Annotated in this window: 51 protein-coding genes, 1 tRNA gene and 1 pseudogene (1 of these 53 running past the window's edge); 30 read left to right on the top strand and 23 right to left on the bottom strand. The window is 64.0% G+C overall.

What is annotated here, in order from left to right:
• The 7 genes from modB to IB243_RS24505 form a co-directional block, all read left to right on the top strand.
• Positions 1–265, top strand: partial view of a molybdate ABC transporter permease subunit gene (gene modB / locus IB243_RS24535; protein WP_010459794.1) — the 3' portion only. It extends 419 nt beyond the left edge of the window; 265 of the gene's 684 nt are visible here — the last part of the coding sequence; its start codon lies off the left edge, out of view; its stop codon occupies positions 263–265.
• Positions 265–1362 (top strand): molybdenum ABC transporter ATP-binding protein, encoded by a 1098-nt coding sequence (modC, locus tag IB243_RS24530; protein WP_192429773.1) that lies wholly within the window; start codon positions 265–267, stop codon positions 1360–1362. The genes modB and modC overlap by 1 nt, the downstream gene beginning before the upstream one ends.
• Before the next feature lie 114 nt (positions 1363–1476).
• Complete coding sequence (locus tag IB243_RS24525) at positions 1477–3177, top strand: EAL domain-containing protein (RefSeq protein ID WP_192429772.1); 1701 nt, start codon at positions 1477–1479, stop codon at positions 3175–3177.
• A 3-nt stretch (positions 3178–3180) separates the two neighbouring features.
• Positions 3181–4317, top strand: a complete 1137-nt coding sequence (locus IB243_RS24520) for a saccharopine dehydrogenase family protein (RefSeq protein WP_192429771.1) — start codon at positions 3181–3183, stop codon at positions 4315–4317.
• Positions 4314–4712: a DoxX-like family protein gene (locus IB243_RS24515; protein WP_192429770.1), complete on the top strand. Its 399-nt coding sequence runs from the start codon at positions 4314–4316 to the stop codon at positions 4710–4712. Before IB243_RS24520 ends, IB243_RS24515 begins: the two co-directional genes overlap by 4 nt.
• Positions 4709–5185 carry a DUF2269 domain-containing protein gene (locus IB243_RS24510; protein WP_057225471.1) on the top strand — a complete coding sequence of 159 codons (477 nt, stop codon included), beginning with the start codon at positions 4709–4711 and terminating at the stop codon, positions 5183–5185. The genes IB243_RS24515 and IB243_RS24510 overlap by 4 nt, the downstream gene beginning before the upstream one ends.
• A gap of 16 nt (positions 5186–5201) precedes the next feature.
• Positions 5202–6899 carry an AarF/ABC1/UbiB kinase family protein gene (locus IB243_RS24505; protein ID WP_192429769.1) on the top strand — a complete coding sequence of 566 codons (1698 nt, stop codon included), beginning with the start codon at positions 5202–5204 and terminating at the stop codon, positions 6897–6899.
• A gap of 130 nt (positions 6900–7029) precedes the next feature.
• Here IB243_RS24505 and IB243_RS24500 read toward each other — a convergent pair whose 3' ends face one another.
• The 3 genes from IB243_RS24500 to IB243_RS24490 all read right to left on the bottom strand — a co-directional run bounded on the left by IB243_RS24500 (position 7030) and on the right by IB243_RS24490 (position 9400).
• Positions 7030–7857 carry a substrate-binding domain-containing protein gene (locus tag IB243_RS24500; RefSeq protein WP_192429866.1) on the bottom strand — a complete coding sequence of 276 codons (828 nt, stop codon included), beginning with the start codon at positions 7855–7857 and terminating at the stop codon, positions 7030–7032.
• 80 nt (positions 7858–7937) lie between these two features.
• On the bottom strand, positions 7938–8666 hold the full coding sequence (locus tag IB243_RS24495; protein ID WP_192429768.1) for a phosphate ABC transporter ATP-binding protein: 729 nt from the start codon (positions 8664–8666) through the stop codon (positions 7938–7940).
• A complete protein-coding gene (locus IB243_RS24490; protein ID WP_192429767.1) occupies positions 8663–9400 on the bottom strand; it encodes an ABC transporter permease in 738 nt (245 codons plus the stop codon). Before IB243_RS24490 ends, IB243_RS24495 begins: the two co-directional genes overlap by 4 nt.
• Positions 9401–9450: 50 nt before the next feature.
• Between IB243_RS24490 and IB243_RS24485 the strand changes: the two genes are divergently transcribed.
• The 4 genes from IB243_RS24485 to IB243_RS24470 all read left to right on the top strand — a co-directional run bounded on the left by IB243_RS24485 (position 9451) and on the right by IB243_RS24470 (position 13583).
• Positions 9451–10572: a substrate-binding domain-containing protein gene (locus IB243_RS24485; protein ID WP_192429766.1), complete on the top strand. Its 1122-nt coding sequence runs from the start codon at positions 9451–9453 to the stop codon at positions 10570–10572.
• Between the two features lie 334 nt (positions 10573–10906).
• Positions 10907–11446 (top strand): TRAP transporter small permease subunit, encoded by a 540-nt coding sequence (locus tag IB243_RS24480; RefSeq protein WP_029413374.1) that lies wholly within the window; start codon positions 10907–10909, stop codon positions 11444–11446.
• Between the two features lie 96 nt (positions 11447–11542).
• Complete coding sequence (locus IB243_RS24475; RefSeq protein ID WP_010459817.1) at positions 11543–13063, top strand: TRAP transporter large permease subunit; 1521 nt, start codon at positions 11543–11545, stop codon at positions 13061–13063.
• Positions 13064–13094: 31 nt separating this feature from the next.
• Positions 13095–13583 (top strand): hypothetical protein, encoded by a 489-nt coding sequence (locus IB243_RS24470; protein ID WP_010459819.1) that lies wholly within the window; start codon positions 13095–13097, stop codon positions 13581–13583.
• Positions 13584–14132: 549 nt separating this feature from the next.
• On the opposite strand, the gene IB243_RS24465 is transcribed toward IB243_RS24470, so the two are convergent.
• The 5 genes from IB243_RS24465 to xseB form a co-directional block, all read right to left on the bottom strand.
• Positions 14133–15215, bottom strand: a complete 1083-nt coding sequence (locus IB243_RS24465) for a TRAP transporter substrate-binding protein (RefSeq protein WP_010459821.1) — start codon at positions 15213–15215, stop codon at positions 14133–14135.
• Positions 15216–15577: 362 nt separating this feature from the next.
• Positions 15578–16660 carry a TRAP transporter substrate-binding protein gene (locus tag IB243_RS24460; protein WP_010459823.1) on the bottom strand — a complete coding sequence of 361 codons (1083 nt, stop codon included), beginning with the start codon at positions 16658–16660 and terminating at the stop codon, positions 15578–15580.
• 330 nt (positions 16661–16990) lie between these two features.
• Positions 16991–18874 (bottom strand): 1-deoxy-D-xylulose-5-phosphate synthase, encoded by a 1884-nt coding sequence (gene dxs / locus IB243_RS24455; protein ID WP_192429765.1) that lies wholly within the window; start codon positions 18872–18874, stop codon positions 16991–16993.
• 115 nt (positions 18875–18989) lie between these two features.
• Positions 18990–19913, bottom strand: coding sequence for a polyprenyl synthetase family protein (locus tag IB243_RS24450; RefSeq protein ID WP_370540385.1), 924 nt, complete (start codon positions 19911–19913; stop codon positions 18990–18992).
• Between the two features lie 11 nt (positions 19914–19924).
• Complete coding sequence (xseB, locus tag IB243_RS24445) at positions 19925–20167, bottom strand: exodeoxyribonuclease VII small subunit (protein ID WP_057225454.1); 243 nt, start codon at positions 20165–20167, stop codon at positions 19925–19927.
• 276 nt (positions 20168–20443) lie between these two features.
• Between xseB and IB243_RS24440 the strand changes: the two genes are divergently transcribed.
• From IB243_RS24440 to flhC, 5 genes are all read left to right on the top strand, one after another.
• Positions 20444–21598, top strand: a complete 1155-nt coding sequence (locus tag IB243_RS24440; RefSeq protein ID WP_192429764.1) for an aromatic ring-hydroxylating dioxygenase subunit alpha — start codon at positions 20444–20446, stop codon at positions 21596–21598.
• A 140-nt stretch (positions 21599–21738) separates the two neighbouring features.
• The gene (locus IB243_RS24435) at positions 21739–22650 is read left to right on the top strand and encodes a DMT family transporter (protein ID WP_029413377.1); all 912 of its coding nucleotides are present in this window, start codon (positions 21739–21741) and stop codon (positions 22648–22650) included.
• 90 nt (positions 22651–22740) lie between these two features.
• A complete protein-coding gene (locus IB243_RS24430) occupies positions 22741–23643 on the top strand; it encodes a sulfurtransferase (RefSeq protein WP_192429763.1) in 903 nt (300 codons plus the stop codon).
• 440 nt (positions 23644–24083) lie between these two features.
• Positions 24084–24410 (top strand): flagellar transcriptional regulator FlhD, encoded by a 327-nt coding sequence (gene flhD / locus IB243_RS24425; RefSeq protein ID WP_008902803.1) that lies wholly within the window; start codon positions 24084–24086, stop codon positions 24408–24410.
• A 48-nt stretch (positions 24411–24458) separates the two neighbouring features.
• Positions 24459–25019: a flagellar transcriptional regulator FlhC gene (gene flhC / locus IB243_RS24420; RefSeq protein ID WP_010459839.1), complete on the top strand. Its 561-nt coding sequence runs from the start codon at positions 24459–24461 to the stop codon at positions 25017–25019.
• 130 nt (positions 25020–25149) lie between these two features.
• Here the strand turns inward: flhC and IB243_RS24415 are convergent, their stop codons facing one another.
• Entirely contained in the window at positions 25150–25665 is a 516-nt protein-coding gene (locus tag IB243_RS24415; RefSeq protein WP_010459841.1) for a FlgO family outer membrane protein, read from the bottom strand.
• 77 nt (positions 25666–25742) lie between these two features.
• Positions 25743–26501 carry a hypothetical protein gene (locus tag IB243_RS24410; protein ID WP_225585312.1) on the bottom strand — a complete coding sequence of 253 codons (759 nt, stop codon included), beginning with the start codon at positions 26499–26501 and terminating at the stop codon, positions 25743–25745.
• 204 nt (positions 26502–26705) lie between these two features.
• Here IB243_RS24410 and IB243_RS24405 point away from each other — a divergent pair, with 204 nt between their 5' ends.
• The gene (locus tag IB243_RS24405; RefSeq protein WP_225585311.1) at positions 26706–28106 is read left to right on the top strand and encodes an AI-2E family transporter; all 1401 of its coding nucleotides are present in this window, start codon (positions 26706–26708) and stop codon (positions 28104–28106) included.
• 932 nt (positions 28107–29038) lie between these two features.
• Here the strand turns inward: IB243_RS24405 and IB243_RS24400 are convergent.
• The 7 genes and pseudogenes from IB243_RS24400 to ppc all read right to left on the bottom strand — a co-directional run bounded on the left by IB243_RS24400 (position 29039) and on the right by ppc (position 38665).
• Complete coding sequence (locus tag IB243_RS24400) at positions 29039–29653, bottom strand: RHS repeat-associated core domain-containing protein (protein WP_192429762.1); 615 nt, start codon at positions 29651–29653, stop codon at positions 29039–29041.
• A gap of 54 nt (positions 29654–29707) precedes the next feature.
• Entirely contained in the window at positions 29708–30271 is a 564-nt protein-coding gene (locus IB243_RS27520) for a sigma factor-like helix-turn-helix DNA-binding protein (RefSeq protein WP_370540392.1), read from the bottom strand.
• A gap of 15 nt (positions 30272–30286) precedes the next feature.
• A pseudogene (locus tag IB243_RS27515) lies at positions 30287–30589 on the bottom strand (transposase); the annotation flags it as partial.
• Between the two features lie 194 nt (positions 30590–30783).
• Entirely contained in the window at positions 30784–31161 is a 378-nt protein-coding gene (locus tag IB243_RS24390; RefSeq protein WP_192429760.1) for a hypothetical protein, read from the bottom strand.
• A complete protein-coding gene (locus tag IB243_RS24385; protein WP_370540391.1) occupies positions 31152–34952 on the bottom strand; it encodes an RHS repeat-associated core domain-containing protein in 3801 nt (1266 codons plus the stop codon). Before IB243_RS24385 ends, IB243_RS24390 begins: the two co-directional genes overlap by 10 nt.
• Before the next feature lie 450 nt (positions 34953–35402).
• Positions 35403–35825 (bottom strand): hypothetical protein, encoded by a 423-nt coding sequence (locus tag IB243_RS24380; RefSeq protein WP_192429758.1) that lies wholly within the window; start codon positions 35823–35825, stop codon positions 35403–35405.
• 50 nt (positions 35826–35875) lie between these two features.
• Positions 35876–38665: a phosphoenolpyruvate carboxylase gene (ppc, locus tag IB243_RS24375; RefSeq protein WP_192429757.1), complete on the bottom strand. Its 2790-nt coding sequence runs from the start codon at positions 38663–38665 to the stop codon at positions 35876–35878.
• Positions 38666–38797: 132 nt separating this feature from the next.
• Between ppc and hemC the strand changes: the two genes are divergently transcribed.
• The 8 genes from hemC to IB243_RS24335 all read left to right on the top strand — a co-directional run bounded on the left by hemC (position 38798) and on the right by IB243_RS24335 (position 46277).
• The gene (gene hemC / locus IB243_RS24370; RefSeq protein WP_057225439.1) at positions 38798–39736 is read left to right on the top strand and encodes a hydroxymethylbilane synthase; all 939 of its coding nucleotides are present in this window, start codon (positions 38798–38800) and stop codon (positions 39734–39736) included.
• An 11-nt stretch (positions 39737–39747) separates the two neighbouring features.
• The gene (locus IB243_RS24365) at positions 39748–40560 is read left to right on the top strand and encodes a uroporphyrinogen-III synthase (RefSeq protein ID WP_192429756.1); all 813 of its coding nucleotides are present in this window, start codon (positions 39748–39750) and stop codon (positions 40558–40560) included.
• Positions 40557–41642, top strand: a complete 1086-nt coding sequence (locus IB243_RS24360; RefSeq protein WP_192429755.1) for a uroporphyrinogen-III C-methyltransferase — start codon at positions 40557–40559, stop codon at positions 41640–41642. The genes IB243_RS24365 and IB243_RS24360 overlap by 4 nt, the downstream gene beginning before the upstream one ends.
• A gap of 168 nt (positions 41643–41810) precedes the next feature.
• Entirely contained in the window at positions 41811–43088 is a 1278-nt protein-coding gene (locus IB243_RS24355) for a heme biosynthesis HemY N-terminal domain-containing protein (RefSeq protein ID WP_192429754.1), read from the top strand.
• 355 nt (positions 43089–43443) lie between these two features.
• A complete protein-coding gene (locus tag IB243_RS24350) occupies positions 43444–44022 on the top strand; it encodes a cytochrome b (protein WP_192429753.1) in 579 nt (192 codons plus the stop codon).
• A gap of 165 nt (positions 44023–44187) precedes the next feature.
• A complete protein-coding gene (locus IB243_RS24345; RefSeq protein ID WP_057272907.1) occupies positions 44188–44766 on the top strand; it encodes a YceI family protein in 579 nt (192 codons plus the stop codon).
• Positions 44767–44862: 96 nt separating this feature from the next.
• Positions 44863–45441 carry a YceI family protein gene (locus IB243_RS24340; protein ID WP_057225426.1) on the top strand — a complete coding sequence of 193 codons (579 nt, stop codon included), beginning with the start codon at positions 44863–44865 and terminating at the stop codon, positions 45439–45441.
• 212 nt (positions 45442–45653) lie between these two features.
• Positions 45654–46277: a VOC family protein gene (locus tag IB243_RS24335; RefSeq protein WP_010459870.1), complete on the top strand. Its 624-nt coding sequence runs from the start codon at positions 45654–45656 to the stop codon at positions 46275–46277.
• A 186-nt stretch (positions 46278–46463) separates the two neighbouring features.
• On the opposite strand, the gene IB243_RS24330 is transcribed toward IB243_RS24335, so the two are convergent.
• Complete coding sequence (locus IB243_RS24330) at positions 46464–48323, bottom strand: M48 family metallopeptidase (RefSeq protein WP_192429752.1); 1860 nt, start codon at positions 48321–48323, stop codon at positions 46464–46466.
• 386 nt (positions 48324–48709) lie between these two features.
• Between IB243_RS24330 and IB243_RS24325 the strand changes: the two genes are divergently transcribed.
• On the top strand, positions 48710–51607 hold the full coding sequence (locus IB243_RS24325; RefSeq protein WP_192429751.1) for a valine--tRNA ligase: 2898 nt from the start codon (positions 48710–48712) through the stop codon (positions 51605–51607).
• A 79-nt stretch (positions 51608–51686) separates the two neighbouring features.
• On the top strand, positions 51687–52574 hold the full coding sequence (gene galU / locus IB243_RS24320; protein ID WP_010459873.1) for a UTP--glucose-1-phosphate uridylyltransferase GalU: 888 nt from the start codon (positions 51687–51689) through the stop codon (positions 52572–52574).
• A 95-nt stretch (positions 52575–52669) separates the two neighbouring features.
• Here the strand turns inward: galU and IB243_RS24315 are convergent, their stop codons facing one another.
• The 3 genes from IB243_RS24315 to cysM form a co-directional block, all read right to left on the bottom strand.
• Positions 52670–52897, bottom strand: a complete 228-nt coding sequence (locus tag IB243_RS24315) for a sulfurtransferase TusA family protein (protein ID WP_010459874.1) — start codon at positions 52895–52897, stop codon at positions 52670–52672.
• Positions 52898–52902: 5 nt separating this feature from the next.
• Positions 52903–53481: an NUDIX domain-containing protein gene (locus IB243_RS24310; RefSeq protein WP_057225412.1), complete on the bottom strand. Its 579-nt coding sequence runs from the start codon at positions 53479–53481 to the stop codon at positions 52903–52905.
• 98 nt (positions 53482–53579) lie between these two features.
• Positions 53580–54482 carry a cysteine synthase CysM gene (gene cysM / locus IB243_RS24305; RefSeq protein WP_057225410.1) on the bottom strand — a complete coding sequence of 301 codons (903 nt, stop codon included), beginning with the start codon at positions 54480–54482 and terminating at the stop codon, positions 53580–53582.
• A 40-nt stretch (positions 54483–54522) separates the two neighbouring features.
• On the opposite strand from cysM, the gene IB243_RS24300 reads away from it, so the two are divergent.
• Together IB243_RS24300 and IB243_RS24295 are read left to right on the top strand one after the other, a co-directional pair.
• Positions 54523–54607 (top strand) — tRNA-Leu (locus tag IB243_RS24300).
• Between the two features lie 248 nt (positions 54608–54855).
• Positions 54856–55134 (top strand): hypothetical protein, encoded by a 279-nt coding sequence (locus tag IB243_RS24295; RefSeq protein ID WP_192429750.1) that lies wholly within the window; start codon positions 54856–54858, stop codon positions 55132–55134.
• Between the two features lie 403 nt (positions 55135–55537).
• On the opposite strand, the gene IB243_RS24290 is transcribed toward IB243_RS24295, so the two are convergent.
• Both IB243_RS24290 and IB243_RS24285 read right to left on the bottom strand, forming a co-directional pair.
• On the bottom strand, positions 55538–55771 hold the full coding sequence (locus IB243_RS24290; RefSeq protein WP_225585309.1) for a DUF4224 domain-containing protein: 234 nt from the start codon (positions 55769–55771) through the stop codon (positions 55538–55540).
• Between the two features lie 47 nt (positions 55772–55818).
• Complete coding sequence (locus IB243_RS24285; RefSeq protein ID WP_192429748.1) at positions 55819–56052, bottom strand: hypothetical protein; 234 nt, start codon at positions 56050–56052, stop codon at positions 55819–55821.
• Between the two features lie 165 nt (positions 56053–56217).
• Here IB243_RS24285 and istA point away from each other — a divergent pair.
• Positions 56218–57152, top strand: a 935-nt coding sequence (istA, locus tag IB243_RS24280) for an IS21 family transposase (protein ID WP_192429747.1), incomplete at its 3' end; no start/stop codon positions are given.

Genomic DNA, 57152 nt, shown 5'->3' with positions numbered 1-57152 from the left:
GGCGCTGCCGCTGGCGCGTCCGGGATTCATCACCGCCGCGATCCTGAGCTTTGCGCACACCGTGGGCGAATTTGGCGTGGTGCTCATGCTGGGCGGCAACATCCCTGGCGTGACGCGTGTGGTGTCGGTGCAGATCTATGACCATGTCGAGGCGCTGGAATACACCCAGGCCCACTGGCTGGCCGGGGGCATGGTGCTGTTTTCATTTGTGGTGCTGCTGGGTTTGAACCTCACTCGCCGCAAAACATCGTCGATGGTGCAGTGATGGAAGCCCCGGCCTCTTCCTCGCAGATCACCGCGCAGCTGAAGCTGGCCCACCCCGGCTTCACGCTGGACGTAGACCTGCAACTGCCCGGCCGTGGCGTGACAGCTCTCTTCGGCCCCTCAGGCTGCGGCAAGACCACCTGCCTGCGTGCCATTGCCGGGCTTACGCGCGCACAGCCTGGCCGTGTGGTGGTCAACGGTGATGTGTGGCAGGACGATGCACAGAAAATATGGCGGGCCGCACACGAACGCGGACTGGGTTATGTGTTCCAGGAGGCCAGCCTGTTCGACCACCTGAGCGTGCGCGGCAACATCGACTATGGCCTCCGGCGCACGCCCCCCCAACACCGCAAGGTGGCGCTCGAGCAGGCGGTGGAGCTGCTGGGCATTGGCCCCCTGATGGATCGCAGGCCCCAGGCCCTGTCGGGCGGCGAGCGCCAGCGCGTGGCCATGGCACGCGCGCTGGCCATCAGCCCCCGCTTGCTGCTCATGGATGAGCCCCTGGCCGCCCTGGACGCGCAGCGCAAGGCCGAGGTCCTGCCCTATCTGGAAAGGCTGCAACGCACCCTCGACATCCCCATGCTGTATGTGAGCCACTCCATCGACGAGGTGGCCCGGCTGGCAGGGCACATGGTGCTGATGCGAGAGGGCCGCGTGCTGGCCCAGGGCCGCACCGATGAACTGATCGTACGACTGGACCTGCCCCTGGCCCATGGCGACACCGCCGCTACGGTGATCGAAGGCACCGTGCAACAACACGATGCACACGACCACATCACCACCGTGGCATTCGGTGGCGGGCACCTGCTGCTGGTCAGCCCCGCGGCACGCGCCACGGGTGAGCGCATCCGGCTGCGAGTGCAGGCGCGCGATGTGAGCCTGGCGCTCACCGCCCCGAGCGACACCAGCATCCTCAACGTCCTGCCAGCCACCGTGGTGGCCCTGGGCGAAGACAGCCCTGGACAGATGATGGTGGCACTGGACGCAGGCGCCACACGGCTGCTGGCGCGGGTCACCCAGCGTTCCGCCCATGCGCTGGCGCTGTCCCCAGGGCTGGCCGTTTTCGCGCAGGTGAAGGGTATTGCCATCGTGAACTGACTGCGACATCCCAGGACCTTGCCCGAGCGCTCCATGTGCGGCAAGGAAGCCCCCAGCCCCACCCATGGGTCGTATGATGACTGCCAATAACAAGGATGGGAACAGGGGGAGGAAATGGTTGCAATCTGGCATGACGCCACACTGGCGTTTGCGGTGGGATTTCCACCGCTGCTCCAAAGTCTGCTGTTCTGGATCTTCGCGTCGCTGGTGGTCCATGTGTGCCAGCGCCTGGTCGAACACACGGCTTTTTCAGTCGATCCATCAAGCCGTCGCATCAGCGCGTCGCAGGCCGCCCTGTGCATTGGCTGCATTGTCTGGGCCTTGGATGTGGTGGGCCTGTTGATGTATGCCGAGCTGGCGCACCATGTGCTGGAACTGGTGCCCGCGCTCAGCGGTCTGCTCATCATGGCCGTGAGTGCGCGTTTGACCATCCCCACACTCAGCACGAGCTCCAGCAAGGCGCGCATCGTGTGGGCGGGGGCATGGCTGGCAGCCGGCATGCTGGCAGCGCACTTCACCATCACCTGGGGCCATGTGCAGAGCTTCTCGCAGGTGAACGGGCTGGCCATTGCGCTGTCGATGGCAACCGCCGTGGGCATTGCCGCCTACACGTCCATTCGCCACCGCTCAGCCAAATTGAGTGTGCTCACGCCCCATTACCGCGCGCAAACCTGGGAAGACAAGGTATCGTGCGGCGCCGCCATCCTGGTGCTGCACTGGCTGCTGGTCAACACCTTCGCACCACAGTCGGGCGACCCGCATGGCGAGTCCGACGGCATCGCCCTGCTGGTCATCGTGCTGGGGTTTGCCATCGCGGTCGCCATGGAGCAAATGAGCAATATGCGCTGGGACGCAGGCCGCCAGCAGCTCTTGCGGCGCGGGCTGTCGATGATGCGGTCATCGGCCAGTGCACAAGATGCCCAGCGCGACATGCAGCTGTCGCTCATTGCAGACCATCTGCACAGGCTTCTGCACCCGGAAAACCTGGCGCTGCACTTTCAGCCCATCGTTGATTTTCAGCAGCATGGGGTGCAGTTCGAGGCACTGCTGCGCATGACCGACAAGACCCTGGGCGCCATCAACCCCGAAACCTTCCTTTTGGTGTGCGAGCTGCAGGGCAAGACGGCTGAGGTGGATCGCATGATCCTTCGCAATGCACTCGACAGCGCAAAGGCGTGGCAAGCCCGGGGCCTGGCCGACATGGCCATCAGCGTGAACGTGGCCCCCATCACACTGCTGGACGAACGCTTTGCCCACTGGCTGCGCGAAGAACTGGCCCAGCGTGCCCTGCCGCCAACCACCCTCAAGCTCGAAATGACAGAACACGCCATCATTGCGCTGGGCTCGGAGATGGTGACCGCCATCCAAGACCTGAGCACCATGGGTATTGCCGTGTGGATGGACGACTTTGGCGCGGGCTACTCGTCGCTGGGCATGCTGGCCGACCTGCCGATTGCAGGCATCAAATGCGACCGCCTCTTCGTGCGAAAGCTGCCGCAGGACAGCCGACGCCAGAGGCTGCTGCGGCACATCAGCGCATTGGCCGGGGAGTTCGGCCTGTCGGTAGTGGTGGAAGGTGTGGAGACCGTGGAGGAGCTGCAGACACTGGCCGCCATCGGGCTGCACTGCATCCAGGGCTATGTGTTCAGCAAGCCCATTCCGGCAGCCAACGTGCCCGACTGGTACCTCACCCACATGCTGCCCCAGCGCGCCGTGCTGCAGGCCTCGCTGCACCCGGCCGGTTCGGCCACGGCAGTGGTACACACACCGTTTTCAGCACCCCGAGCGGCCCTGGCACCGTCGTCCACCCACTGATCCATGGCAACACTCAAAACGCTGGTCCTGGGCGGCTACGGCAACTTTGGCGCACGCATCTGCCGCGCGCTGGCGGACGACGCGGCCACGCGCCACCACATTGCCTTGCTGGTGGCAGGCCGCGATGCATCCCGTGCCCAAGCCTTGGCGAACACGCTGGGCCACGGCGCCCGGGGTGTGGCCCTCGACCACCAGGCCCCGGGTCTGGCAGCCACCTTGCGCCAGTGGGGGGTGGGCCTCGTCATCCATACCGCAGGGCCGTTCCAGGCGCAGGGCTACAGCGTGGCCCAGGCTGCCGCCGAGGCGGGCGCGCACTACATTGACCTGGCCGATGGCCGCCGCTTCGTGTGCGACTTTCCAGCCGCGATGCAGGCCGCGTTTGCTGCTGCCGGGCGCACAGCCATCGCTGGCGCCAGCACCGTTCCCGCGCTGTCCTCGGCCGTCATCGACCACCTGTGCGCCGGCTGGCAGCACATCGACAGCATCGATATCTGCATCGCCCCCGCGCAGCGTGCGCCGCGCGGCCAGGCCACGCTGGCGGCGGTGCTGAGCTACTGCGGCCTGCCCATTGATGTGTGGGCCGGCGGCCGCTGGCACCCCCAGCGGGGCTGGGCGCATCCCGAGCCCGTGCAGTTTCACCGGCTGCAGCCGCGCCTGGGGGCGGTCTGCGACATCCCGGACCTGGAGATCTTCCCGGACCACTACCAGGCCCGCGACCGCGTTACCTTCCGCGCCGCGCTGGAGGTGGGCCTGGCCCAGCGCAGCTTTGCCGCCATCGCGGCGCTGCGCCACTGGGGCGTGCTGCGCCAGCCCGAGAAGCTGGCCTGGCTGATGCACCACACCGGCGGTGTGCTGGACTTCCTGGGCACGCCGCTGGGCGGCATGGTGGTGCGCGTGGCAGGCAACGATGCACAAGGCCAGCCGTGCCGCCTCGCATGGCACATCGCAGCCGACCACGACCACGGCCCCGAAATCCCCTGCATGGCCGCCATCCTGCTGGCCCGCCAGCTGGCGGCCGGACAACCCCTGCCGAACGGTGCACACACCAGCACCAGCCTGCTGCCGCTAGCGGCCTTTGCGCCGGAGTTTGCAAAGTGGGGAATGGTGACGGATGTGGTGGATGAACCGGTAACACCATGAGCCTTGCACAACACAAGCTGCTGCGCTACAGCCTGGTGGCCATCTGGCTGGCCACCGCCCTGGTCAGCGTATGGGAACTCCACGGCCAAAGCCGCGAACTGCTGGCGGGCCTGCCCTCTGCGTGGACGGAAGGCCGTGCACCGTGGCTGCCCACAGCCATCATCCTGGCCGGGGCGGCTGCCGATGCCGCGCTGGGGCTGTGGCTGGCGTTCCGACCCGGACGCAGCGCATATTGGGCAGCGCTGCTGCTGATGGCCGCGATGACATTGTTGGCCACGCTCATCCACCCCGCGTGGTGGTTGCACCCCTTCGGGCCGCTCACCAAGAACCTGCCCATCGCCGCCATCCTGTGGGTGCTGCTGCAGGACACCACCACCTCGCCGCCCTATCCATGAGCCTGTACCTCACCCTCAAGTGGCTGCACATCATCTCCAGCGTGCTGCTGGTGGGCACCGGGCTGGGCTCGGCGTTCTACATGTTCTTCACCAACCGCAGCGGCAACGTGCAGGCCCAGGCGGTGGTCAGCCGCCTGGTAGTGCGCGCGGACTGGTGGTTCACAACCCCTACGGTGTTCATCCAGCCCGCCACGGGGCTGGGCATGGCGGCCATGGCCGGGCTGCCCTGGAGCACGCCGTGGCTGGCCGTGTCCATCGCTCTGTATCTGGTGGCCGGTGCCTGCTGGTTGCCCGTGGTGTGGCTGCAGCTGCGCATGCGCGACATCGCGGCGCAGGCGGCACACGGCGATGGCGTACTGCCCCCGCTGTACTGGCGCTACACGCGATGGTGGGAGGCGCTGGGCTACCCGGCCTTTGTGGCGATGGCCGTGGTGTTCTACCTGATGGTGAACAAGCCCAGCCTGGGGTTCTGAGAACTATCATCGCCCCATGCTGATCGAGACGCTGGACACCGCCCGCGACCTGGGGCGCCTCAAGGAAATTCTGGGCGTGATGGTGCGCCATGGGTTTGGCGACACCGTGCGCCGCCTGGGCCTGGCAGACCGGCTGGAGCGCGCTGGCCAGGCCCTCAACTGGACCCACGCGGCCGACCTGGCCCGTGTCGAGCCCCCCGTGCAGGTGCGACTGGCGCTCGAAGAGCTGGGCCCGGCGTTTGTGAAGTTCGGCCAGATCCTGGCGGGCCGGGCCGACCTGTTCGGACCCGAGTGGATCGCCGAATTCGAAAAGCTGCACAGCCAGGTGCCCTCGGTTCCCATTGACGCCTTGCGTCCGCAGCTGCGCGAAGACCTGGGTGCCGAGCCAGAAGCTGTGTTTGCCTGGTTTGACACCACACCGCTGGCTGCAGCCTCCATTGCACAGGTGCACCGTGCCCGGCTGCAGGATGGCACCGAGGTCATCGTCAAGATCCGCCGCCCTGGCATTGCCGACACCATCCACGCCGACCTGCGCCTTCTGCTGCGCCTGGCCGCGCTGGCCGAGGCCGAACTGCCCGCGCTCAAGCCCTACCGGCCCCAGCAACTGGTGCGCGAGTTCGCACGTTCGCTGCGCCGCGAACTGGATCTGGCGGGAGAGTGCCGCCAGGCCGAGCGCATTGCGGCCCACATGGCCACGCTCCCGCACATCGTGATCCCACGCGTGCACTGGGCCCACACCCGCGAACGCATCAATGTGCAGGACTTCATTGACGGCACCCCTGGCGGTGCACTGACTGCGCTGACGCCGGAGGCCGGGTTTGACCGCGCGGTGCTGGCGCGACGGGGTGCACAGGCGGTGCTCAAAATGATCGTGCAGGACGGCCTGTTCCATGCCGACCCACACCCCGGCAACGTGTTTTACCTGCCGGGCAACCGCATTGCTTTCATCGACTTTGGCATGGTGGGCCGCCTGTCCCAGCGCCGGCGTGACGAACTGCTGCAACTGCTGCTGGGCATGGTGGAACACCAACCCCAGGCAGTGGCCGATGTGCTGCTGGACTGGACCAGCGACGGGCCAGGCGTGAACCTGGGCCAGCTGGAAACCGAGGTGGAGGCCTTCGTGGACCAATACCACGGCGTGCCGCTGGCCCAGCTGAGCCTGGGCCAGATGCTGGCCGACGTGAGTGCCATCCTGCGCGAGCACCACCTGGGCTTGCCGCCGGATCTGGCACTGCTGATCAAGGCCTTCATTTCACTCGAAGGCATGGGCCGCAACCTCGACCCCCAATTCCACATGGCCACCGAGGCCCTGCCACTGCTCAAGCAAGTGGTGCACGAGCGCTACCAGCCCCAGGCGCTGGCCGGACGTGCCTGGAGCACCTTGCGGCGTGCGCTGGCCACCGTGGAACAACTGCCGGACGACCTGGGACGGCTGCTGCGCAATGCGCGGCGCGGGCACCTGCAAGTGGGCATTGAGCTGGCCCACCTCAAACGTGTGGGCGACCAGATCGACCGGTCGGCCAACCGGCTCGCGATGGCGCTGGTGATTGCGTCGCTGATCATCGGCTCGTCCATCGTGATGACCGTCAAGGGCGGGCCCACGCTGTTCGGCCTGCCTGCCTTTGGCTTCCTGGGGTTCTTTGGCGCGGTGGTGTGTGGCCTGTGGCTGGTACGGGCGATCTGGCGCAGCAGCCACCACCGTGATGACGACTGACGTGGCAGCCCGCACAGCTTCCCCCGGCTAGAAACTGGGGCGACCCAAGCCAGTGCCACTGTGGAACCGGCTCTGCCGGGCCACCGGCGGCGTCCCCCTAGGGGGAAGGCGCGGAGCGACTCAGGGGGATTTACTTGCCCGCGTTCGGGAAAAACAGCTGCTCGCCCCCAATCTTGTAGCCCGCGATAGCCTGCTGGCCGGCAGGCGACACCACCCAGTCCACAAACTTCTGCGCGTCCTGCGACTTCACATGCGGGTGCTTGGCGGGGCTGACCACCATCACGCCGTACTGGTTGAAGAGCTTGGTGTCGCCCTCGACCAGCACGGCCAGGTCCGCACGGTTCTTGAAGTTGAGCCAGGTGCCCCGGTCGGCCAGCACATAGCCGCCACTCGACGCGGCGATGTTGAGCGCAGGGCCCATGCCGCAGCCACATTCCTTGTAGCCGCTGCCCTTGGCGGCGTCGGCGCCCGCAAGTTTCCAGTAGCGCAGCTCGGCCGCGTGGGTGCCGCTCTTGTCGCCGCGCGAGATGAAGTTGCCGTTGGCCGCGGCCAGTGTCTGCAGGGCCTGCACGATGTCCTTGCCCTTGGCGCCCACCGGGTCGTTCTTGGGGCCCACCAGGATGAAGTCGTTGTACATCACGGCATAGCGCTTCACGCCCCAGCCATCCGCCACAAACTTCTCTTCAGCCACCTGGTCGTGCACGAACAGCACATCCGCATCGCCCCGGCGCGCCATGTCCAGGGCCTGCCCGGTGCCCAGCGCCACCACCTTGGTGTCGAGCCCGCTGGCCTTCTTGAACTCGGGCAGCAGGTAGCCGAACAGGCCCGATTGTTCGGTTGACGTGGTGGATGCCATGGTGATGCTCTGTGCAAAGGCAGAACCACTTGCTACCAAAATAATAGCTGCCAGCGCTTTATACAAAAGCGCTGGGGCACAAAAAGGCTTGAAACTTTTCATCGCCGGGCCGCCCCAAGATGAAAAAGCCTCCTTGGGGGGCAGCGACCACACGAAGTGGGGAGCGTGGGGGTCAATTCTCGTCATACCAGTTCTCCTTTGACAAACAGACGGGCGGCCTCGGGCAAGGGGCCGTTGAAGAAATCGTGCACCGGCAGATCGGCCACCAGGCGGCCGTGCTCCAGGTAGATCACGCGGCTGGCCAGGCGCTTGACCTGGCCCAGGTTGTGGCTGCTGAATACCATGGTCACGGGGTGCGCCGGGCCTGCCGCACTGTGGCTGGCCGCAAAGTCGGCCATCAGCGCCTCCACCTCGCGCTTGGCATGGGGGTCGAGGCTGGCGGTGGGTTCGTCCAGCAGCAGCACATCGGGCCGCAGCGCCCAGGCACGGGCCAACGCCACACGCTGCTGCTGGCCGCCCGACAGGGTGCGTGCGTTCTGCGCGGCAATGTCCTGCAGCCCCACACGCTGCAAGGCGGCGAGGGCCTGCAGCCGTGCATCGTGCCACCGCGTGCCGCGCAGCCACAGGGCAAGTGCCACGTTGTTCTGCGCACTCGTGCGCAGCATGTGCGGGCGCTGGAACAGCATGGCCTGGCGGAGGGCCGCGTTGCATTGAAAGCCGCCGCCACTGGCGTCGGCCAGGCCGTTGAGCACGCGCAGCAGTGTGCTTTTGCCACTGCCATTGGCGCCCACCAGTGCCACGTGCTCGCCGGACGCGATGCGCAGCGTGACCTGGTCCAGCGCCTGCACGCGACCGTAGCGCACCGTCACCTGGCGCAGATCGACCCAGGGGTTTTCCAAAGGCTCGCTCATGCCGCCACCCCCACGGGCGTGCTGGACGCAGAGCCATCCACGCGTTCGCGCCAGCGCCGTACCAGCGCGATCAGCACATTGAGCGCCAGCACCACGGCCAGCAGGATGATGCCCAGCGCCAGCGCCAGGGGCAGGTCGCCCTTGCTGGTCTCCAGCGCGATGGCGGTGGTCATCACGCGCGTGAAGCCGTCGATGTTGCCGCCCACGATCATCACCGCGCCCACCTCGGAAATCGCGCGGCCAAACGATGCCAGCAGCACCGTGAGCAAGGCATAACGTTCGTCCCAGGCCAGCAGCAGGCTGCGCAGCAACGGGCCAGCGCCCATGGAGCGCAGCTGTTCGCCATGCGCGCGTTCGGCGTCTTCCACCACCTGGCGCGTGAGCGCCGTGGCCACCGGCAAGACCAGAATGGCCTGCGCCAGCACCATGGCCTTGAAACTGAACAACCACCCCAGCGAGCCAAGCGGCCCGCTGCGCGAGAGCACCAGGTACACCACCAGCCCCACCACCACCGACGGCACCGCCAGCAAAGTGTTGAGCACCGCCAGCGCGGCCCCCCGCCCGGCAAAGCGGGCGACCCCGAGCCAGGCGCCCAGCACCAGGCCAACGCCGCAGGCAATCAGGCAGGCGGTGGCGCTGACAGACAGGGAACGGCCCACGATGGTCCAGAGGACGGGGTCGGACGAGAGGGTGAGTTGCAGCGCTGTGCTCGCGCTTTCCGAGAGAGTGGACATGGGTTCGGCTATCGTAGGCACCCAACCAATGTCCAGCGATATGAACTTCCGTGCATAGGGTCCAACTTCACTACACACTCAGCCGCGATGCAGGCAACGCCCTGATCCGCAACCCTCTGCCCGAACTGCTGCAGGCTGTGGCAGAACAAGGCTCCATCTCGGGTGCTGCACGGGGGCTGGACCTGTCGTACCGCCATGTCTGGGGCGCGCTCAAGCGCTGGGAGGAGCAACTTGGCGGCGAGCTGATCATCTGGGGCAAGGGCCAGTCGGCCCAGCTCAGCGAGTTCGGAGCGAAGCTGCTGTGGGCCGAGCGCCAAGCCCAGGCGCGGCTGGCACCACAGATTGCCGCACTGCACGCCGACCTGGAGCGCGCGTTTGCCGTGGCCTTCGACCCCAACGCCCATGTGCTCACCATGTACGCGAGCCACGACGATGCCCTGGTGGCGCTGCGCACCCACGCTGCCGCACAGGCCGATGCGGGCGCGCTGCACCTCGATATCCGCTTCACCGGCAGCGTGGACGCGATCCGCGCGCTGAACGAGGGCCGATGCACGCTCGCGGGCTTTCACACGGTGGAGCAACCCACCGCCGATTCATTGACCGCACGCACCTACAAGCCGCTGCTGCAGCCCGGGCTGCACAAGATCATCGGCTTTGCCCAGCGCACCCAGGGCCTCATCGTGGCTCCAGGCAACCCGCTCGGTCTAGGCAGCCTGGCCGACGTGGCGCGCACCGGCGCCCGTTTTCTCAACCGGCCGCTGGGCACGGGCACCCGCGTGCTGCTCGACGATCTGCTCGCCCAGGCGGGCCTTTGTGCTTCGGACATCCAGGGCTACGCGCTCAACGAGCCGTCGCACACCGCCATCGCCCAGGCCGTGGCAGCGGGAGCAGCCGATGTGGGCATGGGCATCGAAGTGGCCGCCCGGGCTCGCGGGCTGGATTTTGTGCCGCTGGTGCACGAGCGCTACCATCTGGCCTGCCTGAAATCCAGTCTGGACCAGCCCGCCACACTGGCACTGCGCACCTTGCTGCAGACCCCCGAATGGCTGGCCCAGATGGCCACCCTGCCGGGCTACGCCCCCTGGCACTGCGGCGAAGTGCAGGCCATGAACACGGTGCTGCCGTGGTGGCGCTTCACACGCCCCAAGCTCGCCCCGCGCGCACGGGCTTGAAGGCTGGCGGACCGCCGCCCAGCGCCCCCCCCGGCGTCTGTCATAGCAAAAGAGATGCCGTCGGCAGTCCCTCAGAGGTTTTGCGGGCCTACCCCAGGTGCAAAACCCTTGCAGGCTAGAAACAGAAGATGGGGGGTTGCGCCAACGACGGGAAGGTCTGGTGAGAAGGGCTGTGGGGGAAGACGGCACAACCCCACCTAAGGAAAACCCCAGGTTTCCGCGTCAGGCTTTCTTCAGCGGCAAAGGGGTAGTATCCGCGTAACTTCCAGACACCAGCAGACCCAACAGCGCATTGGGCCTGCATCACCGTTTTTATACTCGCAGGAGACACCAAGTGTCAGCACTACTCAAATTGGCCCTGGGCATGGACTGGATTTCCAGCCAACTCAGCAAGATTGCAACCTGGACCGTCCTCGCCGCGGCGCTCATATCGGCAGGCAACGCCTTCATCCGTTACGGGCTGGACCTCAGCTCCAACGCATGGCTCGAAATCCAGTGGTATCTGTTTGCCGCCACCGTGATGCTGGGCGCCCCCTTTGTGCTGTACATGAACGAGCATGTGCGCGTGGACATCATCTACGGCAAGCTGCGTGGCAACAAACAGGTGTATGTCGACATTGCAGGGCTGGTCGTCTTTCTGCTGCCGGCCATGGCACTGATCGCCTACCTGAGCTGGCCGCTGTTCACCCGCGCACTTTTCTCTGGCGAGATGTCGAACAACGCCGGGGGCCTGATCCGCTGGCCCGCCATCATGCTCATGCCAGTTGGCTTTTCACTGATGTTCCTGCAGGGCCTGGCAGAGATCACCAAGCGCGTGGCTTACCTGCGCGGCATCTACGAGATGAACACCCACTACGAGAAACCGGTTCAGTAATCAGGCCCATCGCGCCCAACCATGAACCTGCGTTGCCGCTGAGCTGCCAAGCCACCCGCACCGCGATCTCAATTCCGGATTTTCAGGAACAACAAAATGCAAATGGAAAACTTTGCCCCGATCATGTTCGCGGGCTTGGTGGTGGTGATGCTGATCGGCTTCCCCGTCGCCTTCTCGCTGGCCGCGCTGGGGCTGGCCTCGGGCTTTTTCGCCATCGAGATGGGCTGGTTCCCGGCCGTCTTCATGGCCAACCTGCCCATCAACATCTTCGGGATTCTGAGCAACGAGCTGCTGCTGGCGATCCCGTTCTTCACCTTCATGGGCGCCATCCTGGAGAAGTGCGGCCTGGCTGAAGACATGCTCGACTCCATGGGCCAGCTCTTTGGCACCGTGCGCGGCGGCCTGGGTTACTCGGTGATCATCGTGGGCTTCATCCTCGGCGCCATCACCGGCACCGTGGCTGGCCAGGTGATTGCCATGGCGCTGATCTCGCTGCCCGTGATGATCCGCTACGGCTACAACATGCGCTACGCCACGGGCGTTCTGGCGGCCTCGGGCACCATCACGCAGCTGGTGCCGCCCTCGCTGGTGCTGATCGTCATGGCCGACCAACTCGGCCGTTCCGTGGGCGACATGTACCGCGGCGCCTGGGGCCCTTCGATCCTGCAAGTGCTGATCTTTGCGGGCTACACCTTCATGCTGGGTGTGTTCAAGCCCCAGCACGTGCCGGGCATCCCGAAGGAAGCGCGCACCATGTCGGGGGCCAAGCTCTGGCTCAAGTGCCTGCGCGGCATCATCCCCTCGGCCCTGCTGATCTTTGCCGTGCTCGGCTCCATGGGTGGCTTGCCCGGCATCGACACCGCCATCGCGACCCCCACCGAAGCCGGTGCCATGGGCGTCGTGGGCGCCATGATCCTGGCAGCCATCCACAAGCGCCTGACCTTGTCGCTGATGTGGGAGGCCATGCAAGGCACGATGCGCCTGACGGCCATGGTGGTGTTCATCCTGATCGGTGCCCGCGTATTCTCGATGGTGTTCCAGGGCGTGGATGGCGCCAAGTGGGTCGAGCATCTGCTGTCGGGCCTGCCCGGCGGGCAGATCGGCTTCCTGATCGTCGTGAACCTGTTCATCTTCTTCCTGGCGTTCTTCCTCGACTTCTTCGAAATCGCCTTCATCATCTTGCCGATGCTGGGCCCGGTCGCGGACAAGCTGGGCATCGACCTGATCTGGTTCGGTGTGCTGCTGTGCGTGAACATGCAAACGAGCTTCATGCACCCGCCCTTTGGCTTCGCGCTGTTCTACCTGCGCGGTATCGCCAACACGCTGTTCAAGGAAGGGCGTATTCCCAAACCCGTGCTCTCCAGTGACATCTACATGGGTGCGATCCCCTGGGTGATCATGCAACTGCTGCTGGTGACCATCGTGATCTTTGTGCCGCAGACGGTGACCATGTTCCTGCCCAAGCAGGAGATCATCGATACCGACAAGGTCCAGATCGACGTACCCGCCGATGACCTGATGCGCTCGGAAGGCACGCCCAATGCAGGCGGAGAAACCGCTGGCGAGAACCCATTCGGCAACGCCCCGGCTGAAGCAGCGTCGGAACCGGCAAAGTGATGCACAGGCCCTCTCCAGCCCCCTCATTGCCATGCTGAACTTCACGCCACTGCCCCTGCCCGAGCCCTTTCGATTTGCACCAGAGGGCGGCACGGTCGTGGGACCCGCGTTTTCGCGCTCCTTCCGGCTCCTGGCCACCGTGATCGTGGGTGGATGCGCCCTGTGGTTCGCCCAGTTGTGGACGCGGGGCGCACTGGGCACTTCAGTGGGCACCGGCACCGGGTGGTTCATTGCGGGGCTTGCACTGATGGCCTGGACCTGGTGGAGCATCATGGTGAGCACCACACGCCTGGACCAGCGAGGCCTGCACCAGCGCTGGGTGTGGGACAAGGAAATGGCCTACGACGACCTGGCCTACGTGCGGCTGATCCGGGTCCGTGGATTCAGCTGGCTCATCGCGCCGCGTCTGTATGTGCGCACCCTGGCGGGCAAATTCACCGTGTTCTATGGCGCTACACCGGCCTTGATCCAGGAGTTTGAACGCATGAGGACAGAGCTCAGCACCTTTCGGCAGTTCTGAGCTGCCACGGTTCGCAGCAAGGCGGGCATCCCAAAAGGGATGTCCGCCTTTTTTCATGGACCTTCGCAGGGCAGGCGAGCGTTCCATGCGGCCCCCAAGGCCTCGTGAAGACACTCCTGCACTCCTGCATGCCTTCGCCAGCTGAAGGCCTCTTTCGGAGCCTGCTGCACTGCCCTCTTTCAAGACACTCAACGTGCTCCTTCACCTATCCGCTGTGCCACGCTAGAAGCACCTGCCGCTGCAGCAGAAACCAACTGACCTGGACCTGCCGACAAAGGGGATGGAGCCCCCTATAAGCACTATGAGCAGTGAAAAGGCCTGCTCTGTGTATGCTCCCGGCCCCACCCAGGAAGGCTGGCCAGCACTGCCTGTCTGGCCATTTCTGCCACGCCCATGTGGGTGCCTGAGACCCTGGCCCAGCCCCTTCGCCCGATCGCGGCGCTCTCTCCGCAAGATAGCCTGGAAGGCCCGCTCGCCACACGCTCCTACGGCGCCCATAAAAAAACCGCGCCGAAGCGCGGTTTTTGTGTCGTGGTGATTAACCCGGACTCAGAGCTTGACGGTCTGCATGTAGCTGTCAAAGCGGCCTTCCGCCACGCGGAACCATGCCACCTGGTCGCGCTGGAAGTTGCGGAAGTCCGCATAGATCTTCTTCCACTCGGGGCTCTTGGCATCGTTCTCGGCATACACCTCTTGGGAAGCCTTGAACGAGGCGTCCAGCACATCCTTGGTGAAGGGCAGGAGCTTGATCTTGGCGCCAATCAGTTGCTTCAAGGCGACGGGGTTGCGGGCATCGTACTTGGCCAGCATGTCCACGGCGGCGTGCGACGACGCGGCCTGGATGATGGCCTTGTTTTCGGGGGACAGTGCGTCAAATGCCTTCTGGTTGATGAAGAAGTCCACCTCGGGACCACCTTCCCACCAGCCGGGGTAGTAGTAGTGAGGCGCCACCTTGTTGAAGCCCAGCTTCTGGTCGTCATAAGGACCGACCCATTCCGCCGCATCGATGGTGCCCTTTTCCAGAGCTTGGTAAATTTCGCCACCGGGCAGGCTCTGGGGCACCACGCCCATCTTCTGCATCACTTCACCCACCAGGCCGCCGCCCAGGCGCATCTTCAGGCCCTTGAGGTCAGCGACCGACTTGATTTCCTTGCGGTACCAGCCACCCATCTGCGTGCCGGTATTGCCACCTGCGAAGCTCAGCATGCCGTAGCCTGCATAGAACTCGTCCATGAGTTTGCGGCCGTTACCGTGCATCATCCACGCGTTCATCTGGCGCGAGTTCATGCCGAACGGAATGGCCGAGCCCAGCGCGAAAGCGGGGTTCTTGCCGTAGAAGTAGTACGGCACGGTGTGGCACATTTCCACCGAGCCCTGCTGCACGCCGTCAGCCACGCCCATGGCAGGCATCAGTTCGCCGCCAGCGTGCACCGAAATTTCGAACTTGCCGCCCGACATGGCTTTCACCGCATTGGCAAACACCTCGGCACCGCCGTAGATGGTGTCAAGGGGCTTGGGGAAGCTCGATGCAAGGCGCCAGCGCACAGCAGCCTGCGCGTGAACAGCAGGCGCCACCCCGGCGGCCAGCACGCCAGCAATGCCCGCATGCTTGATGATTGAACGACGATCCATGTGGTTATCTCCGAAAACTCGATTGCACAACTTGGCGCGCAGGGAGGTAACCCTTGGCCCAAGAACTTTCTTACCGGAATCGATTGTAGGAACATGCCCTGTGCAGGATTTGCGGGTTTTCCCGTGAAATCCCGGCCATCGCCGAAGGGCTTCAGGGTTCTGCAAGCATCGGCCCCGATGAGTCAACAAAGGCTGTTGAGTACACGGCGCGCAAGCGCCACCGCAGACCGGCGAAACTGGCACGCCCCATGCCAGGGCAGCCGTGCAAGGGCCGCCCCGCCGCACTGGCTGCACGCCCCTTCCCGAATAGCGCAGCCATTCGAGAGAAGGGAGAAGGCGCGAAGCGCATCAGGGGGTTGCCCCTATATCTTCTGCGCCGACATGAAGGTGTCGTATCGCGCTTCGGCAAAACGAAACCACAGGATCTGGTCGCGCTGAAAGTTGCGCATGTCTCCGTAGATCCTTTTCCACTCGGGGCTTTTGGAGTCGTTGTGCGCGAAGACTTCCATCGACGCCTTGAATGCCGCGTCCATGACACTTTGCGAGAACGGCAGCACCTTGGTCTTGGCCGCCACCAGTTGCTTGAGGGCGGTGGGGTTCAGGGCATCGTACTTTGCCAGCATGTCCGTGTGTGCGATGGCAGCGGCCGCCTCGACAATGAGCTTGTTGTCGGCCGACAGGCTGTCAAATGCCTTGCGATGGATGAAGAAGTCGATCTCCGGCCCCCCCTCCCACCAGCCGGGGTAGTAGTAGTAAGGGGCCACCTTGTTGAAACCGAGCTTCTGGTCGTCGTAGGGCCCCACCCATTCGGCCGCATCAATCGTGCCTTTTTGCAGGGCCTGGTAAATCTCGCCGCCCGGAATGCTTTGCGGAATGGCACCGAGCCGGGACATCACATCGCCCACCAGACCGCCGCCCAGGCGCATCTTCATGCCCTTGAAGTCGCTGGGGCTCTTGATCTCCCGCAGGTACCAGCCCCCCATCTGTGTGCCCGTGTTGCCGCCTGCGAAACTCACCATGTTGAAGCCCGCATAAAACTCGTCCATGAGCTTGCGGCCATTGCCATGGAGCATCCAGGCGCTCATCTGGCGGGCGTTGAAGCCAAATGGAATGGCCGAGCCCAGCGCAAAGGCCGGGCTCTTGCCATAAAAGTAGTACGGCACGGTGTGGCACATCTCGACTGCACCGCCCTGCACAGCATCCACCACACCAAACGCCGGCATCAACTCGCCCCCGGCGTGAACGGAGATTTCGAAGCGGCCGTTCGTCATGATTTTCACGGCCCTGGCGAACACCTCGGCGGCGCCATAGATGGTGTCCAGCGACTTGGGGAAGCTGGAAGCGAGCCGCCACCGGATGGATGCCTGCGCAAACACCGCCGGCGCCGCACCGGTGGCCAGCACCCCTGCGATACCTGCGTGTCTGATGAGAGAACGGCGATCCATAAAACTTGTCTCCAGGGGTGTTGTTGACAGGCAGGAACGCATGGTGCCATTGCGACGCCACGCAGGCCGGGGCCTGTTGCCTTTTGTCGCAATTGTAGAAGTAGGGAGGGCGGCAGCCCCTCTAGGTTTTCCCCTGCACAGCCGCCGCCACGCACAGCCACCGTGTGCCGCCACAGAGGTCACCCGCTGGAAGGGCTGGCCAAAAAGGGAGACAACCGGAACGGGAAACAAGCGCGGCCACCCCGTACAGGGTCACAGGCAAAAACAACGCTCCCAGGCCACCCCTTCTTCGCCTGAGGCAGGCCGCCGCCAAAGCCGCAGGAGAGCGCGCTAAGCCTGCAGAAAACGCTGCGCTATCGCGCGCTGGATGCCTGCGGCATCCAGACCCTGCAGCGCAAGCAGTTTGGCAGGGTCGCCATGTTCGATGAACACATCCGGCAGGCCCAGTTGCAGCACCGGGCGCACGATGCCCAGGGTGTTGAGCGCTTCGGTTACGGCACTGCCCGCGCCGCCCATGATCGCGCCCTCTTCCAGCGTGACCAGCGCATCGTGGCGCTCGGCCACTTCACGCAGCAGCGCCGCGTCGATGGGCTTGGCCCAGCGCATGTTGACCACCGTGGCGTCCAGCGCCTCGGCCGCTTCGAGCGCGGGGTACAGCAGCGTGCCAAACGACAGGATCGCAATGCATGGCGCCTTGGCGTCGGTGCCCTGGCGCTCGCGGCGGATCTCGCCCTTGCCAAAGGGCAGGCTGTCCAGCCCCGCCAGCGGCGCCACACCAGCACCGCTGCCACGCGGGTAGCGCACGGCCACGGGGTGGTCCTGCTCGAAGGCGGTGCTGAGCAACTGGCGGCATTCGCGCTCGTCGGCCGGGCAGGCCATGCTCATGTTCGGGATGCAGCGCACAAACGGGATGTCATACGCCCCGGCGTGCGTCGCGCCGTCCGCCCCCACCAGGCCTGCGCGGTCCAGCGCAAACACCACGGGCAGGTTCTGCAAGGCCACGTCGTGGATCAGCTGGTCGTAGCCACGCTGCAAAAAGGTGGAGTAGATCGCCACCACGGGCTTGACACCCTCGCAGGCCATGCCGGCAGCGAACGTGACGGCGTGCTGCTCGGCAATGCCCACGTCGTAGTAGCGGTCGGGGAAGCGCTTTTCAAACTCGACCATGCCTGAGCCCTCGCGCATGGCGGGCGTGATGCCCACCAGGCGCGTGTCGTGCGCAGCCATGTCGCACAGCCACTGGCCAAACACCTGGGTGAACGTGGGCTTGGGCGGCGTGGCGGGCTTGGTCAGGCCCACGCTGGGGTCGAATTTGCCCGGGCCGTGGTAGGCCACGGGGTCGGCCTCGGCCAGCTTGTAGCCCTGGCCCTTCTTGGTGACCACGTGCAGGAACTGCGGGCCTTTCAGGCTCTTGATGTTCTCCAGCGTGGGGATCAGCGAATCAAGGTCGTGCCCATCGATGGGGCCGATGTAGTTGAAGCCGAATTTCTCGAACAGCGTGGCGGGCACCACCATGCCCTTGGCATGCTGCTCAAAGCGCTTGGCGAACTCCAGCAGCGGCGGCACGGGGCGCAGAACAGTCTTGCCCACGTTTTTGGCGGCAGCGTAAAACTGCCCGCTCATGAGCTGGGCGAGGTAGCGGTTGAGCGCCCCCACGGGCGGGCTGATGCTCATGTCGTTGTCGTTCAACACCACCAGCAAGTTGGCATCGGCCACACCGCCGTTGTTGAGCGCCTCGAACGCCATGCCGGCGCTCATGGCACCGTCACCGATGATGGCCACGGCATGGCGATTTTCGCCCTTGCGCTTGGCGGCCAGCGCCATGCCCAGGGCGGCGGAGATGCTGGTGCTCGAATGCGCGGTGCCGAATGTGTCGTACGCGCTCTCTGCCCGCTGCGGAAAGCCCGAGATCCCGCCCAGCTGGCGCAGCGTGTGCATGCGGTCGCGGCGGCCCGTCAGGATCTTGTGCGGATAGGTCTGGTGGCCCACGTCCCACACCAGGCGGTCTTCGGGGGTGTTGAAGACGTGGTGCAACGCCACCGTCAGCTCCACGGTGCCCAGGTTGGAGCTCAAATGCCCGCCCGTCTGCGCGACACTTTCGATCACGAACCCGCGGAGTTCCGTGGCCAGGGCCTTGAGGTCTGCGCGCGAAAGCTTGCGCAGATCTGCCGGGTCATTGATGGTCTGCAGCAGGGGAAAGGACGTAGTTGACATTAGCTATTCTTTTTATAGCTACCAGCGCTTTACAGTCAAGCGCTAGCGGCCAATTTTGCATTGATTTCACTGCATGGGGCATGAACAGGGTGCAGCACGGATCATCGGGCCTGGCTCAATGCGAGCGGCGCACCACCATGTCCGCCAGCGCGCCCAGCGCACGGGTGTCGGGCAGGCCGCTGTGGGCCAGGGCCGCATGCGCCTCGGCCAGCAGTTCCTGGGCGTAGGCCTGCGCCCGCGCGAGCCCCAGCAAAGACACGTAGGTGGGCTTGTCGGCTGCGGCATCCTTGCCAGCGGTCTTGCCCAGCGTGGCGGAATCGGCCACCACATCCAGAATGTCATCGACCACCTGGAACGCAAGGCCCATGGCCGCGCCGTAGTCGGACAGCGCCTGGTAGGCCGCGCCCACGGCGTGGCCACACACCGCCCCCATGAGCACACTGCCCTGCAGCAACGCGCCGGTCTTGAGGCGGTGCATCTGGCGCAACTGCGCTTCGGTCAGCGCAACCCCCACGCTGGCCAGGTCGATCGCCTGCCCACCCGCCATGCCGGCCGAGCCCGCGGCCCGCGCCAGCAGCCTGCACAGCGTGGCCTGGGTGGCCGCGGGGATGAGGGTGTTGTCGGGCGTGAGCAGTTCAAACGCAAAGGCCTGCAGGGCGTCGCCGGCCAGCAGCGCCTGGGCTTCGCCAAACTGCACGTGCACGGTGGGCTTGCCTCGGCGCAGCACATCGTTGTCCATGCAGGGCATGTCGTCGTGCACCAGCGAGTAGGCGTGGATCAGCTCCACCGCACAGGCAGCGCGCAGCGCGGCATCGTCATACACCGCAGAGGCCGATGCGCCACTGCAGACCGCCTCGTAGGCTGCCAGCACCAGCAGGGGCCGCAGCCGCTTGCCGCCATCGAGCACCGCGTAGCGCATGGCGTCGCCCAGCCCGGCGGGTGCGCCATCGCCCACCCATTGCGACAGGGCCTGCTCCACGCGGGCCAGGTGGTTCTGGCTCCAGAGATTTATATCCAGGGGCTGGCTCGCAGAAGTCATTGGCACCGCGCTCATTCCTGGTTCCATGGTTGCAGTTGCCCTTCGTCCAGCACCTTGATCTGGTCCTGCACGGCATCCAGCCGCTGGCGGCAAAACGCCAGCAGCGTGGCGCCGCGCTGGTAGCCGGCCAGCATCTGGTCCAGCGGCAACTGGCCCGACTCGATGCGGGCCACGAGTTGCTCCAGCTCTTCCAGGGCTGCCTCGTAGCTGGCAGGTTCGGCGGGAGGAGCGGGGGTTGCAGGGGCCTTGGGCATGGAGGGGGCGGCAGAGCGCGGGTGAAAAACCGGTGATTTTAGGCGCACCAGTACACCATCCGTGTCAGATGCGGTCCGATCCGTGACGCCGCTCTATTTTCAGAAAGCGATGTTTTCTATTCACGTAGCAGGGGTGCGGGAATAACCCCACCGCCTATAATCCCATTCCAGTCGAGCCGGCTAGCCCCCTAGCCGGTTTCCTTTTTTCCAGATGCGCATTCCCAGGCGCACCTCCCGCACTTTCCCCCTGTGGGGAGTCTTTAGGTCAGGTCACCCATGTCTGATTTAAGTCTTCAACTGCAGCAGGCCGCAAGCCAACTACCAGTTTCAAGCTACTTTGACGATGCGCTGTTCCAGCGCGAGCTGGATTCCATCTTCCAGCGCGGGCCCCGCTACGTGGGGCACCAATTGGCAGTGCCCAATACGGGCGACTACTACGCTCTGCCCCAGGAGGGCGAGGGCCGTGCCCTGGTGCGCAACGCCCAGGGCGGCGTCGAGCTGGTCTCCAACGTCTGCCGCCACCGCCAGGCCGTCATGCTCAAGGGCAAAGGGTCGCTGAACACCCAGCAAAAGGGCAGCGCGGGCGGCAACATCGTGTGCCCCTTGCACCGCTGGACGTACAACCCCCAGGGCGAACTGCTGGGTGCACCTCACTTCGCGCACGACCCGTGCCTGAACCTCAACAACTACAAGCTGCGCGAGTGGAACGGCCTGCTGTTTGAAGAAAACGGCTACGACGTGGCCGCCGACCTGGCCCAGATGGGACCACGCGCCGATCTGGACTTTGGCGGTTACGTGCTCGACCACGTGGAGCTGCACGAGTGCAACTACAACTGGAAGACCTTCATCGAGGTCTACCTGGAGGACTACCACGTCGGTCCCTTCCACCCCGGCCTGGGCAGCTTTGTGACCTGCGACGACCTGCGCTGGGAGTTCGGCAAGAACTACTCGGTGCAGACCGTGGGCGTGGCCAACCGCCTGGGCAAGGCCGGCAGCCCGGTGTACGAACGCTGGCACGAAGCCCTGCTGGCCTACCGCGAAGGCAAGCCGCCCAAATATGGCGCCATCTGGCTCACGCTGTACCCGCACATCATGGTGGAGTGGTACCCGCATGTGCTCACGGTGTCCACGCTGCACCCCATCAGCCCCACCAAGACGCTGAACATGGTGGAGTTCTATTACCCCGAAGAGATCGCGGCGTTCGAGCGCGAATTCGTCGAGGCGCAGAAGGCCGCCTATATGGAGACCTGCATCGAGGACGACGAAATCGGCGAGCGCATGGATGCAGGCCGCAAGGCGCTGCTGGCGCGCGGCGACAACGAGGTCGGCCCCTACCAAAGCCCCATGGAAGACGGCATGCAGCACTTCCACGAGTGGTACCGTGAGGCGATGGGCTCGGACACCATCGACCCGGCCACGCCAAAACGCTGAATACGGCGGCAAAACCCCGCCAATCTGCAGGCCCGCCGTGGTCTGCTCTCATTACAATAGCTGCCAGTGCTTAAAAAATAAGCGCTGGCAGCTATTTTCATTTCTGCGCCCCACGGCGCGCTTCAAGAGATCACAACCCGATGCAAGCCCTCTGGATGGTGTTGGCCGCGTTCCTGTTTGCCAGCATGGGCGTGTGCGTCAAGATCGCATCGGACTTCTTCAACTCGGCCGAGCTGGTGTGCTACCGGGGCCTGATCGGCATGTTCATCCTGTGGCTGCTGGCGCGCTCGCAAAAGGTGCGGCTTGCCACGCAATACCCCGGCATGCACGCCTGGCGCAGCCTGGTGGGTGTGACATCGCTCGGTGCCTGGTTCTTTGCCATTGCCCACCTGCCCCTGGCCACGGCCATGACGCTCAACTACATGAGCAGCGTGTGGATCGCCGCCTTCCTGATCGGGGGCACGCTGCTGGCCTGGCGCCCCTCGCCAGCCACCCCGCGCCCTGCCCTGCAAGGCCCGCTGGTGCTGACCGTGCTGGTCGGTTTTGTGGGCGTGGTGCTGATGCTGCGCCCCAGCTTGGACCAGAACCAGGCCTTTGCCGGACTGATCGGGCTGATGTCCGGCCTGACGGCTGCGTTTGCCTATATGCAGGTGGTGGCGCTGTCGCGCCTGGGTGAACCCGAATCGCGCACCGTCTTCTACTTCGCCGTAGGCTCTGCGGTGGCGGGCGGCGTGGGCATGCTGTTCACCGGCACCTCGGACTGGCCGGGCTGGCAGGCGTTGTGGCTGCTGCCCATCGGAGTTCTGGCAGCGGGCGGCCAACTGTGCATGACCAAGGCCTACGCCAGCGCCAAGACCCAGCGCGGCACACTGGTGGTGGCCAATCTGCAGTATTCGGGCATCGTGTTTGCCGCTGTCTACAGCGTGCTGCTGTTTGGCGACAAGATTCCGCCCATCGGCTGGATCGGCATGGCACTCATCGTGGGCAGCGGCATTGTGGCCACCATCCTGCGTGCGCGGGCTGCGCCCGGGGCCCCTGCCGAAGAACACTGATGGATACGAAGTGACGAGCACACCGCGTACCAAGATGGCCACAATGGAACCCCTTTCGACGCACTCCGTCACTTTGCCCATTTTCTGCCGATGACCCCCTACACCACGCTCATCTCCGCCCACGACCTGCAAGCCCTCATCGCCAGCGGTGCGCCGCTGATGGTGTTTGACTGCAGCTTCGACCTGATGCAACCCACGGCAGGCGCGCAGCAATGTGCGCAAGCCCATATTCCCGGCGCCGTGTACGCCGACCTGAACAACGACCTCAGCGCCAAGCACGGTGCACCCGGCGCCACCGGCACGCTCACGGCACAAGAGGCCGACCAGCCCGCATCCGGCGGCCGCCACCCGCTGCCCAGCCGCGAGCGTTTTGCCATGTGGCTCTCCAGCGTGGGTTTTGCCAACGGCATGCAGGCCGTGGTGTACGACCGCCAGGGCGCCAACTACTGTGGCCGCCTGTGGTGGATGCTCAAGTGGGCGGGCCATGACGCGGTGGCAGCGCTCGACGGTGGGCTGCAGGCCTGGCAGGCCAACGGGGGGGCCGTGAACAGCGGCGACGAGCCCGCACACTTCCAGTCCAACTTCCAGCTGGGCGAACCCCTGCGCCAGCTGGCCACGGCCAGCGACGTGCTCGCGCGCCTGCAGCAGCCCGGCCAGACCGTGATCGACGCCCGCGCTGGCGCCCGCTACCGGGGCGAAGTGGAGCCGCTGGACCCCGTGGCGGGCCACATTCCAGGCGCGCTCAACCGCCCCTTTGCCGAGAACATCGGCACCGACGGCCGCTTCAAGCCTGCCGCCGTGCTGCGCGCAGAGTTCGACGCCCTGCTGGCCGGCCGCAACCCCGCCACCGTGGTGCACCAGTGCGGCAGCGGCGTGAGTGCCGTGCCCAATCTGCTCGCGATGGAGGTTGCAGGCCTGGGCACGACCGCGCTCTTTGCGGGCAGCTGGAGCGAGTGGTGCAGCGACCCCACGCGGCCGGTCGAAAAAGGCTGAGAGGGACCCCAAAAAACTTCAGGCGCCGTGGCTGCGTCTTGCCGCACCACGCGCACTGCCTTGCGACACTACGCCTGGCCAAAACCGCCTCGCTGGGTTCTTTTGCGGCTCTGAACGGGGGTGTGCCGGTCCGTATCAGGCGGCAAGGGTTGCAAAAGCGCAAAAAAGATGGTTTTGCAGGCGCTATCAAAACCATGAGCAGATCCCGCACACACGGGCCCGAGGCCGCAGCAAGCCACACCCTGTGAAATGCCGGACGGTGCCTGATCGGCTTGTAGGGCAAATTCCTACATGGCCCACCGCGAAACCAGACACGCGGCACAGCCAAACCCCGACTTAATTTCTGATTGGGGCGGTTTCACAATCCATTTCAACGGATCACGCAAAACCTGCAATCAGCAGAAAACGCAAGACCCGGTACTGGAAAAAAGGAAGCTGCCATGACCAACGAACAACTCCTCGCTGAAATCCGCGAAGCCAACCTCACCTACCTGATGTTGGCCCAGACCCTGATTCGCCAGGACAAGGCCGAAGCCGTGTTCCGCTTGGGCATGAACGAAGAGTCTGCCGATATTCTGGCATCTCTGTCGGCAGCGCAAGTGATGAAACTGGCCTCCCGCAACACGCTTCTTTGCAGCTTCCGCGTGGACGACAACCTGGTGTGGAGCTTGCTCACCAACCACTCTGCCAAGAAGGTGGGCAACGAAGCCACCAACACGCTGCACGCCAACATCCTGATGGCCAGCCGCGTGTCGGAAGTGCTCTGAAGCATTTGCCCACAGCCTTCTTCTCCCAGTCTCCACCGAAAGCCCGCCATGTCCACCAACGCCCCCGCTGCCAAAGCCCCCGCCAAGAGCGTGCTGAACGAATCCAAACAGATCGAACGTGCGGCCATGCTGATCCAGATGGGCGCCCGCATGCAGGTGCTCGAATCGGAAACCACGCTGTCGTATGAGCGCCTGATCCGGCTGTACAAGGAGATCGCGGGCAAGTCACCGTCGAAGGGCCAGTTGCCCTTCTCCACCGACTGGTTCCTGACCTGGCAAGAGAACATCCACAGCTCGCTGTTTCTGAACATCTACGAATACCTGTCCAAGGGCGTGGACCTGGATTCGGTGGAGCTGCTGACCAAGGCCTACCGCCTGTACAACGAGCAAGTGGCCACGGCCGAGATCGAACCCCTGCTGTCGTTCACCCGCGCCTGGCGCCTGGTGAAGTTTGTGGATGCCGGCATGTTGACGCGCACCAAGTGCAGCCAGTGCAGTGGCCAGTTTGTGACCGAGCTGTATGAGAACCGCCACTTCACCTGCGGCCTGTGCAACCCACCCGCCCGCGCTGGCAAGAGCAAGACAGCCGGTGCACTCATGTTGCATTGAGAAATTGATGGAAAATAGCCTCCAGCGCTTTATTCAAAAGCGCTAACAGCTATATTTTTAATAGCAAAAAAGAAACAGCCCCTCAAGGGGGCTTTCCTGCATGTGGCATGCAGTCCTCCATGCTCACCGCTCAACGCCCGGCCAGCAGCGCCCGCACGTTTTCATCCATGGGCACCGCATAGTTGTGCGCCGCCACCACGGTGTTGCCCACCGGGTTCACCAGCTTGAGGCTGATGTACACCACCGACGTGGACACCGCATACGTGCCCACCACCACGGCCTGCGCGTCCTGTGCCTGGCTCACCTCGCGCACCTCGCGTGACAGCAGCAGCTCGCCCTGGTCGCGCTGCAGCAGCAGGTTCTCGCGCAGTTTCACCTCGGTCACCTTCAGGCCCCGGTGCACCATGCGGCCCGCGATCTGCTCGGAGAAGATGCGGCCCAGCCGCGATGACTCAGTGAGCCGGTCCACACTGACCAGCGTGGCCACCAGCACGGGCTGGTTGGCGTCCAGCGGTGCGTATTGCAGCAACGCATCGGTGGCGCGGTCGTTCAGCTCGATGAGGTTGCTGCGCGATATTCCGCCCGCCCGGTCACCGTAGTAGTAGCTGTGCATCGGGTTGGTCACGCAGCCCTGCAGCAGGCCCATTGCCACGAATGCCACCAACAAGAACGCCACAGCGGGCGCCCGGGTCGGCACCCTGTCGCAGAAGGATGGCCGGGCCGTCATGGTGCAACCACCCGCCAGGTTTTCACGGGCGTGGGCGGCGGGGGTGCGGGCGGGGGCGGTGGGGGCATCTCGGGCGCCTTGGTCTTGTAGAGCACCGAATCCTCCTGCTCGATGTAGTACACATCGGCGGTGCGCGCCAGATAGCGGTCCCCGCCCTCCAGCGACGTGGTGATCAGCACCTCGGTGCGCGTGGGGCCGCCTGCGGCCGGCCCGCTGATGGCGTACTGCGTGAGGTCGGTCACCAGGCCCAGGGCCGTGACACCGGCCAGCATCGAGCCCGCGCTCTGGTGGTACAGGTACCAATCGCGCGCCACGCCCACGCCCAGCGCCAGGCGCGTCCAGGGCAAGGGGCCCATGCTGTTGACCCGCGCCTCGTGCTGCACCAGCTGCGTCTCGAACGTCATGGTGACCGCCGTGGGCTGGGTGGACAACGTCACGCCCTTGTCCAGCAGCCGCGTGATCAGCAGCTTGCGAAACCCGTTGTTGAAGCTCGTATCGCCCGCAGACGGCGCCACATAGATGGGGTACTCACCCGCAGGCCAGGCGCTGATCTTGCCGGCCACGCGGCTGGCCACGTCGTCGGCCAGCACATCCCAGTGGTGCACGGCGCGCGCCTTTTTCTGGTCGCTGACGGGGTAGTTGTCGGCACGCGGCACATCCAGGGACGAGCAGCCCCCCAGCAGCAGCACGGCCGCCACGGCGGCGGGGGCAGCCGCCCAGAACGGCACCCGGGCGAGGGATCGGTGGTGTTTCATGCGCACGAGCCCCTGGTAGTGGTGGTATTGAAGGTGACGGCGAAAAGGTGCATGCGGTCCAATGGCATTGCGCCATCCTAGTGGGGGGAGGCAGCGGCCATCGGCCAATAAGCGCCGGATTTGCATCGCACTTTGGCGGCGCACCCTGCACAGCAGGGGTGGGCACCTACACAACCCCGGCAACACCTGCCGCACAATTCGCGCATGACCGCGCCCGCCGCCCCCCCGTTGCCGCCCAACTCATCCCCCGCCCCGCTCGCGGCCGAGCCCGCACCGGAGGCCGCGCCGGCAACCGGCAGCCCCGGCGCAGGCACGCCGCACCCATCGGCGTCACCATCGTTGGCCCCCACGGCCCAGCCCGCACCGGCCACACCCGAAACCACGGCAGCCGCCACCGAGGCCACCACTGCCCAGGCGCCCGCGCAGGCTGCCGCCGCGCACACCCCCCACCCCGATGCGGCCGCCACCGCATCCACCCCCGCCAGCGCATTCCTCCCCGGCCCGCTCATGCTCCACATGCCCGTGGACGTGCGCAACCTCTCGCTCGCGCTGCTGGCGCTGTTTGCCAGCGTGGCCCTGCTGCACTGGGCCAGCGCCGTGTTCATCCCCATCATGCTCAGCCTGCTGCTCACCACCGCCCTGCGGCCTGTGGTGGAAGTCTTGCGGCGCTGTTATGTGCCCCGCTGGCTGGGGGCCGGTGTGCTGCTGATCGCCATCGTTCTGGGCCTGGCCAGCGCCGCCTGGTCGCTGAGCGACGGCGCCGCGCAACTGGTGGATTCGCTGCCCGTGGCCGCCAAGAAGGTGCGCGACAGCATCAAGGCGCGCAGCGGCGCCAGCAGCCCGCTCGACACCATGCAAAAGGCCGCCACGCAGATCGAACAGGCCGCCAACGAAAACAGCGCCGTCGCCAGCCCGCCCCGGCGCGGCGTGCAGCGCGTGGTGGTAGAGCGCCCCCCCTTCAACATCCGCGACTATCTGTGGAGCGGCACCATGGGGCTCATGTCTGCGCTGGGGCAGCTCACGGTGGTGGTGTTTCTCACCTTCTTTGCGCTGGCATCGGGCAACCTGTTTCGCAGCAAGCTGCTGCGTATCGCGGGCACCAGCCTGGAGCGGCGCAAGGTCACCATCCACGTGCTGGAAGACATCACCAACCAGATCCAGCGCTACCTGATGGTGCAGGTGTTCACCAGCGTGCTGGTGGGTGTGGCCACCGGCCTTGCCTACTGGGCCCTGGGCCTGGAGAACGCCGCCGTGTGGGGCGTGGTGGCCGGGGTGCTCAACCTCGCACCCTACATCGGCTCGGCCCTGGTCACCGGCGCATCGGCCCTGGTGGCCTTCCTGCAGTTCGGCACCCTGGACATGGCCCTGGCCATCGGCGGTGCATCCATGGTCATCCACACGCTGGTGGGCAACCTGCTCACCCCCTGGCTCACCAGCCGCACCAGCAGCATGAGCCCCGTGGCCGTGTTCGTCAGCGTGCTCGCCTGGGGCTGGCTGTGGGGGCTGTGGGGCCTGCTGCTGGGCATCCCGGTGATGATGGCCGTGAAGGCGGTGTGCGACCGGGTGGAAGATCTAAAGGCCGTGGGGGAGTTGCTGGGGGATTGAGGGGCGGGGTGGGCGGCAAGGCTGTCGCCCAGTGGGCGGCTGTGTTCTACCGTGATGCTGCGGTTGCTGGTCCATTTCACCAAGGCAACCAATGCAAGGCCGGGAAACACTGGGGACGCTGGCCTGTGGCTTGTGATCTGGGCCCGGAAAAGACAAGGACCAAGGCCAACAGGGCGTGAAGCCTGCTGGCCTTGCCGAGTTTGACGCCAAATTGGCCGCTGGCGCTTGATGGGTAATCGCTGGCAGCTATGGATTTAGGAGTTTTCAATAGCTGCCAACCAAACCCCGGTGGAGAGTGTTGCGCGGTTGAGGCAAAAGGCAAGACCTGACCCCAATGAAACTCGCGCTGGCCCAGGCCGTTGTGGGCGTATTTGGTGGTGGGGGCGTCTTCGCCTTGGCCGGTGCTGGCGCTTTGCTTTATGTGGCCCCGGCAAAGACGAGGACCAAGGCCAGCAGGGTGTGGAGCCTGCTGGCCTTGCCGGGTTTGGAGCCAAATTGGCCGCTAGCGCTTGATAGACAGGCGCTACCAGCTATCAATTTAGGAGTTTTCAATAGCTGCCAACCAAACCCCGGTGGGGAGTGTTGCGCGGTTGAGGCAAAAGGCAAGACCTGACCCTAATAACTGTGCCACGGCCACGGGACAGGGTGCTCTACCAGGTGGGCGCGCACCCTGTTCAGCTCCTTGAGAATGCAATAGGTGTCACGGATTCAGTCTGAGTTTGGCCCCTTCTTTGTCCCCACTTCCTCAGACTCTTTCGAGCTAGAGTTGACTCCTTGCGCCAAGACTAATGCGGCCAACACGCACAGTCCACTTAAGATCAGCAATGTGACATCAACCCACATCGGGGCTACTGCTGTGAACACTCTTTGCATTATCAGGAGTACTGCGCCAACCAATAGAAAAAGCAGTCCAGCTATTTGTCGAGGAGTTTTCATTTGGCCTCGCAAACCGGAGGTTTGATCTCGCAATGCTCAAGCAATGGACCGATTGCATAACCAAGTGAACTAACGGCAGTAACTGGGTTGGTGAAAACGGAAACACCGCGCACAATCCAACTCATGGCTCGCGCCCCTGCGCCCAATTGCAGCGCAACTTTAGGTACTTGATTAGCAACCGTATTGCCAGCGACGGCGCCACCGCCCTTCACCACAACACCTACACCCAAGATGCACGCAGTGCTGTAGGTCTTTGTTTCGCTGAAGTATGGACCAGGCAAACCAGCAGCAGCCAAACCAGCCGCACACATGGGATCCGTCGAACCATCACAAACACCTCGCTTGGTAATAGTGAAGTTTGGGTCGTATTTATCACCGTCTCGGCCATAGGGTATCCCTGCAACACGGTCCGCCATCGCACTGATGCCATCAAGGCCCTGCGGATCAATCATGCTCAGCGGATTGCCCCCCACATAGGTAAACGGATTCCACCCCCCATCCAACCCAATCGGATCCCCCTGCGTATACCGCCCCGTCCCCGGTGCGTAGCTGCGGTGGTAGTTGTAGTGCAGCTTCGTCTCCTTGTCGAAGTACTGCCCCGGATACCGCAAGTCACAAAGGGGTCAGGTCTTGCCTTTTGCCATCCCAACCCCTTCAGATAAGCACTACTCAGAACCAGCCAATATCGCAGCCCGATGTGCCGACACGATACGGCTGACCCGCGACACGGACAAGCCCAATTGGCGCGCGATCTCTGACAGGCTGATTTGTGACGCGTAGTGCGCCTGCACCAAGGCCTGATCCCGCGTGGGGCACTCGGCAAGCCAGTCTTGCAGGCTCTTGGGGCTGGCACGCTGTTGTTTGGGGATTTCTTTGGCGCTCACGGCGCGGTCACTGGCCAGCGCCTGCATGCGCAGCACGAAGTCTTCATTGCCCAGATACATTTGCTGGCGCAAGCCCTGGGCCCAAAGTTGAACCCCCTGCCCCGCTTGCACCAACGCGACATAAGCATGGGCCGCCTGAGCCCTTGCCTGTGCATCCTGTGCATCGCGCCCCAGCAGATAGCCCCACACGGCCTGCGCATCCAGCCAATCAGGTGCAGGGCTCAGACCCGCCAGCGCGTGGTAACTGCACCACGGCCACTGGGCAGGATGCTCTACCAGGTGGGCGCGCACCCTGTTCAGCTCCACATAGCGGCACACCTCCAGAAGGTAGGCATCCCGGTCCACCAGGATGGCTTTGAACCGCCCTTGAAAAAGATGCCCCACCTTGCCGTGGCGCCGATTAAAGCGCTGGGTATAGACACCATTGATATGGCGCATCAAAAGCGACAAGTTAGGTTGCCTGGTGTGCAGCACAAAGTGGTAGTGGTTGTCCATAAAGCACCAAGCCACAGCACATGCATCAAAGCGATGCAGCGCTTGACCCAAAACGCTCAACAGGTCTTCGCGGTCAACGTCACCCAGAAAGATGGGTTCACGCCGGTCTCCCCGCGAAGTCACGTGATACACCGCACCTGGAAACTCGATTCGCAGGGGTCTTGCCATGTTCAAGCCTTTGGAAACTCACTGATCAATCTGATGGCGCGAGAGAGTTTCTATGGGTTGATGGCAAAAGGCAAGACCTGACCCCAATTATTTCCAATTATTTCAATAATCACAAGCTGGCATGTGTGGGGCGTGTTGCGCTTCATTTTTGAATCCGTCATTTTTCCGCCCCGCTTATGCTTGAAGTGCCTCAACTAGCGAATTCCTCTGCCTCCATCAAAAATCACAGTGTATTTTGATCTATCTCCATTATTAAAGTATTTATAAAACAATATTCTAGTTGGATATTCATCATCACTACACTTATCGGCACAAACAACCTTCAGAATTTTCATACCCTCCTCATCTCGATCAATCCAGTTTAAAAATTGCTTTTCAGAAACATCCTCGTCAGGCTTTCCAAATAGCAATTTCAATTCATAAATTCTCTTTCCCGAGTAATTAATTTTCCACCTCTCAGGAAATTCATTATCTTTGAACTCGCAACCTGACAAAAAAACAGCCCCTACCAAAAAAAGCAATCTGACAAACAGATGTTTTTGAGCCCTTCGATTTATTGAAATCACTGGCACATGCACCTCCTATATACGGGGATTCCTTGGGGAAATTTGTTTAAATCCCAAGGCCAGCTGGTCGTGTGAGAGCCCGCTTCAGTACCCGCTCCAATTGTCGACACCCCCGGGACTTTCACGATTGCTACATGCCCCGAGGAGTCAGGTGTCCAACGGGCTATAGCGACGATATCGCCCGGTCGAGGATCAGTCACCACCGGAAAATTCGGTATGGTTGCAGTAGGGTCTGCCCATTTTCCTGCACTAATCGGCATACTCAACCAATTGCGCCGAGGTGCAACACCAGTTGATTCGAGAACATCATCAACGAAGGTATTGCATTTATTGGTATTTGGGCCAGGGCGATACGGGGCACGCAATGAATAACGAGAGTCATTATTGAGTAACTCAGCTTGCTCGAGAATGTTTTCACACCGGCAAAGACCGAGGGAATCAAAATATCTCAATGGATCAGCATCAACATACCCAAACCGATTCCACCCCCCATCCAACCCAATCGGATCCCCCTGCGTATACCGCCCCGTCCCCGGTGCGTAGCTGCGGTGGTAGTTGTAGTTCAGCTTCGTCTCCTTGTCGAAGTACTGCCCCGGATACCGCAGGTTGAACGTGACTTCAGGAATGCTGGTGGCCCCCGTCGTCGGTGTGGTCGTCTCGTTCGTGAACCGCTTGGCCCCAATCGTCGGCTGCTCATCCCCAAACGCACTGTACGCCCACTGCCACGCGGTTTGCCCATCGGCCTGGGTGAGCTTCCTCGGGGTGTTCAGGTGGTCGCTGTGGATGGCGTAGGCGGTTCCCTTGATCACCGCTGCGATCGGCATGGGGCCGCTGGCGGTGGGCAGGTACAGGTATTGCGCGGTGCCTGAGCTGTTGGTGCCGCCCGAGCCGTATTCGCCCAGCAGGCTGCCGTCTTCGGCATACACGTAGCTAAAGCCCAGTTTCTCGGCATCGCTGGTGCCGGGGCTCCAGAGTCTGCTCCAGAAGCCCAGGAGCCATTGGACCAGGCCGGGCTGCTCGGCCTGGGCGGGTTCTGCCCCCTCGTCGTCGGCCAGCAGGTTGTTCAGGTTCTTGCCGGTTTTGTTGCCGGTGCTGCTGCTTTGGGTGCCGCTGTACAAAGGCTCGGTCTTGAACACGCGCTGGCCCAGCGCGTTGTGGGCGTATTTGGTGGTGGGGGCGTCTTCGCCCTGGCCGGTGCTGGCGCTCTCCAGGCGGCCTTCGCTGTCGTAGCGGTAGGTGGTCAGGCCGTCGCCCAGCAGGTCGCCTGCGGGGTTGTATTGGTAGGTGACGCTGGTGGTAGCCGTGTTGCCAGTGGTGCTGGTAGCCGTCTGCTCAAAGCCCAGCAGGCGGTTGTGGCTGGCGTCGCCGCCGTAGGTGCGGCTGGTGCTGGTGCCTGCCAGGTCACGGGTGCTGGCGGTGCGGTTGCCGTTGGCGTCGTACTGGAAGGTGGCGGTGTCCACGGGGGCGTTGGCCGCCGTGTTCTTGGTAAAGCCGGTGATGCGGCCTGCGGGGCTGTATTGCACGGTCCAGGTGCTGGTGACCTGGCTGATGGTGCTGGCCTGGGGGTTGGTGCTGGCCGGGCGCCAGAGCTTTTGCGTGAGGGTCTGGATGCGCCCTGCCGCGTCGTACTGGTAGCTGCTGAAGTCCGTGGCGGTGACTTGGCCTGCGGTGTTGTAGCTGCGGGTGGCCGGGATGGCGGCCGTGCCACCGGGCAGGCTCCAGCTCCAGCCGGTGGGCTGGCCCAGCGGGCTCCAGGTGATGCCGGTGACCAGCGGTTGGCCCGCCCAGGTCAGGCCGGTCAGTTGGCCGGTGGTGTCGTAGACGTTTTGCAGCACTTGCCCGCCGGGGTAGGTGGTGCTGGCCAGCAGGCCCTGGGCGTTGTAGCCGTAGCTGACGCTGCGGGTGTCGCCATTGATCAGGGCCTGGGTTTTGGTGGTGACGCGGCCATGGGCGTCGCGCTGGTAGGTGGTGGTGCCGCTGGCGTCCACGATCTCGCCCAGGAACCCTTTGCCCGTGGCCGTGAGGTCGTAGCGCAGGCTGGTGATGCGCCCCCCTGCGTGGGTGATGAGGGTGGGGCGACCCAGCAGGTCGCGTTCGATGGTGGTGGCTTGGCCCAGGGCGTCGGTGATGGTGCTGGGCAGGCCCAGTGCGTCGTACTGGGCGCTCTCGGCGCCGCTGTCGGGGCTGGTTTCTGCGGTGGCGTTGCCCAGGGCGTCGCGGGTGTAGGTGGTGGCCACGCCCTTGAAGTCGGTGGCCTGGATGACGCCATCGAGGGCGTTGTAGCTCAGGGAGGCTCCATAGCCCTCGCCGTTGGTAACCCCTACAACACGGCGCAGAGCGTCTAAATTTCGGCCAGAGTACTGGCCCAGGCCATTGGTGGCAGCGTACGCTTCACCGTTACCGTCATAGTTGAAAGTAGTGGACTGCCCACCGAGAGTGACGGATTGCACGCGGTTGAGGCTGTTGATGGTGCGCGCCAGGCGCCACACCGTTTGCCCCTGGCGATTGCGGATGTCCTCTTGGGTGCGGTTGCCCATGGCGTCCAGGGTGTAGGCGCCGGAGTGGCCCCGGTTGTCGCTCCAGCCCGTGAGGCGCTGGGCGGCGTCGTAGGTGTAGGTGACCACATGGCCGTGCGGCAGGCTGGCGGTGGCGACCTGGCCGCTCGCGCGGTAGGTGAGCGTGGTGAGCTGCCCGCCCCGGTTGGCGGTGAGCATGCGGCCGCGGGCGTCGTAGGTATAGGTGGCCACCAGGCCGGTGGGCGCGGTGTGGCTGAGCACGCGGCCTGCGCCATCGTGGGTGTAGGTGTCCACATGGCCCAGGGCGTTGGTGGCGCTTGTCAGGTTGCCTGCGCTGTCGTACTGGTAGCTGGTGGTGGCGCCGTTGGGGGCGGTCTCGGTGGAGACCAGGCCGCTCGCGTGGTAGGTCCAGGTGGTGGTGCGGGAGCTACCCGAACCGCCCGAGCCACCACCGGTGTCGGTGATGGTCTGGGTCAGGGGGTTGCCCAGGCTGTCGTAGGTGTAGCTGGTGGTGCGCCCATGCTCGGTCACCGTGACAGGTAGGCGCCACTGGGGGTGCCAGGTGGTTTGTATGGTGCGTGATTCGGCCCTATTGGTCGCTTCGGTGACGATTAGCGGTAATCTTCGTGAGTTATCCCACTGAATATTAGTAGATACATTTTGGAAATCCGATATGGATGTCACTAGACCAACGTCATTCTGCACACGCGTGGCTGCATCGGGTTTTCCCGTTGGCGAATATGTGTTGGCGGCTGTCACAGCCCAAATGCCTTTGACTATACCAAAAGTATAGTATCTATTTGTACCCAATGGATCCGTCACGGTCGCACCTATTGCAGGAATCGGAGCTCCGCCATAATCAACAAGATACTTACCAACCCCCCCTGCGTAAAAAGTACTTGTGGCAACCGCTTTGGCGCCGTAACCAAAAGTCGCGTACCGTTGCCCTTGAATTGAAATTCCAGTCAACAATTTAGGAGAACTGGCGTTTTCATAGTGATACGTGCGAAAGTCTTGATTTGCATAGATGGCATCCTGCAGTCGATTTGCTCCATCATAAGAGTATGCGACTGCAGTACCATCGGGCAGCACTATGCGTGCAATAAATCCACCAGATCCATATTCATACCGAAGAAATCTTCCGAAGGGATCTCGCACGTCGGTGAGAAGATCTCCATTGTAAGAATAACTTGTTACCCATCCGTTAGGTTCCACTACGGATTTCAATTGACCTTGGAGATTAAAATTGTAAATAGTACCGCTACCCGCCAATCGCAGCACCCATATATTTACATTCTTCACCAGGACATCCAGCCCATTGGCGGGTCGCCAATCACCCGGAGCATCCGGATTGGGAAAGGTATCTCGCACAAATAGTCGTTCCTTGCCACCCGGCAAGTCAATTCTCAGCTCATGGGCACTGATTTGATTGAAGCCTGCAGCATGGTTATGTCTCCAGGCGCGGCCTTGCCTGTAGTCTTTCGCTAAACTGTCTGTAGCCCATCGGCTGCGAAAATAGCGCTCCACGTTGAGTATGCCAACGCCCCCATCTGCATAATCCAACTCAGTCTGCACCTTTTCGCCAGCCGGAACGATGATTGGGTTGCCAATCGCGCCCCCATCTGCATTGTTTGCAAAGAAGTCTTTATAACTTGTTGCTTCGCAAGAATTTTTTGCCTTAGCAATGGGAGTAACCTCAAGTGGAATCGAAACTTCTTTTGAGCACCACAATTAGCTTACATTGAGATAGAGCACCCACTCTTTTTCTCCCTGCACGGGATTGGCGTCTTGTTCGCAATATCCATAACGCCCTATATTTTCAGATTCGGAAATATCTAATTTTCCGTCACTGGTCCTATATACATCCCACATGTAGTAAATCGGAAGACCATTAAAATTTATAGTACTAGGTTTTTCTCGTAGATTTTTGGCTTCATAACGCACATTGTTTATGCTCATTTCAGCATATTTTGCCTGGACTTCCTGGAATGCTGCATCCAAGCTGTCAAAATGCATGAGACTAGAACTGCGTCCTGAGGCTGTTTGAAATTTGTATTTTGGATCTTTCCTAAACCCTATTTCCTCCGCATTGGCACTCCACGTCGCAAAAATTAGCAAAAGAAGACCAAAAGTGTATTTATTAATTATTTTCACAAATCCCCCTCAATTTTTCAAGCCAAATAACTCACCTCAATTAATTACCATTACCCCGTATTCCTCAACCCCGCAGCAATCCCATTGATAGAAATGTGAATCCCCGTCTGCACCCGTTCATCCCCCAGCCCCGCGCGCCAGCGGCGCACCAGCTCTACCTGCAGATGGTGCAGCGGGTCGATGTACGGGAAGCGGTGCTTGATGGAGCGGGCCAGCGCGGTGTTGTGCATCAGGCGCTGTTTGTCGCCGGTGATGCGCGTGAGGGCGTCGGCCGTGCGGTGCCATTCGGCCTCAATGCTGGTGAACACCTTTTTGCGCAGGCGCGCGTCGGTGACGAGTTCGCTGTAGCGTGAGGCCAGGGCCAGGTCGCTTTTGGCCAGCACCATGTCCATGTTGGACAGCAGCGTGCGGAAGAACGGCCATTGGCGGTACATCTTTTGCAGCAGGGCCAGCTGGGTCTTGGGGTCTTTGCCTTCCAGGTTCACAAACGCATCGACGGCCGAGCCAAAGCCGTACCAGCCGGGCAGCGTGAGGCGGCACTGGCCCCAGCTGAAGCCCCAGGGGATGGCGCGCAGGTCTTCGATCTTTTGGCTGGCCTTGCGGCTGGCGGGGCGGGAGCCAATGTTGAGCTCGGCGATCTCGCGGATGGGGGTGGAGTTGAAGAAATACTCGGTGAAGCCCGGGGTTTCGTACACCAGCGCGCGGTAGCTGCCCATGCTGGCCAGAGAGAGCTGCGCGGCGGCATCCAGAAAGGCCTTGGTGGCGGGCTTGGTGGGCTGCAGCAGCGTGGCTTCGAGCGTGGCGGCCACCAGGGTTTCGAGGTTGCGGCGGCCGATCTCGGGGTTGGCGTATTTCGACGCGATGACTTCGCCCTGCTCCGTCAGGCGGATCTGGCCGCGCACGGTGCCGGGGGGCTGGGCCAGGATGGCCTGGTAGCTGGGGCCGCCGCCCCGGCCCACGGTGCCGCCCCGGCCGTGGAACATGCGCAGCTGGATGCCGTGGCTGGTGGCCAGTTCGTCAAACAGCTCCACCAGCGCGATCTCGGCACGGTACAGCTCCCAGTTGCTGGTGAAGATGCCGCCGTCCTTGTTGCTGTCGCTGTAGCCCAGCATGATGTCCTGCTCGCCACCGCTGCGCTGCACCAGGGCGGCCACGCCGGGCAGCGCATAGAACTCGCGCATGATGGGCGCGGCATTGCGCAGGTCTTCGATGGTTTCGAACAGGGGCACCACGATGAGGTGGTTCTTGGACTCGGCATCCAGGGTGCCGCTCATCAGGCCCACTTCCTTTTGCAGCAGCAGCACTTCGAGCAGGTCGCTCACCGTTTCGGTGTGGCTGATGATGTAGTGGCGGATGGCCTCGTGGCCGAAGCGCTCGCGCATCACGCGGGCGGTTTCGAAGATGGCCAGCTCGCCCTGGGCATGGGCCGAATACTGGGCACCCACCACGCGCAGCGGGCGGGCGTCGTTGAGCAGCTTGATGAGCAATGCGCGCTTGGCGGCTTCCTGCAAGCCTGCGTAGTGAGGCTCGATGCGGGCCGTGGCCAGCAGCTCGGCCACCACTTCTTCATGTTTGTCGGAGCTTTGGCGCAAATCCACCGTGGCGAGGTGAAAGCCGAACACCTGCACGGCGCGGATCAGCGGGTGCAGGCGCTCTGCGGCCAGGGCTTCGCCGTGGTGCGACTTCAATGACGCTTCGATCACACGCAGGTCGGCCAGGAATTCGTCTGCGCTGCCGTAGGCGTTTTGCGGGGCCACGGCGTGGCGTGCGGCCTCGCCGCCGGTCAAGTCCTTCAGTGACGCTGCGAGGCGCGCATAAATGCCGGTGAGGGCGCGGCGGTAGGGCTCGTCCACGCGGTGTTCGTTGGTGTCGGGCGAGCGCTGGGCCAGGGCCTCCATCTCGGCGGACACCTGCACCAGGCGGGCAGACAGCGACAGCTCGCCGCCCAGGTAGTGCACCTCGGTCAGGTAGTGGCGCAGGGCCACCTCGGCCTGGCGGCCCAGGGCGTAGCGCAGGGTCTGCGCGGTTACGTTGGGGTTGCCGTCGCGGTCGCCGCCAATCCACTGGCCCATGCGCAGAAAGCTGTGCACGGGGTACTGGCCCAGTTCGTTTTCGAGGTCGGCGTAGATCTTGGGGATCTCGCGCAGGAAGGTGGCTTCGTAATACGACAGCGCGTTCTCGATCTCGTCGGCCACCGTGAGCTTGCTGTAGCGCAGCAGGCGCGTCTGCCAGAGCTGGGCCACCCGGGCACGCAGCAGGGCTTCGTTGGCGGCCAGTTCGCGCGGGGTGAGTGCGTCCTTGGCGCTGTTGTAGAGCTGGGCGCGCACCTGGATGTCGTCGCGCGTGGCCAGCAGCTGGGCGATGTCGCGCTCGGCGTCCAGAATGCTCTTGCGCTGCACTTCGGTGGGGTGGGCGGTGAGCACGGGGGCCACGTAGCTGCCCGCCAGCGTCTGTGAAATCGTCTTGGGCGCGATGCCGGCCCAGCGCAGGCGCGACAGGGCCACTTCGATGCTGCCCTCTTGCGTATCGCCCGCACGCTCGTGCACGGCGCGGCGGCGGATGTGGTGGCGGTCTTCGGCCAGGTTGGCCAGGTGGCTGAAGTAGGTAAACGCGCGGATCACGCTCACCGTCTGGTCGCCCGACAGGGACTTGAGCAGCTTCTTCAATGCGCGGTCGGCCTCCTGGTCGGCATCACGGCGGAAGGCGACGGAGAGCTTGCGCACCTGCTCCACCAGCTCATACGCGGCCACGCCCTCCTGGTCCCGGATCACGTCGCCCAGAATGCGGCCGAGCAGGCGGATGTCGTCAATCAGGGGCTGGTCCTTGTCGGATCGTTTCATGGTGCGTGGGTCTCCGGAGGTGGGTAGGTGACCTGGCGCCGCCTGCCCCCGCGTCCCCCGGGGCGCACCGGCCCCAGTGCGGGCGCATGCTAGCATCGCCCGCCCCTGAATGATTACAAACAGGTTACGAACTTGAGCCTCGCCCATTCCCCCCTTTCCATCGTCATTGCCACCCGAGAGAGCCGCCTGGCACTCTGGCAGGCCGAGCATGTGCAGGCCCTTTTGCGCGCACGCGGCCACCAGGTGGAGCTGCTGGGCATGACGACCAAAGGCGACCAGATCCTGGACCGATCGCTCAGCAAGGTGGGCGGCAAGGGCCTGTTTGTGAAAGAGCTGGAAGTGGCGCTGGAAGAAGGCCGCGCGCACATTGCGGTGCATTCGCTCAAGGATGTGCCCATGGAGCTGCCCGAGGGTTTTGCACTGGCCTGCGTGATGGAGCGCGAAGACCCGCGCGATGCGTTTGTCTCGCCCCGCTACGAAAACCTCGACGCCCTGCCCCAGGGCGCGGTGGTGGGCACTTCGAGCCTGCGCCGCCAGGTGCTGCTGCAGGCCCTGCGGCCCGACCTGAAGATCGAGCCGCTGCGCGGCAACCTCGACACCCGCCTGCGCAAGCTGGACGAAGGCCAGTACGACGCCATCGTGCTGGCGGCGGCAGGCCTGAAACGCCTGGGGCTCGAATCCCGCATCCGCTCTGCGTTTGCGCCCACGGCCATGCTGCCAGCGGCCGGCCAGGGCGCCTTGGGCATTGAGGTGCGCAGCGACCGACAAGACCTGATCGACGCGTTGGCGCCACTTGCGCACCAACCCACCTGGCTGACCGTGGCCGCCGAACGCGCCGTGAGCCGCGCCATGGGCGGCAGCTGCTCGATGCCGCTGGCGGCGCATGGCACGTTCACCGACGGCGTGCTGCAGCTCGACGCCGCCTGGGGCGACGTGGACACACAGGCCCCGCTGGTGCGCGCAGCGGCCAGCGCCGCCGTCACCACGCTGGCACAGGCCGAGGCGCTGGGCGACGCGATTGCGCAGCGCCTGCGTGCCGGTGGCGCGCGGGGCGCCGAACCCCTGAATTGATCGGCCAAGCCATGCCCCGGGTGATCGTCACGCGGCCCGCCCGCGAGGCTGCACACTGGGTAGAGCTGCTGGGCGCGCGCGGTGTGGATGCCGTGGCCCTGCCGCTCATCGCCATCGGCCCCTGCCGTGATGCGGCGGCAGAGCAAGCACTCACCTTGGCGCATGCCCGGCTTTCGCAGTACCGGGCGCTGATGTTTGTCAGCGGCAATGCGGTGGTCCATTTTTTTGAGCCAAATAAGGCCCCGGCGCTTGATGGACAAGCACTGGAAGCTATAAAAACAAGAGCATGGGCACCTGGCCCCGGCACGGCGCGTGCGCTGGAGCAGGCCGGTGTGCCGCCTGGCTGCATCGATGGCCCGGCGCCGGATGCCCCCCAGTTCGACTCGGAAGCGCTGTGGCAGCAGGTCTTTGCGCAGATCCGGCCCGGCGACTGCGTGCTGATCGTGCGCGGGAGATCCGACACGCCCCAGGGTGTGCATGAAAGCCAAGGCAACGGTCGCGACTGGCTGGCACGCCAGATCGAGGCGGCGGGTGGCACGGTGGAGTTTGTGGTGGCCTACCAACGCGGCGCACCGCATTTTTCGGCGCACGAGGTGGCGTTGGCGCAACAGGCGGCGCACGACGGCTCCATCTGGCTGCTGAGCAGCTCTGAAGCCGTGGCCCACCTGGCCGAAGCCCTGCCAGGCCAGCACTGGGGCGCCGCGCACGCGCTGGCCACCCACCCGCGCATCGCCGAAGCGGCCCGTGCAGCCGGATTTGGCACGGTGCGGGAATGCCGTCCGGCGCTGGAAGACGTGGTGGCCTCGATAGAATCGGCCGCATGAGCTCCGCGCCCCCCAACGAACTGCCCCCCGCACCACCCGCAGCGCCCATGGCGGCACCCGCAGCCCCCGGCCGGGGCGGTGCGGTGACGCTGCTGCTGGGCGCAGTGGCCGCGGCAGCGCTGGTGAGCAGCGGCCTGCTATGGCAAAAGCTCAGCTCCATCCAGGAACAACTGGCCCGGCAGTCTGCGGACTCGGGCGCGCAGGCCATCGAGGCCCGCACCATGGCCCGCCAGGCCGAAGAGCTGGTGCGTGAGACGGCCGCCCGCCTGTCGGTGGCCGAAGCGCGGGTGAGCGAGGTGGCGCTGCAGCGCAGCCAGCTCGAAGAACTCATGCAAAGCCTTTCGCGCTCGCGCGATGAAAACCTGGTGGTGGACATCGAATCCGCCATTCGCCTGGCCCAGCAGCAGGCACAGCTCACCGGCAGCCTGGAGCCGCTGGTGGCCGCCCTCAAAAGCGCCAACCAGCGCATCGAACGCGCCGCCCAGCCCCGTCTGGCACCCGTGCAGCGCGCCATTGGGCGTGACCTGGATCGCCTGACTCGCGCCACCGTCACCGACACCGCCGGCCTGCTGGGCCGCCTGGACGACCTGGTGCGCCAGGTGGACGAGCTGCCCGTGCTGAACGCCGTGGCCCAGGCCGCCGCCACCCGCCGCCTGGCCGCAACACCCGCCCCAGAAGGCACCACGCCACCCAACCAGGGCAACCTGGCCTGGTGGCAGGCCGCCCTGCAGCGCAGCTGGGAGGTGGTGCGCGATGAGGCCCGGGGCCTGGTGCGCGTGAGCCGCATCGACCAGCCCGAGGCGATCCTGCTGGCACCCGAGCAGACCTTCTTCCTGCGCGAAAACCTCAAGCTCAAGCTGCTCAACGCCCGCCTGGGTGTGCTGGCGCGCCAGTTTGAATCGGCCCGCGCCGACCTGGCGGCCGCCACGGTGGCGCTGAACAAATACTTCGACCCGGCCTCGCGCCGCACGCAGAACGCGGCCAGCACGCTGCAAACCGCCCAGGCCAGCATGAAGGCGGCCGAGCAGCCGCGCCTGGACGAAACGCTCTCTGCGCTGGCTACCGCCGCTGCTGGAAGATGATGACGCTCCCCCTGAGTCGCTTCGCGCCTTCCCCCCCTCCCGCTTCGCTTCGCGAAGCGGGAGGGGGACGCCCCCAGCGCGGCGGGGCGGCCCTTGCGCGGGGGCACTGGCCTTGGGGCACGCCAGTTTCGACGGTCGTGGACGCACGCGGAGCATTGGATAACTGATATGCGTGCAGCTCTTTGGCTTTTGGCATTGTTTGGCGTGGCCGTGGCGGCCGCGCTGTTTGCGGGCAACAACCAGGGCACCGTCACCCTGTATTGGCCGCCCTACCGCATCGACCTGTCGCTGAACATGGTGGTGCTGCTGCTGGTGGGCGGCTTTGTCACCGTCTACGCGGCGCTGCGCGCGCTCGCCGCCCTGCTGGAACTGCCCCACCAGGCCCGCCGCTGGCGCGTGCAGCAAAAGGAGCGCACCATGCACGCGGCCTTGCTGGATGCCCTGACCCACATGCTGGGCGGCCGCTTCATCCGCTCGCGCAAGGCGGCGGTGGCCGCGTTGTCACAAGAACACGCACTGGCCAGCGCCGGCGAGGCCGTGCCCCACGGCCGCCAGCTGCGCGCCCTGGCCCACATGATTGCCGCCGAGGCATCGCACGCCCTGCAAGACAGCGCCACGCGCGAAAGCCATCTGCAGGACGCCTTGCAGGAGGCGCCGCTGCGCGGCAGCGTGAACGAGCAGGAAATGCGCGAGGGCGCCCAGATGCGGGCCGCCCGCTGGTCGCTGGACGACCGCGATGCCAGCGCCGCGCTCGACCGCCTTGCGGCCCTGCCGCAGGGCGCCGCACGGCGCACGCTGTCGCTGCGTATCAGGCTCAAAGCCACGCGCCTGGCACGCCAGACGCAGGACGCGCTGGACACCGCGCGCTTGCTGGGCAAGCACCGTGCGTTCTCGCCCGCAGCGGCCCAGAGCATCGTGCGGGGCCTGGCCATCGAACTCATCAACAGCGCGCACGACACCGCACAGCTGCAGCAGACCTGGATGTCGCTGGAGTCGTCCGAGCGCAGCATGCCCGAGCTGGCCATCCACGCCGCGCAGCGGCTGGCCGCCCTGGGTGGTGATGCCACGCAGGTGCGCGCCTGGCTGCTGCCCGTGTGGGACCGCATGGTGGACCTGCCCGACGCGCTGGCCGAACACCATGCGCTGAAGCTGGTCCGCGCGCTGGAGGCGGGGCTGGATGCGCTCGACGCCCCCTGGCTGGCCCGCATCGAATCAGCCCAGCAGGCCAACCCGCGCGACGCCCGCCTGCAGTACCTGGCGGGCATGGCCTGCCTCAAGCGCCAGCTGTGGGGCAAGGCCCACCAGCTCCTCACGCAGGCGGCGCAGCAGCTGGGCGACAGCAGCCTGCGGGCCAGCGCCTGGCGCCACCTTGCAGAACTGGCAGAGAAACGCGGCGACGAAAATGCCGCTGCCGAGGCCTGGAAGAAGGCCGCGCTCAGCCGATAAACGGCCTTTTGCAGGGGCTGCGCTTTCCGGGTGCCGTCCTTTGCCGCCCAAAGAACATCCCTCGCAGCCTGCCCAGACCGCAACGGTGGGGGCCACACCCAACCAGGGCATTCCTGGTGCATTCACCGCCGTCACTCCCCCGCTGATGCGCGCAGGTGCAACTTGCACAGCATTGGGGAACTTTGAGCGCTCAGGCCCTATCAATTCATTTTTTTTGAATTGAAGCATCAATCTGCCTGAAGCCGAATGCGGCGACGGCTTCCTACACTGCCCCATCGCTTGACGGATGTCAGCCCCGAACAGGCTGGCAGGTTCGCCCAGCACCCTGTTTGCCAGACCCTCCCATTCTTTCCCGATGACTGCCACCGCCACCCGCACCGCCGCCGACGCACCGCCCCGCCGCTACACGCGCACCGCCATGCTTTTGCACTGGGTGCTGGGCCTGGCGCTGATCGGGCTGTTTGGCGTGGGCATCTACATGACGGGCCTGCCGTTTTCGCCGCAGCGGCTCAAGCTCTACAACTGGCACAAATGGGCAGGTGTCACCCTCCTCGTGCTCTCGGTGCTGCGCCTGCTGTGGCGCGCCACGCACCGCCCCCCGGCCCTGCCGCCAGCCATCAAAAAGGCCATGCCGGGCTGGCAAAAGCTGGCGCACCACGCCACGCACGGGCTGCTCTATGCGCTGTTTTTTGCCGTGCCGCTGATTGGCTGGGCCTACAGCTCGGCCGCTGGGTTCCCCATCGTGTTCCTGGGCCTCTGGCAGCTGCCCGACTTCGTACCCGTGAGCAAGGAACTGGCCGAAGCCATCAAACCCTGGCACCAGATCACCGCATTTGCGATGGCGGGCCTGGTGGTGCTGCACATCGCGGGCGCGCTCAAGCACCAGATCGTGGACCGCGACGGCCTGCTCTCGCGGATGCTGCCTGGTAGATGAGGCACCCCCTGAACCGCTTCGCGTCCTCCCCTTCTCCTGCGGGAGGGGGACGCACCCGGTGGCCCGGCAAAGCCGGTTCCACGGGTGCACTGGCGGATGCGCACCTGTCATGCACCAGCCGACCGCCCCACCTTCTCTTTTCTGTCTTTTGAACGGAGTTTTCGAATGAACCTGTCTTCTTCCACCCTATCCCGCATCGTGCTGGGCGCCGCCCTTGCCATGGGCGCCCAGGCCGCCCTGGCCCAGCAACAGCTGGTGCCCGCCCAAAGCGAAGTGCAGTTCACCGCGCGCCAGATGGGTGTGCCGCTGGACGGCCACTTCAAGACGTTCAGCGCCCAGGTGGCGTTTGACCCGGCCAAGCTGGCAACGAGCAAGATCGCGCTCACGGTCGATACCGGCAGCGCCACGCTGGGATCGCGCGAGACCGATGCCGAGCTGCCCAAGCCCACCTGGTTCAACGTGCCCAAGTTTCCGCAGGCGCAGTTCGAATCGTCCAGCATCAAGGCGCTGGGTGGCGGCAAGTTTGAAGTGGCTGGCAAGCTCACCATCAAGGGCAACGCGCAGAACGTGGTCGTGCCAGTGGCCCTCGTCCAGAGCGGCGCCACCACCACGGCCACCGGCACGCTGCCCATCAAGCGCCTGGCGTTCAAGATCGGCGAGAACGAGTGGGCCGATACCTCGATGGTGGCCGACGACGTGACGGTCAAGTTCAAGCTCGCGCTGACTGGGGTGGCCAAGCTTTAGCACCCGAGTCCCCGCCCACCAGCGTTTCATTCGTTTTTGTTTTCGGTTTCGTTCCGCGTTTTTTCCTCTGTCGTCTCTATTCAGGAGTATTCACCCATGCGCAAGTCCCTGTTCTCCCTGCTCGCCGTGGCCGCTGCCACCGCCATGACCGCCGGTGCCGCCCAGGCCGCCAACTACGCCATCGACCCCACACACACCTTTGTGACGTTCGAGATTGGCCACTTCGGCGCCACCACCAACCGCGCCCGCTTCGACAAGAAGCAAGGCACGGTGGAATTTGACCGCGCAGCCAAGAATGGCAAGGTGGACATCACCATCGACACCACTTCGGTGAACTCGGGCACGCCTCCGTTCGACAAGCACCTGCAAAGCGCCGACCTGTTCGATGCCGCCAAGCACCCCACCATCAAGTTCGTGTCCGACAAGTTCAGCTTCAACGGCGACAAGGTCAGCGAAGTGACCGGCCAGCTCACGCTGCTGGGCAAGACCGCCCCCGTGACGCTGAAGGCCACGCAGTTCAACTGCTACGACAGCCCCATGCTCAAGCGCGAAGTGTGCGGCGGCGACTTTGAAACGACCATCGACCGCACCCAGTGGGGCATGAACTACGGCGTGGAATGGGGCTTCCCCAAGAACGTGCGCCTCGTGGTGCAGATCGAAGCCGTGAAGCAGTAAAGCCGCACAGCGCAAAGGCAGCAGGGGTGCTCAGCGCCCCTGCCCCCCAGTGCCAGAAGCCACCCGCAGCAGCGATGCTGCAGGTGGCTTTTTCTTTGGCAGTCCGTTGCGTCCCCTGCGGATGCAGCGCATGTCACAGATAGTCAAAAATTAACTTAACGTAAATCAATTACGAATAGTAGAATTGCAAAACCAATTCGAGGAGACTCTGCATGAACGCTGTCCTGAAGAACCCTGACCTGGCCACGCTTCCCCCGCCGGCCGCCATCCAGCAGTTGCACCACTACGCCTACAAGGCGCGTGACGCCGAGGAAACGCGCCAGTTCTATGAGGACATCCTGGGCCTGCCGCTGTACCACATCATCCAGAGCGACTACGTGCCCAGCACGGGTGAATACTGCCCTTACACACACTTCTTCTTTCGCCTGCGGGACGGTTCGTTCATCGCCTTCTTCGACCTGGGCGACGACGTGAAGGCCGAGCCTTCGCCCAACACTCCGCTGTGGGTCAACCACATTGCTTTCCGCGTGGACACCGTGCAAGAGCTGGAGAACACCAAGAAGCGCCTGGAGGCCCACGGCATCGAGGTGCTGGGTGTGACGGACCACCACATCTTCCACAGCATCTATTTCTTCGACCCGAACGGCATCCGGCTCGAACTGTCGGCCCAGCTGGCCGACGAAGCACAGATGGCCAAGGACAGCACCGTGGCCCACGCCCGCCTGAACGAGTGGACGGCGCGCAAGCAGCAGTGGCGCAAGGAGCGCGCCGAAGGCAAGGCGGTAGAGCCGCTCAAGCCGCAGCAGAATGATCGGCCGGAGTTTGCGCAGCCGTAAGAACCTGCGTCGGGGGCCACGGGGTTCCCGGCAAAGAGGCTGGCGTGAAATTGTCGGGTGCCAATCCGCCAAAGAATTGAAAAAATAGCCCCCAGCGCTTTTCTGTATTGATTTTTTAGCTATCAATACAGAAGCAGCCTCACCCTCAGACGCAGGGGAGATGGCCAGGCACCTCCCTCGTGCGGATCATGCTTCCTGTTGCTGTTGTGCCCGCATGATCTGGTGGCGCTGCCAGTAGTGGCCCACCGTGGCGTTGAAGGAGTCTTTTTCCTTCTTCAGGCCAGCCAGTTTGATCTTGCTGGTCTTGGCGCCCAGGCCCAGGGCATTTTTCTCGGGGTGGGTCACGATCAACGCGTTGCCAAAGCTGCTCTCTTTGTATTCGAGCGCCTTCACCGCATCCCAGAACACGGTGGTCTCGTCGGCGCTCGTGCGGATGCCCTCGATGCTGACCTCTACGGTGTTGTCCCCCTTGAGCGCAAACACCACGGGTGGAAAGTAGCGCAGCACCAGTGCGCGCTCTTCATCGGTGGCGGGCTCGTAGCGGTAGGCAAGGCTGCGCTCGTGGTCTTGCGCGAACTGCTGCTCGTAGTCGCTCCACAGGTGCTGCTCGATCGCATCGGCCGTCAGGATCTCCTGCACCCAGGTGGCGGCAGGCGCACGCACGGCGATGGCGCCGTAGTCCTGCTCTTTCAGCGCCATGCCCACGTTGCGCAGGCGCTCTGGCATCGCGGGGTGCGTGTCAAAGGGGTGCGGCACATTGGCCGTTTTCATGGCGTCCAGAAAATCATCGGAGGCCGCATAGGGTGCCAGCCCCTGGGCCACAAAGCGGGCAATGCCCAGCGTGGTGTCGTCGTGCCGCTCATTGCGGCCAAACAGCTCAGTCTCAATCTTGTAGCGGTACTGCGCGTAGGCCGCGATCTTCACCAGCGACTGCGCAATGGCCGCAGGCGAAATGAGCTTGGCGGCCAGCCGGTCGGCCTTGAACTCACGCTCGCGGCTGTCGCGCGCCAGCGCGATCTCAAAGATCATCCGATACAGGTCCAGCAGCGGCGAGACCATGACCGTGAGCCCGCCCGTGCGCATGGCGTGCCGGTAGTGGTCGTATTGCACGAGCTTGGGGCCCAGCCGGGCGCTGCTCTGGGTATCGCCGCCACGCAGGTGGGCTAGTTCATGGCCGAACACGGCATCGGCTTCGGCCTGGTCCAGGATGCGCAGCAGGGGCAGGCTGACAAACAGCGTGCGGCCTGTGAGCGTCTGGTTGCCCACTGTGAGCGGCGCCTCTGTCACGAAAAAATTGGCGTCGATGCCGGCCACGATGTGCTGGGGCGGCTCGGTCTTGAGGCGCTGGGCCATGTGGCGGATGCGCTTCCACAGCTGGGGGGCATCGTCTTCGGACACCAGTTCGCCCACGGCCTGGTTGCTGGACTCCACCCGTTTGAAGATGCCCCTCACCGCCACCAGCACGCCCGCCAACACCACAAAACCCACGAGAAGCACGAGCTTGGGCGAATACTTGTGAAAGAAGAATGCCGTCACCCAGAACGACAGCCACACTGCCATCGCCCCTTGCACCAGCAGCGCGGCGGCGCTGGCATAGGTGGTCAATCGCCAGCCGGTCACAAAGCTGGTGTACTGCAGCGTGCGGTCGGCAAAGGCCAGGGCGCCCAGGCCCAGCACGGCCAGCAGCAGCACGCCACCGGCCACCAGGGTCCAGAACGACACCAGGCGTGCCATGTGGAACTGCCACACGTCGGAATAGCGTTCGCACAGGGCTTCGCGGTAGTCCTGCGCCTCGGGCGAAGAGTTGTCGCAAATGGTGGAGGGTGGGTTGCTGCGGTAGTAGTCCTTGCGCGCCTGCTTCTCGGCGGGCGGCATGCCCTTTTCGGCATCGATGCGCTGGCTGATACCGGCCACAAAGCTCGCGTCCTGGTCGTACTGGGCGTAGAGGGTGAACCCATAGGTCACCGCAGGGATGAGGAAAAGCGCCAGCAGCGCATAGACAAAGACCTTGGCCAGGCCCACGCGGAGTGCGGATTGAAGATTCATGAATGGGACCGATTGGTTGTATGTTTCATGACTTGCGCAAAACAAGGCTCAGGCAAGCGGCTCACCTCAAGGCGAGGTGGCTGTTGTTGCATCCCGATTTGCGGAAGTCCTGTGTTTTTTGACCCGGATAAACGCATGGAGCCACGCCCCTCCTCTCCAGGGGCTCTCTCTCGCTCCACCGGGCGGGATTATCAAGACGCCACAGCGGGCCGGTCCAGCGACAAGGTAACAATTGGCGAGAAATGCCCGACAGGCGGGATGTGGGTGGGATGCGAGCGCGAGGGGAAGAACGTCTAACGCCGGTCGGCACTCCCGTAAAATGCCCGGTCCACCCTCTTGACCGTTGAGGCGCGCCCCGTGCCTGCCTCCACCTTCTGCCAAACCCCATGAGCACGCCCCAAGCACAACCCGGCCTCGACAGCCTGTCCAAGTCTTTTGAACCTGCCGCCCTGGAAGCCCACTGGGGCCCCGAATGGGAACGCCGTGGCTACGGCGTCGCGGGCTTCCGGGGCACCGGCGCCGCCCAGGCGGGCGAGCCGGCGTTCTCCATCCAGTTGCCGCCCCCCAACGTGACGGGCACGCTGCACATGGGCCATGCGTTCAACCAGACGATCATGGACAGCCTTACCCGCTACCACCGCATGCGCGGCTTCAACACGGTGTGGGTGCCGGGCACCGACCACGCGGGCATCGCCACGCAGATCGTGGTGGAGCGCCAGCTGCAAGAACAAGGCATCAGCCGCTACGACATGGGCCCGACCCCGCCCGAGGCGCGCAAAAACTTTGTGAGCAAGGTGTGGGAGTGGAAGGAAAAGTCGGGCAACACCATCACCACGCAGATGCGCCGCATGGGCGACAGCGTGGACTGGAGCCGTGAATACTTCACCATGGACGACAAGCTGTCCAAGGTGGTCACCGACACCTTCGTGAAGCTGTACGAGCAGGGCCTGATCTACCGCGGCAAGCGCCTGGTGAACTGGGACCCGAAGCTGCAGTCCGCCGTGTCCGACCTGGAAGTCGAGAGCGAAGAAAAAGACGGCTCACTGTGGCACATCGCCTACCCGTTGGCCGATGGCTCAGGCAGCCTGACGGTGGCCACCACCCGGCCTGAGACCATGCTGGGCGACGTGGCCCTGATGGTGCACCCTGAGGACGCGCGCTACACCCACCTCATCGGCAAGATGGTGAACCTGCCGCTGTGCGACCGCCAGATCCCCATCATTGCCGATGACTACGTGGACAAGGAGTTCGGCACTGGGGTGGTCAAGGTCACCCCCGCGCACGACCAGAACGACTACGCCGTGGGCCAGCGCCACAAGCTGCCGATGATCGTGGTGCTGACGCTGCAGGCCACCATCAACGAAAACGCACCCGCCAAATACCAGGGGATGGACCGCTTCGTGGCCCGCAAGGCCGTGGTGGCCGACCTCGAAGCCATCGGCGCGCTGGTCGAGGTGAAGAAGCACAAGCTCATGGTGCCGATCTGCACCCGCACCGGCCAGGTGATCGAGCCCATGCTGACCGACCAGTGGTTCGTGGCCATGAGCAAGGTGAGCGACCAGGACCCCACCGGCAAGAGCATCGCGCAAAAGGCCATCGACGCGGTGGCCACGGGCGAGGTGACCTTCGTGCCCGAGAACTGGGTGAACACCTACAACCAGTGGATGAACAACATCCAGGACTGGTGCATCAGCCGCCAGCTGTGGTGGGGCCACCAGATCCCTGCCTGGTACGACGAAGACGGCAACGTGATCGTGGCCCGCACGGAAGCCGAGGCCCAGGCCAAGGCGCCCGGCAAGACGCTGCGCCGCGATGAAGACGTGCTCGACACCTGGTACTCGTCGGCCCTCGTGCCCTTCAGCACCATGGGCTGGCCTGAACAAGGCGACGCGCCCACCGACGACTTCAACCTGTACCTGCCCAGCACCGTGCTGGTGACGGGCTACGACATCATCTTCTTCTGGGTCGCCCGGATGATCATGATGACCACGCACTTCACCGGCCGCGTGCCGTTCAAGCACGTGTACATCCACGGCCTGGTGCGCGACGCGCAGGGCAAGAAGATGAGCAAGTCCGAAGGCAACGTGCTCGACCCGGTGGACCTGATCGACGGCATCTCGCTGGAGCCGCTGCTGGACAAGCGCACTACCGGCCTTCGCAAGCCCGAGACCGCACCCACCGTGCGCAAGAACACGCAAAAGGAATTTCCCGAGGGAATCCCGGCCTACGGCGCCGATGCGCTGCGCTTTACCTTTGCGGCGCTGGCCAGCCTGGGGCGCAGCATCAACTTCGACAGCAAGCGCTGCGAGGGCTACCGCAACTTCTGCAACAAGCTCTGGAACGCCAGCCGCTTTGTGCTGATGAACTGCGAAGGCCAGGACTGCGGCTTGAAGGAGCACACCAAGGAAGAGTGCCAGCCCGGCGGCCCTGCCCACGGCTACATGCACTTCAGCCAGGCCGACCGCTGGATCTCGTCGCTGCTGCAAAAGACCGAGGCCGAAGTGGCCAAGGGCTTTGCCGAGTACCGCCTGGACAACGTGGCCAACACGATCTACGACTTTGTCTGGAACGAGTACTGCGACTGGTACCTGGAAATCGCCAAGGTGCAGATCCAGAACGGCACCGAGGCCGAGCAGCGCGCGACGCGCCGCACGCTGATCCGCACACTGGAAGCCATCCTGCGCCTAGCCCACCCGATCATCCCGTTCATCACCGAAGCGCTGTGGCAGACGGTGGCGCCCGTGGCAGGCATCCCTGGCGAGTCGGTCAGCATTGCCCGCTACCCCGAAGCCCAAGCCGCCAAGATCGACGAGGCTTCCATCGCCCACATGGGCCGTGTGAAGGGTCTTGTGGACGCCTGCCGCGCGCTACGCGGCGAGATGAATGTCTCGCCCTCCACCCGTCTGCCGCTGTACACCGTGGGCGACACCGACTTCATGCGCGGCGTGGCACCCGTGCTGCAGGCCTTGGCCAAGCTCAGCGAAGTCAAGGTGTTTGACGACGAAACCGCTTGGGCTGCCGCCGCCCAGGCTGCGCCCGTGGCCGTGGTGGGCGATGCCCGCATGTGCCTGTTCATGGAGATCGACGTGGTGGCCGAGAAGGCCCGCCTGTCCAAGGAAATCGCCCGCATCGACGGCGAGATCACCAAGGCCCACAACAAGCTCTCCAACGAAGCGTTCGTGGCCAAGGCCCCCCCTGCCGTGATCGACCAGGAAAAGAAGCGCATCGCCGACTTTGGCGCCACGCTGGCCCGCCTGCGCGACCAGCTGGCACGCCTGGGCTGAACGGCCGGGCAGCCTCTGGCCTGACACTTGCATATCCAAGACGACCACAACACCCCGAACCCCGCCTTCAAGGAGCCCCATGACTGTTGCCACCACCGTCCGCAAAGCCGTTTTCCCCGTCGCTGGCCTGGGCACCCGTTTTCTGCCCGCCACCAAGGCGTCTCCGAAGGAAATGCTGCCCGTGGTCGACAAGCCGCTGATCCAGTACGCCGTGGAAGAGGCTTACGCCGCAGGCATCCGCCACATGATCTTCGTGACCGGCCGCAGCAAGCGCGCCATCGAAGACCATTTCGACACGGCGTATGAGCTGGAGGCCGAACTCGAAGCCGCCGGCAAGAAGGAACTGCTGGCGCTGGTGCGCTCCATCCAGCCCGACGACATGGACTGCGCGTTCGTGCGCCAGCCCCGCTCGCTGGGCCTGGGCCACGCCGTGTTGTGCGCCGAGCCGCTGGTGGGCAAGGAGCCGTTCGCCGTGCTGCTGGCCGACGACCTGATGGTGGGCCCCCAGGGCGGCCAGCCTGTGCTGGCCCAGATGGCCACCGCCTTCCGCCAGCAAGGCCGCTCGGTCATTGCGGTGCAGGAAGTGCCGGAAGACCAGGTCCACAAATACGGCATCGTGGCCGGCGAGCCCGCTGGCGGCCCGCTGATCCGCATTGAACGCATCGTCGAAAAGCCCAAGGCCGATGTCGCCCCCTCGCGCATGGGTGTGGCCGGCCGCTACATCCTCACGCCCGGCGTGTTCGACGAGATCCGCAACCAGCCACGCGGCGTGGGCGGCGAAATCCAGCTCACCGACGGCATCGCCCGCCTGATGCAACACGAAGCCGTGTACGCCTTTCAATACGAAGGCAAGCGCTACGACTGCGGCAGCAAGGAAGGTTTTTTGGAAGCGACGGTGGAACTGGCCTTGCAGCACCCGCAGGTGGGTGCGCAGTTCCGGGAATATCTGAAGACCTTGGCGCTGTAAGCCACAGTCCGAAATCACATTGGAAGCGCCTCAAACGATTCCAAATTAATAGCTGCCAGCGCTTATCCAGAAAGCGCTGGCAGCTATTTTTACATCTAACGACGGCGCAGGATGTGGATGTATTCCTCGCCCACCGTCTGCTGCTCCACCAGCTCGTTGCCCGTCTGTTTGGCAAACGCCTGAAAATCCCGCAGCGACCCGCCATCGGTGGCCACCACCTTCAGCAACTGGCCGCTGGCCATGTCGGACAGCGCCTTCTTGGCCTTGAGGATGGGCAAGGGGCAGTTCAGGCCCCGGGTGTCGATTTCTTTGTGAATGTCCATGGTCGTCAATCCTTTGGCGGCTGCGGTGGTTGCTCGTCCAGGCCACGCCGCCGTTCTGCATTTTCTTCGGCGGTAAAAAACACGGGCTCATGCCCCCGCGTGCGCAACCAGTCCGCCAGCGCGTAGCCCGTGCCCGCAGGCCAGCATTTGAGGTCCGCCAGATCGTACAGCCGGTAGTCCACCAGCTCGGGCGACAGTTGGACCCGCCCCGTGGCCACCACATGGTAGGCAATGATGATCTGGTTCATGCGCAGGAACTCGTAGGCCCCCACGAGCGATGTGGACTGCACATCGAGGTTGGTTTCTTCCTTCACCTCGCGCGCAATGCCCTCCTGGGGCGACTCGCCCGCCTCCATGAAGCCGGTGATCAGCGCAAACATCTTGCCCGGCCAGGCCGCATTGCGCGCCAGCAGCACCTTGCCGTCGATCTCCACGATGGCGGCCAGCACGGGCGTGGGGTTGTTCCAGTGCGTCCAGCCGCAGGCGGGGCAGCGCAGCCGCTCCTTGTCGCCCCCATCTTCGGCCAGGGTGATCGGCTGCAGCGCGGTACCGCAGTGGGTGCAGTGGCGGACTTCGTAGTGCATGGTAATACTATTATTTTTATAGCTACTAGCGCTTACCCTTCAAGCGCTAGCAGCCAATTTGATTCAAATTCTCGAACCCGGCAGCCGGTGGCAACCCGTCACGCCGGAAACACGCCGGTAGACAAGTAACGGTCGCCCCGGTCGCACACCACAAACACGATGGTGGCATTGCTGTCGCGTGCGGCAATCTGCTGCGCCACCCAGCACGCGCCTGCGGCCGAGATGCCTGCAAAGATGCCCTCTTCGCGCGCCAGGCGGCGGCACATGTCTTCGGCGCTGTCCTGGTTCACGTACACCAGCTCGTCCACCGTGCTCGCGTCATAAATCTTGGGCAGGTACTCTTGCGGCCACTTGCGGATGCCCGGAATGCGCGATCCCTCTTCAGGCTGCGCGCCGATGATCTGGATGGCCGGGTTCTTCTCCTTGAGGAACCGCGACACCCCCGTGATCGTGCCCGTGGTCCCCATGGCGCTCACAAAGTGCGTGATGCGCCCGCCGGTCTGCTCCCAGATCTCGGGGCCGGTGGTCTCGTAGTGGATGCGCGGGTTATCGGGGTTGGCGAACTGGTCCAGCACCTTGCCCTCGCCGCGCTTTTGCATGGCCTCGGCCAAGTCGCGTGCATGCTCCATGCCACCGCTCTTGGGCGTGAGCACCAGCTCAGCGCCAAAGGCCTTCATGGTTTGCGCGCGCTCGATGGAAAGGTCTTCAGGCATCACCAGCACCATGCGGTAGCCCTTGATGGCCGCTGCCATCGCCAGCGCAATGCCGGTGTTGCCCGACGTGGCTTCGATGAGCGTGTCGCCGGGCCGGATGTCGCCCCGCTCCTCCGCGCGCCGAATCATCGACAGCGCGGGCCTGTCCTTGACCGAACCCGCCGGATTGTTGCCCTCCAGCTTGCCCAGCACCACATTGCCCCGCGCCGTGTTGTCCTGGGCCCCAATGCGCTGCAGCGCCACCAGCGGTGTGTTACCAACCGCGTCTTCAATCGTCGGATATTTCATGCGCCCTACTGTGCCATAATTTGGGGCTTCACGAATTCCAGCCCGGGTGGTGAAATTGGTAGACGCAGGGGACTCAAAATCCCCCGCCGCAAGGCGTGCCGGTTCGATTCCGGCCCCGGGCACCATAGCTTTTTAGCTATGTTATTTGCAGCATGTTCCGCGTTTGTTCGCCGTGACGTTCCGCAAATGACAAACAAAGACCTCCAGGCGTCAGCCTCGGGGTCTTTTTTGTTTGGCCTGCTCGACGGTGCTGCGTGGCCCCATTCGCAGCAGGTGGTGCGCGATTTAGCAGTCTGATTGCGAGCTTTTTTTGCGACAGAATCCCCGCATGGCAGCTCAGAACATCGTAGACCTCCCACCCTGCCGCCCAGGCATGGCAGACATCCACCGCCGCGCGACAAACGCATTCCGCGCCCACTGGCGCGCGCACGGTGCCGCGCTTCCGCAAAAGCTGGTTCTGACCAGAGCCCAGGCCGACGACCTGCACCTGTGCCGCCTCTATGGCTGCGTACCAATGGATGGCGCGAAGCCAGAGCAAGGCAAATTCAATGGCAGCCCGATAGAGGTATCGGATGCCACTGCTGGCGTTCTTGTGGCCCACGACGGAACCGAGATGCCGCTGGCGGACCTTGACCAACTAGCTCCCGTCTGAAGCCAGCTCTGGACGGTCGTTCTATATGGATGAACTCCTACGACGGCCGACACAGGCGAGAGTCCCAATGGACTCTTTCCACAAGGAGCTCGCCATGGCCACCGACCCGAACGAACACCCCGCTCACAAGGTCCCCGAGACCTACCCCCTGCCCCCGGGCGACTTGCCGCCCAGCACCGAGACGCCAACCATCCCCCCACAGCCCCAGCTCCCGCAGTCAGGCCCGGACTACGTTGGCGAAGTTGAGGATGAAATTGCAGATCCTGTGGGCACGCCGCGCCGCCGAGGACGTGAGCTGAACTCTCTTGCACCAGGCAAGGTCAATCCCATCCTCAGCGGTGGTTTTTTTGATCAGTGCAACCGGCGCAGCAACTCTCTCGAAGAGCGTCTGCCAGCGGTGCTGTCAGCCCATGCCCTTCATAAGACCCGGTTCCCAGCCAGGAGCAGGCGGCTTTGACTGTTTGTCCGAGCCGCCTTCGAGTATGGCTCGCACAACAATGGGTCTGTCGATGGCATTGACATAGTGGGGTATACGCATCGCCTTCAACTGAGCAATTTGCAATTGCTCGCGGGTTTTGCCGTTTCGTCCGATCCGGACACCAGTCAATTCCGCCACCTCCTCAGGAGTGAGGAACATGCTTTTCGATGGGGCTACCTCCATATCCGCATGCAGCAACAAATCGGCTACTTGTCGCGCAGCATCTCGCGGGTCCACTTCAAAGTCTCCATCGCACCAGTGTTTGAAGCAGGCATGTCCCTGAGTTGGTTGTACGCTTCACCCAGATGCTTCTCGAAGCGATCCGCAAAGTGTGTGTCGGACTCACTGAAGGTTTTCGCAAAACAGGCTGCCAGTGTTGCTAAAGCCAGTCTCCCCTGATCAACAGGCTCTGCAAGTTTGGTCGTGGATATGTCGGTCATGAGTACCCCAGATGGTTCGTGAAGTTTGTACAGCGGTGTTGACCGTTTTGTTGGCGCCGACCGGAAACTGAGCCAGTTTTGTAGGTAGTGCCGAAGTAAAAGTGAGCCAGGTGTTCAACCTACCCTGCTGTTTATTTAAGCAGCGGGGTTCGAGGAGTGATCACCATGGACATGATTGGCAGGATCCGACGGCTGCACGTGAGGGACAAGCTGTCGGAGCGCGAGATAGCGCGCATGACGGGGCTGTCGCGCAACACGGTGTCGAAGTGGCTGCGGGCACCGGTTTCCGAGGCACCGAAGTATCGGCGCGAAACGCGACCGAACAAGTTGAGTGCATTTGAGGCGGCGCTGAAGCAGGCATTGACGGCCGATGCGCGACGGGCCAAGCACGAGAGGCGCACGGCACGTGCGCTGCACATCGAGATCAAGGCGGCGGGCTACGACGGCGGTTACTCGGCCGTCACTGACTTCGTTCGAGCGTGGCGCCAGGGCGAGGGACAGGCAGTCAACGTCACCGCGTTCGTTCCACTGACCTTCGAGCTCGGCGAGGCCTTCCAGTTCGATTGGAGCGAAGAAGGCCTGGTCGTCGGCGGCATCTACTACCGCATGCAGGTGTCGCACCTGAAGCTGTGCGCGAGCCGTGCGTTCTGGCTGGTGGCGTACCCGAGCCAAGGTCACGAGATGCTGTTCGACGCCCACACGAGGTCGTTTGCAGCGCTGGGTGGCGTGGCTCGACGCGGCATCTACGACAACATGCGCACCGCTGTTGACAAGGTCCACAAGGGCAAAGGCCGTACCGTCAACGCACGCTTCTCGGTGATGTGTGCGCACTACCTGTACGACCCCGACTTCTGCAACGTCGCCTCAGGCTGGGAGAAGGGGCGTGTGGAGAAGAACGTGCAGGACAGTCGTCGGCGCATCTGGATCGACGCAGCCCGGCGCCGCTTCGGCTCCTTCGTCGAACTCAATGCCTGGCTGGCGGAGCGATGCCGAGCACTGTGGAGCGAGGTGCGCCACCCCGAGCACAGCCAGTTCAGCGTGGCCGAGATGCTCGAGCACGAGCGTCCCCACCTGATGCCCATGCCTGAGCCCTTCGATGG

It is taken from the genome of Acidovorax sp. ACV01, assembly GCF_014851495.1.
In the GTDB taxonomy this organism is placed as follows: domain Bacteria; phylum Pseudomonadota; class Gammaproteobacteria; order Burkholderiales; family Burkholderiaceae_C; genus Acidovorax; species Acidovorax radicis.
The sequence above is the reverse complement of the archived record's forward strand: the minus strand, read 5'-3'. Positions and strand labels throughout refer to the sequence as shown.

What these genes read in the sequence shown, in the direction of transcription:
- modC (WP_192429773.1), top strand. Translation starts at nt 265, where the DNA reads ATGGAAGCCCCGGCCTCTTCCTCGCAGATCACCGCGCAGCTGAAGCTG.
- IB243_RS24525 (WP_192429772.1), top strand. Translation starts at nt 1,477, where the DNA reads ATGGTTGCAATCTGGCATGACGCCACACTGGCGTTTGCGGTGGGATTT.
- IB243_RS24520 (WP_192429771.1), top strand. Translation starts at nt 3,181, where the DNA reads ATGGCAACACTCAAAACGCTGGTCCTGGGCGGCTACGGCAACTTTGGC.
- IB243_RS24515 (WP_192429770.1), top strand. Translation starts at nt 4,314, where the DNA reads ATGAGCCTTGCACAACACAAGCTGCTGCGCTACAGCCTGGTGGCCATC.
- IB243_RS24510 (WP_057225471.1), top strand. Translation starts at nt 4,709, where the DNA reads ATGAGCCTGTACCTCACCCTCAAGTGGCTGCACATCATCTCCAGCGTG.
- IB243_RS24505 (WP_192429769.1), top strand. Translation starts at nt 5,202, where the DNA reads ATGCTGATCGAGACGCTGGACACCGCCCGCGACCTGGGGCGCCTCAAG.
- IB243_RS24500 (WP_192429866.1), bottom strand. Translation starts at nt 7,857, where the DNA reads ATGAAAAGTTTCAAGCCTTTTTGTGCCCCAGCGCTTTTGTATAAAGCG.
- IB243_RS24495 (WP_192429768.1), bottom strand. Translation starts at nt 8,666, where the DNA reads ATGAGCGAGCCTTTGGAAAACCCCTGGGTCGATCTGCGCCAGGTGACG.
- IB243_RS24490 (WP_192429767.1), bottom strand. Translation starts at nt 9,400, where the DNA reads ATGTCCACTCTCTCGGAAAGCGCGAGCACAGCGCTGCAACTCACCCTC.
- IB243_RS24475 (WP_010459817.1), top strand. Translation starts at nt 11,543, where the DNA reads ATGCAAATGGAAAACTTTGCCCCGATCATGTTCGCGGGCTTGGTGGTG.
- IB243_RS24470 (WP_010459819.1), top strand. Translation starts at nt 13,095, where the DNA reads ATGCTGAACTTCACGCCACTGCCCCTGCCCGAGCCCTTTCGATTTGCA.
- IB243_RS24465 (WP_010459821.1), bottom strand. Translation starts at nt 15,215, where the DNA reads ATGGATCGTCGTTCAATCATCAAGCATGCGGGCATTGCTGGCGTGCTG.
- IB243_RS24460 (WP_010459823.1), bottom strand. Translation starts at nt 16,660, where the DNA reads ATGGATCGCCGTTCTCTCATCAGACACGCAGGTATCGCAGGGGTGCTG.
- dxs (WP_192429765.1), bottom strand. Translation starts at nt 18,874, where the DNA reads ATGTCAACTACGTCCTTTCCCCTGCTGCAGACCATCAATGACCCGGCA.
- IB243_RS24450 (WP_370540385.1), bottom strand. Translation starts at nt 19,913, where the DNA reads ATGACTTCTGCGAGCCAGCCCCTGGATATAAATCTCTGGAGCCAGAAC.
- xseB (WP_057225454.1), bottom strand. Translation starts at nt 20,167, where the DNA reads ATGCCCAAGGCCCCTGCAACCCCCGCTCCTCCCGCCGAACCTGCCAGC.
- IB243_RS24440 (WP_192429764.1), top strand. Translation starts at nt 20,444, where the DNA reads ATGTCTGATTTAAGTCTTCAACTGCAGCAGGCCGCAAGCCAACTACCA.
- IB243_RS24435 (WP_029413377.1), top strand. Translation starts at nt 21,739, where the DNA reads ATGCAAGCCCTCTGGATGGTGTTGGCCGCGTTCCTGTTTGCCAGCATG.
- IB243_RS24430 (WP_192429763.1), top strand. Translation starts at nt 22,741, where the DNA reads ATGACCCCCTACACCACGCTCATCTCCGCCCACGACCTGCAAGCCCTC.
- flhD (WP_008902803.1), top strand. Translation starts at nt 24,084, where the DNA reads ATGACCAACGAACAACTCCTCGCTGAAATCCGCGAAGCCAACCTCACC.
- flhC (WP_010459839.1), top strand. Translation starts at nt 24,459, where the DNA reads ATGTCCACCAACGCCCCCGCTGCCAAAGCCCCCGCCAAGAGCGTGCTG.
- IB243_RS24415 (WP_010459841.1), bottom strand. Translation starts at nt 25,665, where the DNA reads ATGGGCCTGCTGCAGGGCTGCGTGACCAACCCGATGCACAGCTACTAC.
- IB243_RS24410 (WP_225585312.1), bottom strand. Translation starts at nt 26,501, where the DNA reads ATGAAACACCACCGATCCCTCGCCCGGGTGCCGTTCTGGGCGGCTGCC.
- IB243_RS24405 (WP_225585311.1), top strand. Translation starts at nt 26,706, where the DNA reads ATGACCGCGCCCGCCGCCCCCCCGTTGCCGCCCAACTCATCCCCCGCC.
- ppc (WP_192429757.1), bottom strand. Translation starts at nt 38,665, where the DNA reads ATGAAACGATCCGACAAGGACCAGCCCCTGATTGACGACATCCGCCTG.
- IB243_RS24365 (WP_192429756.1), top strand. Translation starts at nt 39,748, where the DNA reads ATGCCCCGGGTGATCGTCACGCGGCCCGCCCGCGAGGCTGCACACTGG.
- IB243_RS24360 (WP_192429755.1), top strand. Translation starts at nt 40,557, where the DNA reads ATGAGCTCCGCGCCCCCCAACGAACTGCCCCCCGCACCACCCGCAGCG.
- IB243_RS24355 (WP_192429754.1), top strand. Translation starts at nt 41,811, where the DNA reads ATGCGTGCAGCTCTTTGGCTTTTGGCATTGTTTGGCGTGGCCGTGGCG.
- IB243_RS24350 (WP_192429753.1), top strand. Translation starts at nt 43,444, where the DNA reads ATGACTGCCACCGCCACCCGCACCGCCGCCGACGCACCGCCCCGCCGC.
- IB243_RS24345 (WP_057272907.1), top strand. Translation starts at nt 44,188, where the DNA reads ATGAACCTGTCTTCTTCCACCCTATCCCGCATCGTGCTGGGCGCCGCC.
- IB243_RS24340 (WP_057225426.1), top strand. Translation starts at nt 44,863, where the DNA reads ATGCGCAAGTCCCTGTTCTCCCTGCTCGCCGTGGCCGCTGCCACCGCC.
- IB243_RS24335 (WP_010459870.1), top strand. Translation starts at nt 45,654, where the DNA reads ATGAACGCTGTCCTGAAGAACCCTGACCTGGCCACGCTTCCCCCGCCG.
- IB243_RS24330 (WP_192429752.1), bottom strand. Translation starts at nt 48,323, where the DNA reads ATGAATCTTCAATCCGCACTCCGCGTGGGCCTGGCCAAGGTCTTTGTC.
- IB243_RS24325 (WP_192429751.1), top strand. Translation starts at nt 48,710, where the DNA reads ATGAGCACGCCCCAAGCACAACCCGGCCTCGACAGCCTGTCCAAGTCT.
- galU (WP_010459873.1), top strand. Translation starts at nt 51,687, where the DNA reads ATGACTGTTGCCACCACCGTCCGCAAAGCCGTTTTCCCCGTCGCTGGC.
- IB243_RS24315 (WP_010459874.1), bottom strand. Translation starts at nt 52,897, where the DNA reads ATGGACATTCACAAAGAAATCGACACCCGGGGCCTGAACTGCCCCTTG.
- IB243_RS24310 (WP_057225412.1), bottom strand. Translation starts at nt 53,481, where the DNA reads ATGCACTACGAAGTCCGCCACTGCACCCACTGCGGTACCGCGCTGCAG.
- cysM (WP_057225410.1), bottom strand. Translation starts at nt 54,482, where the DNA reads ATGAAATATCCGACGATTGAAGACGCGGTTGGTAACACACCGCTGGTG.
- IB243_RS24295 (WP_192429750.1), top strand. Translation starts at nt 54,856, where the DNA reads ATGGCAGACATCCACCGCCGCGCGACAAACGCATTCCGCGCCCACTGG.
- IB243_RS24290 (WP_225585309.1), bottom strand. Translation starts at nt 55,771, where the DNA reads ATGTTCCTCACTCCTGAGGAGGTGGCGGAATTGACTGGTGTCCGGATC.
- IB243_RS24285 (WP_192429748.1), bottom strand. Translation starts at nt 56,052, where the DNA reads ATGACCGACATATCCACGACCAAACTTGCAGAGCCTGTTGATCAGGGG.